The sequence below is a fragment of the Pseudoalteromonas sp. S3431 genome, from assembly GCF_000690035.1.
Taxonomy (GTDB): Bacteria; Pseudomonadota; Gammaproteobacteria; order Enterobacterales; family Alteromonadaceae; genus Pseudoalteromonas; species Pseudoalteromonas fuliginea.
Genome location: NZ_JJNY01000001.1, coordinates 1 through 57,671, shown reverse-complemented (window position 1 = coordinate 57,671; position 57,671 = coordinate 1). Strand labels below are relative to the sequence as shown.

Genomic DNA, 57,671 nt, shown 5'->3' with positions numbered 1-57,671 from the left:
GGCCTTATGATGCCTGCAGATTTACCTAACTTTTACCTAGATTTAGCTGATATTCGTATGACCAGTGCGATTTGTGTTTTTCATCAACGATTTTCTACTAATACTCAACCGCGTTGGCCTCTTGCTCAACCTTTTCGTTATTTAGCACACAATGGTGAAATTAATACCATTGAAGGTAACCGCCAATGGGCACGTGCGCGTTCTTATAAGTTTGCGTCACCACTTATTCCTGATTTACAAACAGCGGCACCGTTTGTAAACGAAACTGGTTCTGATTCATCAAGCTTAGATAATATGCTTGAACTGTTTTTAGCTGGCGGCATGGATTTATTCCGTGCGATGCGCATGCTCGTTCCACCTGCATGGCAAAAAAACCGTGCAATGGACGATGATCTACGTGCATTTTACGACTTTAACTCTATGCATATGGAACCATGGGATGGTCCGGCAGGTATTGTAATGTCGGATGGTCGTTTTGCGGCGTGTAACCTTGACCGTAATGGACTTCGCCCTGCGCGTTATGTAATTACACAAGATGGCTTTATTACGCTTGCATCAGAGGTGGGTATTTGGGATTACACTGCTGATGAAGTGGTTGAAAAAGGTCGTGTTGGTCCAGGTGAATTATTAGTTATTGATACTAAGCTTGGCAAAATTTGGCATTCGGATGAAATCGATCAAGATTTAAAATCTCGCCATCCATACAAGTCATGGCTTGAAGAAAATGTTAAACGTTTAGTTCCATTTGAAGAACTTACTGAGCAAGATGCCGGTAATCGTTCTTTTGATAATGAAACGCTAGCTAAATATCAAAAAATGTTTGGTTATACCAACGAAGAGCTTGATAGCGTTATTCGTGTAATGGGTGAAAACGGCCAAGAAGCAACAGGCTCAATGGGTGATGACACGCCATTTGCTGTGCTTAGTGAAGGGCATCGTTCACTTTATGATTACTTCCGCCAAAAATTTGCGCAAGTAACAAACCCACCTATCGATCCACTGCGTGAAAATCATGTAATGTCACTTGCGACATGTATTGGTAGTGAGCAAAATGTATTTAACGAAACAACAGGCCACGCTAAGCGCCTACAGTTTGATACGCCAATTTTAATGTACGCAGACATGCAGCAATTATTAAATGCTGATGAAGCACATTACAGCTACTGTAAAATTGATATTACGTATACAGTTGAAGAAGGATTGGAAAAAGCAGTATCGCGAATTTGTGATATTGCGCAGAAAAAAGCAGCATCGGGCTGTATTATGCTTGTTCTAACAGACCGCAACTTTGATGAAACGAATTTACCTATTCCAGCAGCTATGGCTGTGGGCGCGGTGCAAAATCGTCTTGTTGATAATAATCTTCGTTGTGAATCGAATATTATTATTGAAACCGGTAGTGTGCGCGATGCACACCAATTTGCAGTTTTATTAGGTTTTGGTGCAACTGCCATTTATCCATACCTTGCGTATGAATCGTTAGTTGCAATGAGCGACAATAAAATTATTGATAAGTCGTATTGCGAAGTAACGCTTGCTTATCGTAAAGCCATTAACAAGGGCTTATATAAAATTATGTCTAAAATGGGCATAAGTACGGTTGCGTCATATCGTTGCTCAATGTTGTTTGAAGCGGTTGGTTTATCTGATGCTATTGTACAAATGTGTTTTAAAGGAGTGGCAAGTCGCATACAGGGTGCCTGTTTTACCGATTTTGATGACGATCAACAGAGCCTACATAAACTTGCTTTAAGTAAACGTAAATTATTAAGCCACGGCGGTTTGTTTAAGTATGTTCATGGTGGCGAATATCATGCTTATAATCCGGATGTAATCCAAACCCTACAAAAAGCAGTTCGTTCTGGTGAATACACCGATTACAGTGAGTATGCAAAACTCGTTAATAATCGTCCGATTGCTACGCTACGTGACATGCTTTCGCTTAAATTGCCTGAAACCGGCATTAGCATTGATGATGTCGAGCCTGCAGAAAATCTTTATAAACGATTTGATTCGGCCGCAATGAGTATTGGTGCTTTATCGCCAGAAGCGCATGAGGCGCTAGCAATTGCGATGAACCGCTTGGGTGGGTGTTCAAACTCGGGTGAAGGCGGCGAAGATAAGCTGCGTTACGGTACCGAAAAAAATTCACGTATTAAGCAAGTCGCTTCAGGTCGATTTGGCGTAACGCCGCATTACTTACGCAGTGCTGATGTTATTCAAATTAAAGTAGCGCAAGGTGCAAAACCAGGTGAAGGCGGGCAATTACCGGGTGAAAAAGTAACCCCATATATTGCTAAACTTCGTTATTCGGTGCCAGGTGTTACGTTAATTTCGCCACCACCACATCACGATATTTACTCAATTGAAGATTTAGCACAGCTAATTTTTGATTTAAAACAAGTAAACCCTAAAGCACTTATTTCTGTAAAACTGGTTTCAGAACCAGGCGTAGGAACCATTGCGACAGGTGTTGCTAAAGCCTATGCCGATTTAATTACTATTTCTGGCTATGATGGCGGTACAGGTGCAAGCCCACTTACTTCAGTTAAATATGCCGGTAGCCCATGGGAGCTTGGCCTTGCTGAAACACAGCAAGCACTTGTTGAAAATGGCCTTCGTCATCGCATTCGCCTGCAAACAGATGGTGGCTTAAAAACAGGTTTAGATATTATTAAAGCAGCAATTCTAGGTGCTGAAAGCTTTGGCTTTGGTACTGGCCCAATGGTTGCCCTTGGTTGTAAATACTTGCGTATTTGCCACTTAAATAACTGTGCGACCGGTGTTGCAACACAAGACGAAACACTTCGCCAAAAGCATTATCACGGCCTACCAGAAATGGCGATGAACTACTTTAAGTTTATAGCGCAAGAAGCCCGTGAAATTATGGCAAGCTTGGGTGTTGTAAACTTAACTGACTTAATTGGTCGTTTAGATTTGCTTGAAGCCATTGAAGGTAAAACAGCAAAACAGAGGAAAATTGATTTATCTTCTGTAGTTGCTCAGCCTAATAACCCAACTGGTGAAACACTTTATTGTAGTGCGCCTAATAGTTCGCATTACCTAGGTAAGTTAAACGAAAGTTTATTAGCTAAAGCGCAAGAGGCAATTGATACGTCAAGCGGTATCTCGCTTGTTAGTCGTATTTGTAATACAGACAGATCGGTTGGTGCAATGCTTTCTGGCTATATTGCTGATAAATATGGCAACCAAGGTATGGCTGCGGACCCAGTCGTAATTGAACTACACGGTACTGCGGGTCAATCATTTGGCGTGTGGAATGCAGGTGGCCTTGAAATGACATTGGTTGGCGATGCTAACGATTACGTAGGGAAGGGCATGGCTGGTGGCAAGCTAGTTATTCGTCCACCACTTGGCTCGTCGTTCGAAAGTCATAAAGCTACAATTGCAGGCAACACATGCTTATATGGTGCGACAGGCGGTAAATTGTTTGCAGCTGGATGTGCCGGAGAGCGTTTTGCAGTTCGTAACTCAGGTGTACAAGCCGTTGTTGAAGGCGTAGGTGATAACGGTTGTGAATACATGACTGGCGGCGTTGTATGTGTACTGGGCAACGTAGGCGTTAACTTTGGTGCTGGTATGACAGGTGGTTTCGCTTATATTTTAGATGAGCGAAATGATTTTGAAAAGCGCATTAATCCCGAACTAGTAGAAGTGGTTACACTTGAAGAATTAGCATCGCATCAAGAACATTTACGCGGCTTAATTGCTGAGCATTTAGAGCTTACGGGTTCATGCAGAGCAGAAAGTATTCTAGCTAACTTTGAATTGTACTTACCGATGTTCAAATTAGTAAAACCAAAATCAAGCGACGTAAAAAGTTTACTCGGGCATCGCGCTCGCAGTAGTGCCGAACTACGTGTTCAGGCGCAATAAGGGGGCAGTATGAGCGAAAATGTATATCAATTTATAGACGTGCAGCGTGTAGACCCACGCAAAAAACCAATCTCGTCACGTAAAAAATCTTTCGTAGAAATTTACGAACCCTTTTCAGAGAATCAGGTTAACTCACAAGCTGACCGTTGTTTAGATTGTGGTAACCCATACTGTGAGTGGAAATGCCCTGTACATAACTACATTCCACAATGGTTAAAGTTAATACGCACGGGCCGTATTATAGAGGCGGCTGAGCTTTCTCATCGTACCAATAGTTTACCAGAAGTGTGTGGCCGCGTTTGTCCACAAGACCGCTTGTGTGAGGGCTCGTGTACGCTCGATGAAGAGTTTGGTGCGGTTACAATTGGTAATATTGAAAAGTACATTACTGATGAGGCATTTAAAATGGGCTGGAAGCCTGATATGTCTTATGTAACATGGACCGACAAAAAAGTAGCCATTATTGGTGCTGGCCCTGCAGGTTTAGGATGTGCTGATATTTTAGTACGAAATGGCGTTAAGCCAGTGGTGTTTGATCGTCACCCAGAAATAGGTGGACTACTCACATTTGGTATTCCTTCTTTTAAACTTGAAAAATCAGTAATGCAAAAGCGCCGTGAAATTTTCACTGAAATGGGCGTAGAATTTAAGTTAAATGTTGAGGTAGGTGTTGATATTACACTTGATCAAATTTTAGCTGATTACGACGCTGTGTTTTTAGGGGTTGGTACGTATCAGAGTATGCGTGCAGGTCTTGAAAATGAAGATGCACCGGGTGTTCACGATGCACTCCCGTTTTTGATTGGTAACACGAACCGTGTAATGGGCTACGACGAGACAAAACAACCGTGTATTGATATGGCTAATCAAAAAGTAGTTGTACTCGGCGGTGGTGATACAGCTATGGACTGTGTGCGTACGTCTATTCGTCAAAATGCTGCAAAAGTAACGTGTGCTTATCGCCGTGACAAAGAAAATATGCCAGGCTCTAAACGTGAAGTTAAAAATGCGAAAGAAGAAGGCGTTATATTTACGTATAACGTTCAGCCTAAAGGCATTGTATTGAACGATAAAGGTAAAGTAACCGGCGTTAAAATGGTTAAAACTAAATTAGGCGAACCTGACGCAAAAGGCAGAAGCCGTGCTGAAGAAGTACCTGGTTCAGAACATGTTATTGAAGCAGACCAAGTTATTATGGCGTTTGGTTTCCAGCCTCACAAAATGGATTGGTTAGAAAAATACGATGTAGAAATAAACAACTGGGGCGGTATTAACGCACCAGAACAAGGTGAGTTTACACATCAAACTACTAACCCTAAAATATTTGCTGGTGGCGACATTGTACGTGGTTCAGATTTAGTGGTAACTGCTATTTTTGAAGGACGTAATGCCGCAGAAGGTATTATGGACTACCTTAAAGTATAACTATTTTTTGGTTACTTTAAATATACGTTAAAGCAAGCTTTCGAGCTTGCTTTTTTTATACGTAATGATGCCTAGACCAACCTGCATAAATCTTTGAGAAGTTTAACGAATTAAATTGCACTGTAACGTCGTTAAGGATTTTTTATTTAGAACAACTAGGGTATGTTGATCTTTCAGGATTAAAGTTTGTTCAATCTAGGGGCGATTTAATCGCGGAGCGGGGTTTGTAACCTAGTGGGATTGTTGGTAACTGCTCCTGCGTTAGCCAACTGGCTTATATTCATTTAAGAATAAAAAAATTGAGCAAATCTTCCGCGTCCTGCTAATGCACCTTACCTAAACCTATGTAGGTAACAAAGACTTAATCGTCCTTAGAAAGAATCCAAAGGGCAGCGCATATTTGGCATTTATGCTACGTCATCCAAATTTATGGGGAATAATCACACTACATTTGCCTAAATACCAAACATACGGCTGAAAAATTAATCACGAAAGGTCAACACGCCCTAATTATTTATTCTTTATATAAATAATGTAGGCAATTAGGTCTAATATTAGAGAATACTTAACCGTGAAGGTAGGGAGAAAGAATCTAATTCTACTTTTTCCGTATTTTAGTATGGTATTAAGTATTGATTAATTAACTAAATAAATACAAAATACGCGGCTTATTTACTATTTGCTTACTTTGCGTTCTGGGTTGGCGTCATTTACGAAAAGAAAACTGATAAATTATGCACAAATACTTCGATAAAACAGAAAGAGAATTAATAGTAAGGTTTTTCTCATCAATAGGCTTTATATCCACATTTTTGATGTCGTGTATTGCATTTACTAATAGCGAATATTTTCTTTTTGTGACACTTGTCGGTTCGACACTTATCTATATTTGGGCATTTAATATTTACAAAGAGGTAGAAAAGTCTGCAAATGCGATTTTATATAATCTTTATGGATTGATGCTTTACTTAGTTGTTACTGGCGGCGCTGAAGGTACAGGTCCAATTTGGATATTTATTGTATCACCAGTAACATATTCTATTCGAGGATTAAAGCGAGGGACATTTGATATATTCATATTTTTGCTAGCGATAATGTTAGGCTTTTATTGCGCAGATATGTTTAATATTTATGAATATAAACCAGCACAATTTCCTTATAGAATTGTATTTTCGTTTATTATTGTCGCTTTACTCACAGGCTTTTATGAACAATCAAGAGAGAAGTACAGCAATAAAATAATAGCTTTAAGTCAAAGAAATGAACGATTAGCAACAATCGATCCATTAACTGAGCTTCCTAACCGTCGTCATGCAATGAATAAGTTAAGTGAATTCAAAAAGGAACATGCTTACAAAGGCATACCTTTTGTATTGCTACTAGCTGATGTTGATAACTTCAAAAAAATTAATGATAAATATGGACATAACTTTGGCGATGAGGCACTTATTCATTTAGCTAAGATTTTTAAGAAAAATATTCCACAAAATGCTGTTGCTTCTCGTTGGGGGGGAGAGGAGTTCTTAATAGCAGTACCTAATGTAAGTGTTGCAGAAGGGGTAAATGTAGCAGATAAAATCCATGATTCACTTAAAAAAGCAGCGGTAAGTTTACGTACTAATACTGTAAACTTAACAATTAGTATTGGTGTTGTTCAAAGTGAAGAAAACAGATCAATTGATCTTGATATTAAACATGCTGATCAGCAACTCTACAAAGCCAAAGAGCAAGGTAAAAATAGAACTTGCTCAGCTTAGTAACCATCTATATTTGCTAATCCATAGAGAAGGAGTCAAGAGAAGGTTTCGTTTTGGCCTTTCTTCGTTTTACACTCATGTAGCAAAAGAAATTACAGGTAATTTGGAGCGCAATAAGTATCGTGTAACTCCCTTTTAAGTATTGTGAATCTCTGTCAAACTCAACAGCTAAATATAAACCGGCGAATGACAATTGAAACACTAAAACTATATTTACAAAGCGTAATAAACGTTGTTTAAATTGAGTATGTTTAAATCGACTTAAAAGCATTAAGAGCACACATACTATTATTAAAAGCCAACTAAAACCTATACACATATAAATGACACTATTTTGCATTATATTTATCTCTTAGCAATTTGATACATGTTGATTTGTTAGAAATCGGTAGCTAAATAGCACTAGGCATGTGCCATTATCAGTTCTTTTGCGTTAGCTTTAGCCGTCTTACTTACGTTGTCTCCAGCTAATAGGCGAGCTATTTCATTAACTCGTCCATCTTTATTTAAAGGCAGCATATGAGTAAATGTTTCACCTTGAGCAATTTCTTTAGCTACAAAGAATTGTTGATGCGCACTGCTAGCGACTTGCGGTAAATGCGTTACACAAATTACTTGAGTTGATTTACCTAACTGACGTAATAGTTTTCCAACTGCCGATGCAGTAGGGCCTGATATACCTACGTCAACTTCATCAAAAATAAGTGTTGGGGTTGTTACTTTTTGTGCAATAATCACTTGAATTGCTAAGCTAATACGCGAAAGCTCCCCCCCAGATGCTACTTTAGCAAGCGGTTGTAGTGGCTGTCCTGGGTTAGTTGAAACTAAAAATGATACATTGTCGTACCCTAAACTGTTGGGTGCACGCTCAACTTCTTGAGTTAATGCTATTTCAAATACACCATTTTCCATTGACAGGTTAGCCATACTCTCACTGATCAAAGTGTTTAGTGTATTTGCGTACTCTTTACGACTTTTGCTTAACTGATCGCTTGCCTGTTGGTATGTCACTCGCGCATTTTCTATTTCGGATTCTAGTTGTTCTAATCGAGCACTATTAGTACTAATTGACTCCAGTTCCTGTGAAATAGATTGATGAAACTCAACTAGGGCTTGTGGTTTTATATGGTGTTTGCGAGCTAAGTCCATTGCACCACTTAGTCTATTTTCTACTTCAACTAAGCGAGCTGGGTCTAAATCTGCTTGTTCAGTGTAATCACGCACTTCGCGACTCGCTTCTTCAACTTGTACAGCGGCTTCGCTAAGCATAGCAGCTACGCTTACTAAACCTTCGTCATATTGAGCCAGTTCGGTAAATTGCTGAGCACTATGTTGTAACAACGAGCACGCATTTTGTTCATCGCTTTCGTAAAGGTGCTGTAGCTCTCGTTGGCAGGCTTCTAAAATGGTTTGGCTATTACTGAGTTTATAATGCTCAGCCTCTATTTGTTCAAATTCATTTTCTTGCAAAGCAAATTCATCTAGTTCTGCAACTTGATATTCTAAAAGTTGTTTTTGAGCCGCTTGCTGTAATTGTTGCTGCTCTAGGTGCTTAAATTCTTTTTGTAAGTTAGCGAACAGCTTATAGTTTTGGCTCACGCCGTTAACTAAATCATTGTGACCGGCATAGGCATCAAGTAATTGTAATTGATGCTCAGCTTTCAAAAGATACTGATGGGCATGTTGCCCATGAATAGAAATTAAATATTGACCAAGTTCTTTTAGCTGTGCGGCGGTTACCGCACTACCATTAATATAACTTTTACTGCGGCCATTTTTACATACCACCCTACGTAATAAGCACTCGTTATCGGCATTTGCTAACATGTGTCGTTCTAAAAAAGCGTTAGCTAGTGGAAGTGCACTTAAATCAAATTGTGCACATACTTCTGCCTTGTCAGTGTTAGGGCGGACCGCTGAGGCTTCTGCTCGCTCACCTAAACACAGTGAAAGCGCATCAATGGCTATAGACTTACCTGCACCTGTTTCACCGGTGATGGCGGTCATACCGTTTTGCCATTCGGTACTTAAATTACTTACTATTGCAAAATTTTTAACTTCTAAACCAATTAACATACTGTTTATCCATCCAGTCAATTAACTGTTAATTTATACAGTGTTTTGGTTTTTTGCAAATTAATTTTTTAGTATTTAAGCAACACTTGCCTCTTCGTTAATAGGAGAGTCATTAGTTTTTTGTTGCAAAAATTCAACTTCTTCTTTTTTATCAATGTGTTGATGGATGTCTTCTGTTTGGATAGTAAATATTAACGAAGGTAGTTCAGTGTCATAAAAAGCTTTGTTATATAAAATACCTTGATGAGGTAGCTCAGCTATAAAGTGCTGTAAGTTATCAATTAAACTTTTAGCCGAATTAGTTTGATAAGTTTTATTTAATTCGTTAGATAAAGTGCTGACGAGTAAATCAGTTACATCTTCTAATTTTTGTAAATTGTCATCATTATGTGCTTGTACTACGAAAAAATTACTAACAATTGCCTGGACTCTAGGAACGTGTTTCGGGCGTATTACCTTAACATCCAACAATTCATTTAGTTTGCTTTTCAAACGCGTACTAATTTTTGAAACTCGATCATTAAAAATTCTCTTCTTGGTTTCGCTTGCTATACGACGATTATTTTCAACTATTAAATAGCTACCTAGTAGCGTAATTAATAACAAAAGTGAAAAAAATACAACATACGTCATTTGCTATAGTTCCTAATAATATTATTTTTTATTTTGCGATATTTTGCTCTAAAGTCTTACACTTGGCAATAAAATTAGTATAAACGACTACCCCAATTTAATTTAGTACGTAAAACGTTGTAGTAAGAATAATTTTTTGGATGAATTAAACGCAGTTTTTTATCTGCTTTCTTAATGACAACCTCATCGCCAGGTAAAACAGCAAGCACAACATGGCTGTCGCAACTTACCTGTAGGCTATCTGTATTTTCTAGGCTTAGCTTTAAGCGTACTTCGTTATCAGCATCAACGACTAATGGTCTGCTCGATAATGTATGTGGGAACATAGGTACTAACGAAATAGCATTAAGCTCCGGTGTCAAAATAGGTCCGCCACCTGAAAGTGAATACGCCGTTGAGCCTGTTGGTGTTGATACAATTAAGCCATCCGAGCGCTGTGAAAATACAAAATCTTTATTAATAAAGGCTTCAAACTCAATCATATGTGCAACTTTATCGGCATGAAGCACGGCTTCATTGACCGCAGAATTAGCGCTTTTTAATTCGTTGTGGCGGTATACCTCTACTTCAAGTAAAAAGCGATTTTCTTCAATAAAATCACCACTTAAAACTTGTTCTAAACTTGGTTCAAAACCTTCAGGGTTAAGATCAGTTAAGAACCCAAGGTTCCCCCTGTTAACACCGATTACTGCTACGTTGAAACGAGCTAAAACACGTGCTGCGCCCAACATGTTACCGTCACCTCCAACGACAATAGCCAAATCAGCCAGTTCCCCTAAGTCGACTAACTTAACTAGTTTATCTGTGGGTACATCAACTAACTGGCCACCAGTGCGTTTTTCTACGATAACCTCAAAACCAAGTGCAAGTAAAAATGTATGCAGACGTTGTAGTGTTGCGGCTGCACCAGGGTGGTTTGGTTTACCAATAAGGCCAATGGTTTTAAAAGGAGAATCCATAATGTGTACACTATAAGTTTGAATGTTTGTAGAGTAACCCAAAAGAGAAGTGTTTGAAAATACAGATCTTAGCTTAAATTGGTATGATTAACTTACCTAGGTAATTAATTTAGTTTTATTAGCTACCAGCATACTATGTGACTTGAAATAACTGTAAATGCCCCGATATATCAGACATGCAACAAGATGTAGATAACATGAAATTAAATCCACGAGATCAGCAAATTTTTTCAGCTGTTATGAACATGTACTGTAATGGTGAGGGGTTACCCGTCCCATCAACAAAAATTGCTAAGCTTAAAGGCATGGCTGTGTGTTCGGCTACGGTACGTAATGCGATGGCTCGCTTAGAAAAAGTGGGCTTATTGTATTCACCTCATACATCTGCAGGCCGTGTGCCTACAAATGAGGGGTTTGATTATTGGTTTGACGAGTTCTTTCCACTCGCTGATATTGCTAATTATTGGCAACCAGAGCAATCACAACTCGTTGAACTTGCTCATGGTTTGAGCCAAAAATATCAGGTGTGTTGTTGTGTGGGTTTGCCACAAGCCAGCTCGCAGCAAGTATTTAGAGTAGAGGTACTTGATTTTGATTCTACCGACTGGCTTATTTTATTAATAGACAGAGCAGGGCAGAGCCATAATATTTGTATTGATAAGCCTCATGATTCGTCAGACTCTGTTCGTTATCAGTTTGCAACGTGGTTAAACACCGTCTTTAGTCAACAAACCTTGATGGAAGGTTTATACCGTATGCAAGCTATGGCTAATACCGCGCCTCGAAATTGTCACGATTCGCTTAATCAATGGACGCGACAACTAAGCCAAAAATTAGGCTCAGATAACAGTATTGTTGTTGGTGAAAATTACCTTTACAAACAAATTGATTGTGAACAAAGCTTAAATATTGGTGTCTCATTTTTAAATTATGTAGAAGATAAGCTCGCTTTTAAAAATGGGTTATCGGTACTTAATAGCGAAAAATTACCTTTTACTGAGTGCGATGAATTGATTGTAATAAGTGTCCCGTACTTTCAAAATCAAGAATACCAAAGCCGCTTTTGTATAATTTGCCCTAAATCAGCGCAAATTGAAGAAATAATCCAAGAATTTAAATTAATTGAGACATCTAACTCTTGAATCTTTTTATTCAATCCCCATAATTACCGCAGTTGAAAAGAATTGGAGCACGTATTTTATGTCTGAGCAGACACAAAACCCTGAGCAAGAAGTAGAATTAAACGAAGAAATTTCTAAAATGCAGGCTGATGTAGAAGCAGCAGTAGAAGCCGCTGATCAACATGCAGAACAAGAGCAAAGCCCTGAAGCAGAAATTGCGATGTTATATGCAGAGCTTGAGGCCGCTAAGCAAACTATTGCTGATCAAAAAGATGGTGTTGTTCGCGCAGCAGCAGACGTAGATAATATTCGTCGTCGTGCAGCACAAGATGTAGAAAAAGCGCATAAATTTGCACTAGAAAAATTTGCTAACGAATTACTACCTGTAATTGATAACCTTGAACGTGCTATTGAATTTTCTGATAAAGAAAATGAGACTTTAAAGCCGTTGCTTGAAGGTATCGATATGACGGTTAAGAGCTTTAATGACGCTGTTTCTAAATTTGGTGTTGAAATTGTAAACCCACAAGGTGAGCAGTTTAATCCAGATTTTCATCAAGCAATGTCAATTCAACCAAGTAACGATGTAACACCTAATACAGTACTTGCTGTTATGCAAAAAGGTTACACATTGAATGGTCGTTTATTACGCCCTGCAATGGTTATGGTTTCTAAAGCTGCTGATGCTTAATTGAATTATTAGTTTTAAAAAATGCCTCATATTGAGGCATTTTTTTTGTCTTTTTTATAGTGAATTAACTGTACGAGCATAGTGAGTAACACGGCGCTAAACATTAAACTTGAAAACGGCACTGCGCTTTTTGCATGCATAATAGCGAGTAGTGGGCCAACTAATGCGCCACTGCCAAAACGAAGTGTACCAATTACGGCCGTTGCCGTGCCTGTGTTTTTTTCAAACTTCATTAAAATTAACGAGTCAGCATTACTTGCTGTGACGCCTAAACTCATCATTAATGGCGCAATAGCAGCCACAATATAATAAAGTGATAAATGCAATAAGCTAAATGTTAATAGCGCAAGCCCCGATACAAACCCACATACAAGCCCAATATAGAGCATTTTTCGAGAGCCCAGCCTTGGTACAATTCGCGTATTTAAAAAGTTACCAAACATCAGCGCCATTACGTTAAAAGCAAATAACACACCAAATAACTGTTCTGACACTTCATATAAATCTAAATATATAAAAGGTACTGATGTTAAAAAGCAAAAAAATCCAAACGATACAAACATAGAACTGAGTATGTCGGCACGTGCATCTTTATTACTGAGTACTGTTTTATAGCTGTCAAAAAACAGAGCGAGACCCTTTTTTTCGTTTTTGTGAATAGGAATATCAATTAGATACACTTGCACAAATGCCAATATTAAAAAGCTATATCCAGCAAGCACCAAGAATATGGTTGACCAAACAGAAAATCCTAAAATAAACGAACCAACAGAGGGGGCAACTAACGGCGCTACCATCATAATCATCGATACATATGACATTCCTTTAGCTGTATTTTGCTGATAAATATGGCGAATAATACCCGGTACTACTACCGTTGCTGCCGCTCCCGTAAATGCTTGCACTGCTCTAAGAGTCCAAAAAGCATGGATTTCGGTGGTAAATGCCAGTGCAAGTGAGCTTGCACCAAATAAGGTTAAGCCGATACGTGCAAGCTTACGGCGGCCAATTTGATCGGCAATGGGGCCAAAAAATAGCATCCCTAATGAATAGCCTGCTAAGTAAATACTCAACGATATTTGTACATTGGGCATATTAGTGTGTAAATCGTTTGCAATTACCAGCATGGCAGGTAAGTACATATCTATCGCCAATGGCGTAATCGCCACTATACTGGCTAGTAAAGGCAATAAAATACGGGTATTAAAAGACGAGGCTGAGGCGTCCATGTGTAAACTCAACAATCACTAAAAACAAGGGTTATAGTGTAACAGGGCATTGTATTTGGATAAACTTAGTTTGCCCGCTAAGTTTATCGTCATATTGCTTTTTTTTAATATAACGGTACATAAAGCAAATATTTTAAATTGGTACTGTGTTTGCTATTCTACAAGCAATAAAAAATTCATTACTTAAGAGAATTATCATGAAAAAACTAGTACTTGCAGTATTAGCGACAGCCGTTTTAGCCGGTTGTAAAACGTCACCAACAGGACGTACTCAAATAGCGCTTTACTCAGATCAACAAATGAGTGAAATGGGCACAGCTAGCTTTGCAGATATGAAAAAAAGCCAACCAATTAATAAAGATCCAAAAACAAATGCATATGTAAATTGCATTGCTGAAAAAGTAGTCGCTGTATTACCAAAAGAATACGTGTCGCAAAATTGGGAAGTAGTGGTATTTGAAGATGAATCTGCTAACGCTTTTGCACTACCTGGTGGTTACATTGGGGTTCATACGGGCTTATTAAAAATAGCCACCAATCAAGACCAACTAGCAACAGTACTAGGGCACGAAGTAGGGCACGTAATTGCTGAGCATTCTAATGAGCGTGTTTCACAAAGCTCTATTTTAGATACCGGTATGCAGCTTGGTAGTGCTGCACTTGAAATGGGTAATATTCAATACCGTAACGAAATTATGCAAGGCTTAGGTTTGGGCGCACAATATGGAGTTGTTTTACCATTTAGCCGCTCTCACGAATCAGAAGCCGATACTATAGGTCTGGATTTAATGGCACAGGCGGGTTTTAATCCACAAGAGTCGGTTACACTTTGGGAAAATATGAGTGCAGCGGGCAGCGGTACAACCCCTGAGTTTTTATCTACTCACCCAGCGCCAAGTAACCGTATTAAAAATTTACAAGCGCAAATGAGTAAAGCACTTAGCGAGCAAGGCACTGCTAAAGCACAGGGTAAAAACCCACAATGCACACTGTAGTTAAGCGCTTTACTATCTGAAGTAGTGTACGTTTAGTATTAATGCGTAATTAAAATAAAACCCCTGTAAGTATTTACCTACAGGGGTTTTATTTTAGTTTTTAAGCGTGGTTATTCAGCAGCAAGTGCTTGTTTAAATACATTTTTAAAGCGTTCGAAATCTTCAATGTGCGGTAGGTGCCCTAAATTATCCAGTTCAAATAATTGTGCGTCAGGGATAAGTGTTGCAGCGTGTTTGCCTAATTTATCATATCGACCAAGCTCGTAATCAACACCGTCTTTTTTCCAGTTACGGCCAGGGCCGGTTCTATCGCGTGTACCAATAATTAATTTAACCGGTACTGCTAAATCTTTAAATTCGGTTATTACAGGTTGAGTGAAAATCATATCGTATGTTTTTGCATTTACCCATGCCATTTGTTCTTTATCCGGGCCTTGTATTTGCCCTGTTATAAAGTCGGTTAAGGCTGAATATGTGGCATTCCACTTACCATCGTAGTAATTTTTTTGTTGGTATTTTCTTACGCCTTCTGGCGTTTTTGAAAATTCGTTTTTATAGAAAAAATTTGTATCTTTGTAATCAACATACTGCAGGTAGTTTTCAAGCCCAATAGGGTTAAGTAAAATTAATTTACTTGTTGTGTTTGGGTACATTAATGCAAAACGACTCGCTAGCATCCCACCCATAGAGTGCCCTAATACAATTGACTCTTTTATATTAAGTGAGTCCATTAACGCATGAGTATGATGAGCAAGAGCCGCAAATGAATACTGGTAATTAGTTGGTTTAGATGATTTTCCAAAACCAATTTGATCAGGAATTAATACGCCGTAGCCTAAAGATTGCAGGTATTGCGCAGTGGTAGTCCAGTAATCTGCATTAAAATTTTTGCCGTGCATAAGCGTCACTGTAGGCATGTCGGATTTGGTAGGCTTTAAGTAAATATAGGCCATTTTAAGAGACTGTTTTTGTGACTCAATGTTAAAGTAATTTACTTTAAAGTCGTACTGGTAACTGCTTAAAAGCGCATCATAAGAAAGTGAAGAGGTATCTTGAGTTTTGCTCGCTAATGCATTGTTTGTTAATAACAATAAAGTAGAAAAGCAAATAACTTTAATCGACGACATTTGGTTACTCCTATTAAAGGCGAGCGCTTGGCTTAAAAGAAGTACAACAATAACTAAGTATTTACACCTGTTCAATTAAATGTTTTACGTGGACGAAAAGAAGCGAAGCTAAAATAAAGCTTCGCTTATTAATTACTGAGTAAAGCGAGTATCGTTAAAGCTTAAAATGTCCACTCTACATGGATTTGTGGCACTGACTCAGTGACTTCAGTACCTAGTTTATTGTGCCAGTATTGTAATTCCATACCCAGCAGTAGTGTGTTTTCTTTCATTTGAATAGCATGGCCCATATCCCACACTAAAATAGGCTGTGCGAGTATCCACGCCTCAACATCGTTACCAAATTCATCTTCACGTTCAGCAATGTATTCAGCGTGGCCTTTAAAGCTAAACTTTTGTGAGCCAATAGAGAAAGGATACTCAAAAGCTACATCAAGCATCCAGCTATTAGTTTCAATAGGTGCACCGCCTTTTGCTACACCTTCACTATCGTCAATGTAAGCTGTGAACAACGTTTGAAAAAAGTTAAAACCAGGTACATCCCAGCTTAATTTAACACCTGGTAGATACTTCATTACTTTTGCATCACCAGCAACGTTAATACCGCCCGTAAGGCCAACATCTAATAATGCACCAGAGCCAATTTTTTCGCCGCTAATGGCCGATAAGCTTACCGTTGAGTACCATTCACCATAAAAATCAGCATCTTGGTAACCATCATCTATATCGTCTTTACTGTAATCGATAAAGAAGAAGTTATCGCCGTAGTCATAGCCCGATGCATGTTGAACCGAGTAAACGGTAGTATCGGACTCTTGTTTAGAAAATGGATTTTTTTGACTTCCATTATTAATGTGTAGTGCTGTACTGCTCCAATTAGCAGCAAAAGCCGACGATGATAAAGCAAGAGAAGTAAAAGTAATAAAAGGGAGTAATTTTTTAAATTTCATAACTGTTTAATAACTATAATTTTAGTGACACGCGGAAGCAGAGATTATAGCAGAAGAGATTGATTTGTTGATCGCTAATTTAACACATGTTGCAGCTTACCTTATAAGCTGCAACATGTGGAAACGCAATTTATTACGCTTTATTGCGGCGTAAGCAAATGATAGTTATTGCCGTAAATGCTAGGATAAAACAATAATAGGAAGAGGTTGATACTTCCCAAGGGCTTATTTTAAACGTAGCGCCAAGTAACAATGCTTGTGCGCCGTATGGTAAAGAACCCTGCGTTACACAAGCAAAAATATCTAGCAAACTTGCAGAGCGCTTACCGCTTATTTCACCATCATCAGCAAGCTTTTTAGCAATAGGGCCGGCCACAATAATAGATACGGTGTTATTGGCAATACAGACATTACTTGTTAAAACTAACGCAGCGATACCTAATTGATCTGCCACTTTACGGTGCCATTTTGCAATGATTTTAGTAATTGCTTGAATTTTTTGAGCAATGTAATCAAGGCCACCATTAATACGAATAAATTCAGATAAGCCACCAATAAACATTGATAGTAAAAATATTTCCTGCATATCGGTAAAGCCTTTGTAAATGTCTTTTACAAAGCTTGCGCCTTCATAACTTCCTGTAAAGCCCATTAATGCGGCAAAAATAATACCGCTAAACAACACTACAAAGACGTTCAAGCCAGCAACTGCTAGCACTAAAATAAAGGCATACGGAAGCACTAACCAAATATCGTAATCCTTGGTTTCAACAACTTGAGCAGCAGGTGTTAAATAAAACAATAGGCCAATAGTCAGTATTGCAGCAGGGACAGCAATTTTAAGATTCTCTTTAAACTTGTCTTTCATTTCACAGCCCTGCGTGCGCGTAGCTGCAATAGTGGTGTCTGAAATAATAGATAAGTTATCGCCAAACATAGCGCCAGATACAATCGTACCGGCCATTAATGCTGGATCTATACCTGTTTTAATTGATACCGCATAAGCGATAGGGCCAATGGCGCCAATCGTACCCATTGACGTACCCATTGCTGTTGATACAACCGCTGCAATTAAAAATAAACCAGGGAGTAACAACGAAGGTGGAATAAGCGATAAGCCTGCATTTACTACCGCATCTACACCACCGGTTGCACTGGCAACGGCAGAAAAAGCACCCGCAAGTAAGTATATTAAACACATGGTAATAATATTGTTGTGTCCGGCACCTTTAATAAAGGTTTCTACACATTGGTTTACCGTGCCTTTATTTAAAATAAACGCAAGCATGATGGCGGGCAATATAGCAACAGGTGCGGGTAGTTGGTAAAAAGCATAATCAACCCCTTGCGATTGCAAATACAAACCTGAGCCTAAAAATAGCGCTACAAAGGTAAGTAGGGGAAGTAAAGAAAGTATTGCTTTGTTTTTATTAAATGATGGCTGCATCATAATCCTCATAACCAGTAAAATTTATCACAGCCAAAACTCCTCTTTTAGCTGAATTTAGCAGTACAACTTTTTAAAAAAAGTTGTTAGCCGCAGCGTCCGCAAGCCAAAGACCAAATCGACGCGAAAGAGAAGTTTAAATGTATAGATGGCTAAAGTAAACTGGTATTGTTATTATTATTAAATTAAAAGGTCACCTGACTATTGCATGACTTTTAGATAATATCTATAAAACAACGCGATTTTCAGCGATTAATATTTATCCAACTGCATAAAAATACCTACCTACGTATTTTGTAATGCCCGGATATATGGCTAATAAACGGATTCAAATTAAATTAGGTAAAAACCATGACTACAAATCGAATAGGTGTTTTTGGTGCTAACGGTAGAATGGGCTTAGCTCTATTAGAAGCCGCGACAATCAAAGAACAAACACAACTTACAGGTGCATATGTTCGAAGCAGTTCATCGCTATTAGGCATTAATGTAAATCAAGTAAACAGCGCAGCCGATAACAGTGTTAGCTTTAGCGACGAAAGTACAATAGATAATGTAGATGTTTTAATCGACTTTACGCTGCCAGCGGGTATGAAAAACCATTTAAAAACCGCTGTAGTGCAAAAAATTCCTATGGTAATTGGCACAACAGGTTTAACAAATGATGATATGGCGCTATTACACGATGCCGCTAAACATATCCCTATTGTATTTGCGCGCAATTACAGCGTAGGTGTCAATGTATTACTCAACCTTGTGCAAACTGCAGCGACTAAGTTTGGTGACGATTTAGATATCGAAATATTTGAAGCGCACCACCGTCATAAAATAGATGCACCATCGGGTACCGCACTGGCAATAGGTGAGTCAATCGCGCAAGCGAAAGGCTGGGATCACGACGAGGTTGCGGTATATGACCGAAGCCAAGTAGAAACAGCTAAATCTCAAAATGAGATTGGTTATTCTGTCCTAAGAGGGGGCGATATAGTAGGTGAACATACCACATACTTCGCTACAATGGGCGAAAGGCTTGAATTAACACATAAAGCAAGTTCGAGAATGACGTTCGCTCTAGGTGCTATAAGGGCTGCAAGCTGGTTGAAAAACAAACCTGCTGGACTTTATGATATGCAAGATGTGCTAGATCTTAAGTAGTTTAGTTACTATTTTAACTGTTTGGGTCTAATTTCACCTACAGTGACTTATTTGTAACAATTAACCAAATAATGTTAGACCTAAAAGCTAACTTAATGTAATATGCAGCCAATTTGCCAAAAATTACTAAATGCGTGTTTCCAATTATACCCAAGTGGCTAGTAAATCCAGGGTTTCAGTGGGAATGAAAATAGTTTTAGGCAAGAAAAATGATTGAAGGTTGAATGCTTTACATCTGCATCATTTAAGACTGCGTAAAACAATTTAAGCTCACAAAAATCTGGTTTTGACGATCCCTCTGGGTATTGGCGGGGTGTTAAGCAATTGCTTACTCCCGTTTTTTACTGTTAGGAGGTTTAACTTGACTAAATCCGCTCTGTTAGTCCTAGAAGACGGCACAGTGTTTCGCGGTACTGCAATCGGCGCTGACGGCATGTCAGTCGGTGAAGTGGTATTCAATACGTCTATGACTGGTTATCAAGAAATTTTGACTGATCCATCATACGCGGAACAAATCGTAACTTTGACGTACCCACATATCGGTAATACGGGTACCAACAGCGAAGACGAAGAAGCGAATCAAATTTGGGCTAAAGGCCTAGTGATCCGTGATTTGCCACTGCTAGCAAGTAACTTTCGTAACGAGCAATCGTTAGATGATTACTTAAAAGAACGTAATATTTTAGGTATTGCGGACATCGACACCAGAAAGCTAACTCGAATTTTGCGTGATAAAGGCGCACAAAACGGGTGTATTGTTGCCGGTGACGAGCTAGACGAAAATAAAGCGTTACAAGCCGCGCAAGCCTTCCCAGGTTTAAAAGGCATGGATTTAGCAAAAGTTGTCTCAACCAAGGAAAATTTTGAGTGGCGCGAATCAAGCTGGACATTAGGTGAAGGATTTAAAACCCTTGACGCTGCTGATGAAAAGTTTCATGTTGTTGCCTACGACTTCGGTGTAAAACGTAATATTTTACGTATGCTTGTAGACCGTGGTTGTAAACTTACAGTAGTACCAGCGCAAACTTCAGCCGCTGACGTACTTGCTTTAAACCCTGATGGTATCTTCCTATCTAATGGCCCTGGTGATCCTGAGCCATGTACTTACGCTATTGAAGCCATTCAAGCCTTTTTAGAAACCGACACACCTATTTTTGGTATCTGTTTAGGTCATCAGTTATTAGCCCTTGCCTCAGGTGCTAAAACAGAAAAAATGAAATTTGGCCACCACGGCGCTAACCACCCAGTTAAAGACCTAGACCGCGATGTAGTTATGATCACAGCTCAAAACCATGGTTTTGCAGCTCAAGAATCAAGCCTACCAAGTACGCTTCGTGCCACGCATAAATCGTTATTTGATGGAACGCTTCAAGGTATTCATCGTACAGATAAACCTGCGTTTAGCTTCCAGGGTCACCCTGAAGCAAGTCCAGGTCCACACGATGCAGCACCATTATTTGACCACTTCATCGATTTGATGCAAGCGCGTAAACACTAATTTAACTGGAGTAATAATGCCAAAACGTACCGACATAAAAAGCATTCTTATCTTAGGCGCAGGCCCAATTGTAATTGGTCAAGCTTGTGAATTTGACTACTCTGGTGCTCAAGCGTGTAAAGCACTTAGAGAAGAAGGCTATAGAGTTATATTAGTTAACTCAAACCCTGCAACTATCATGACCGACCCTGAAATGGCTGATGCTACCTACATCGAACCCATTCACTGGGAAGTGGTAGAAAAAATTATTGAAAAAGAAAAGCCTGATGCAGTACTGCCTACAATGGGTGGTCAAACAGCATTAAACTGTGCACTTGATTTAGACAAGCACGGTGTATTGGCTAAGCATGGCGTTGAGCTAATTGGCGCAACGGCTGATGCAATCGACAAAGCAGAAAACCGTGAACGCTTTGACGTAGCAATGAAAAACATTGGTCTTGAATGTCCACGTGCTGAGATTGCTCACACAATGGAAGAAGCAAAAGATACAATGACCCGCATTGGCTTGCCGTGTATCATTCGTCCTTCTTTTACCATGGGTGGCACCGGTGGCGGTGTTGCTTACAACATGGAAGAGTTTGAAGAAATTTGTGAGCGCGGTTTAGACTTATCGCCAACAAACGAATTATTGATTGATGAATCACTGATTGGTTGGAAAGAGTACGAAACAGAAGTTGTACGTGATAAAAACGATAACTGTATTATTGTTTGTACCATTGAAAACTTTGACCCTATGGGTGTTCACACTGGCGATTCAATCACCGTTGCACCAGCGCAAACGCTAACCGACAAAGAATACCAAATTATGCGTAACGCCTCTATGGCGGTATTACGTGAAATTGGTGTAGAAACTGGCGGTTCTAACGTGCAGTTTGGTATTAATCCTGAAGATGGCCGTATGGTTATCATTGAGATGAACCCACGCGTATCACGCTCATCTGCACTTGCATCAAAAGCAACGGGTTTCCCAATTGCTAAAATTGCTGCAAAGCTAGCAGTAGGTTATACGCTTGATGAACTTCAAAACGATATTACTGGCGGTAAAACTCCAGCGTCTTTTGAGCCTTCAATCGATTACGTTGTAACAAAAATTCCTCGCTTTAACTTTGAAAAATTTGCCGGTGCTAACGACCGCTTAACTACGCAAATGAAATCTGTTGGCGAAGTAATGGCGATTGGTCGTAACCAACAAGAATCATTACACAAAGCATTACGTGGTCTTGAAGTGGGCGCAACAGGTTTTAACCCAATAGTTGCACTTGATGACCCTAAAGCGAAAGAAAAAATCATCCGCGAATTACGCGAACCAGGTGCTGAGCGTATTTGGTACATTGCCGATGCAATGCGCCATGGTATGAGCGTTGATGATGTTTATGAGCTGACTAAAGTTAATCGCTGGTTCTTAGTACAAATAGAAGATATTTTAAAAGACGAAGCAAAAATTGGTGAAGTAGGTATGGCTGGTTTAAATGCCGACTTCCTACGTAAACTTAAACGCAAAGGTTTCGCAGATCCACGTATAGCTGAAATTGCAGGTGTATCTGAAGCTGAAATTCGTAAAAAACGTCACTTATTAAACATCGTGCCAGTATACAAGCGTGTTGATACGTGCGCCGCAGAATTTAGCTCAGACACAGCTTACATGTACTCATCTTACGATGAAGAGTGTGAAGCAAACCCAACAGATAAAGACAAAATCATGGTTATTGGTGGCGGGCCTAACCGTATCGGCCAAGGTATTGAATTTGATTACTGTTGTGTACATGCCTCGCTTGCGCTTCGCGAAGACGGCTATGAAACCATTATGGTTAACTGTAACCCTGAAACAGTATCTACCGATTACGATACATCAGACAGATTATACTTCGAACCAATTACACTTGAAGACGTACTTGAAATTGTACGTGTTGAAAAGCCTAAAGGCGTTATCGTGCAGTACGGTGGTCAAACACCACTTAAATTAGCACGTGAGCTTGAAGCTAATGGCGTGCCAGTAATAGGTACTTCACCAGATGCGATTGACCGTGCAGAGGACCGCGAACGCTTCCAACAACTTGTTGAGCGTTTAAATTTACTTCAGCCAGAAAACGCAACAGTAACTTCAACTGAAGAAGCACTACTTAAATCAGTTGAGATTGGCTTCCCATTAGTTGTACGCCCGTCGTATGTACTAGGCGGTCGTGCAATGGAAATTGTATACGACGAAGATGATTTACGTCGCTACATGACCGAAGCGGTACAAGCATCAAACGAAGCACCTGTATTACTGGACCGTTTCTTAGATAATGCGATTGAAGTTGACGTTGACGCAATTTGCGACGGCGAGCAAGTAATCATCGGCGGTATCATGGAGCACATTGAGCAAGCGGGTGTTCACTCGGGTGACTCAGCCTGTTCATTACCAGCACATTCTTTATCACAAGAAGTGCAAGATGTAATGCGCAAGCAAGTAACCGACATGGCGCTTGAGCTTGGTGTTGTTGGCTTAATGAATACACAGTTTGCCGTAAAAGATGGCAAAGTGTACTTAATTGAAGTCAACCCGCGTGCCGCACGTACGGTACCGTTTGTATCTAAAGCTACCGGTGTGGCGCTTGCGAAAGTAGCTGCTCGTTGTATGGCGGGCCAGTCTTTAGCAAGCCAAGGCATTACTAAAGAAGTAATCCCTCCTTACTACAGCGTTAAAGAAGTTGTTTTACCATTTGCTAAGTTTCAGGGTGTGGATCCAATCCGTGGTCCTGAGATGCGTTCAACAGGCGAAGTGATGGGTGTTGGTGATACTTTCGCCGAAGCATTCGCAAAAGCACAATTAGGTGCAAGCAACACTTTACCACGAGGTGGTCGCGCGCTATTATCTGTTCGTAATAGCGATAAGCCACGTATTGTTGAATTAGCCAAAATCATGACCGACTTAGGTTTTGAACTTGACGCAACTGGTGGCACGGCACACGCTCTTGAAGAAGCTGGCATTGAAGTACGACGTGTAAACAAAGTATATGAAGGCCGCCCGCATATTCTTGATTATATCAAGAATAAAGAGTACAGCTATATCGTTAATACCACCGAAGGTCGCCAAGCGATCGAAGATTCGAAGGTGTTACGTCGTGGTGCATTGCAAAATAAAACCAACTATACGACAACCTTGAACGCGGCTTTTGCTAACTGTACTGCTAACAAAGCAGATGACCGTAGTAAAGTAACGTCAGTTCAAGAGCTACACCTGCGATTGAACTAAGGAAATGTGCCAAGGCCAACTAGGGCCTTGGTGTTAAGTGAGAAAAGTATGCAATCAATTCCGATGACAGTTCGTGGCGCAGATTTACTGCGCAAAGAGCTTAACGAATTAAAAACAGTTACCCGTCCAAAAATTATCGCCGACATTGCTGTTGCGCGTGAACACGGTGACTTAAAAGAAAACGCTGAGTACCACGCTGCACGTGAGCAACAGGGTTTTTGTGAAGGTCGTATTCAAGAAATTGAAGCGAAGCTTTCAAATGTTCAGATAATCGACGTAACTAAAATGCCAAATACGGGCAAAGTTATTTTTGGCACCACAGTAACTATAGTAAATGTAGATACTGATGCTGAAGTAAAATACCGTATTGTAGGCGATGATGAAGCAGATATTAAAAACAACTTAATTTCTGTTAACTCACCGATTGCACGTGGCTTAATTGGTAAACAAATGGACGACGCAGTGTCTATTGAAACGCCAAAAGGTATCGTTGAGTACGAAATCATTGAAGTTGAGTATCTTTAACGCATAACTCACTTTAACGTTTTAAATAAAAACCGATGTAATTACATCGGTTTTTTTATGCCTTAAATAAATCACTATACTGATAAGAGTGTTCATATTGCATAAAGAGTAAGCATGATGATATAGGTACATAATCACTTCATTAAAAGGAACACTCAATGGCTAATATACTTTACCCAGCGCCTTTGAAAGTAGGATCAAAAATAGCAATTTGCTCGCTTTCATCAGGTCTTAAAGAAAAATACCATGCTCGATTAGACATTGTTATAAATGGACTAAAACAACGAGGGTATGATGTTGTTGAAGGGGAGTTTTTACGTCAAAACAAACCACGTGAACAGCTTAACGCAAAAGCGCATGCTCAGCAGCTAATGGTTTTTTTACTTGATGATGAAATAGATGCGATTATGCCGCCGATGGGTGGTGAGCTGGCAATGGAGATACTGCCACTACTTGATTTTAACGCCATTAAAGAAGCAAAGCCTAAGTGGTTAGTTGGTTTTTCTGATGTGAGTACTATTGCATGTGCATTAACAGCTAAGTGCCAATGGGCAACCCTTCACAGCGCTAATCTTATGCAGTTACACCCAGATGAAAAAAATCCGTATAGCTTACAAATATTTGAAACTCTGACCTACGAAGCCGGTAGTAAATTTGAGCAAGGTCCTTCTTCTTTATATCAAAAAAATAAGCCTGATTACGCGCAAAACCCGAACGAATTACTCAGCCCGAGTGAGCCCACAAATTGGCAATGTTTAAACTACACAGATAAACGTACCATAGAAATGTCTGGTCGGTTATTTGGTGGGTGTTTAGATACCGTAGGTTTATTGCTTGACTCGCCATTTTTAGCGCTGCATGAGTTTAAGAAGCACAGCGCACCTGAAGGACTTATTCTATACCTTGAAAACTCAGAGCTTACACCGACAACCGTTGCACGATTTTTACTGTCATTAAAATTAGCGGGCATATTTGACGACATCAATGGTTTGATTTTAGGGCGAAGTGAAATTACACAAAGTCATTACGATGCCTTTGATTATCGCCATGCGTTAGATGTAGCGCTAGGTGGGTGTTTATTTCCTGTAATTATTGATGCCGATATAGGTCATGTTCCACCTAACTTAAATTTAGTAAACGGCGCTACTTGTACAATCACCGCTGAAATAAATGAAGGTAAAGTCATCAAAGCCTCATTAAATACCGAGCTTTGTTAGAAGTGTACTCACTTACCTTTGATAAGTAATTAGGTTAAAGGGTATAATGAGCCCGCTTTTATAGCGCTCTAGTTATAAAAGTGAATTCTCAGGGCGGGGTGAAATTCCCCACCGGCGGTATGTTTAATGTTTTTTATGACTTAAACGAGCCCGCGAGCGCTTTATTTAACTTATTTTAGGTTAAGTAAAGGTCAAGCAGATCTGGTGAGATGCCAGAGCCGACGGTTACAGTCCGGATGAAAGAGAATATGGCTTATTATACTAATACCGATTTTATTAAAGGCCTGATCATTGTATCGCGTTAAGTGAGCTGTTTTTTTGCGCTATAATTAATCACTAATTTAATGCAGTTGGTATAACACTGTGCGCTGCATTTTGTTGCGTGCTTTTTGTTATTTTATTTAAGCTATTTTGGTAGTGTTCGCTTTAAATTTAAGTGATGTATTACTGATCCTTTCACAGTCCTGAATCTATTATTTTTATTTGGAATATAATGATGATTCAGTCTCTACTTACTCAATTTGGCGAAAGCCATACCCGCGTACAAAGCGCAATCACTGCACTACAGCAAGGCCAAGGCGTACTTGTTGTTGATGATGAAAACCGTGAAAATGAAGGCGACTTTGTTTTTTCAGCTGAGCATTTAACGACTTCTCAAATGGCCGAGATGATCCGCGAAGGCAGCGGCATTGTTTGCTTATGCATGGGGGAGGAGCGCATTAAACAGCTCGACTTACCGCAAATGGTAGCTAACAATACGAGTCAAAATAACACCGCTTATACAGTCACTATTGAAGCTAAGCATGGCGTTACAACAGGCGTGTCTGCTGCTGATAGAGTAACTACTATAAAAGCAGCGACAGCGGATAATGCAAAACCAAGTGATTTATCGCGCCCTGGGCATGTGTTTGGTTTAAAAGCACAAACGGGTGGTGTATTAGTGCGTCGCGGTCATACCGAAGCATCCGTTGATTTAATGCAACTTGCCGGCTTAAAACCATTTGGCGTAATTTGTGAACTAACAAATCCTGATGGTTCAATGGCGCGCTTACCTGAGGTGAGTGATTATGCTAATAAACATAATATGACCGTGGTTTCTATTGAAGATTTAGTGCAATACATTCAGGCTGCACAGCGCAAAGTAAGTTAAACTGCTTTAAAGCAAAAAAACCACTTATTTAAATAAGTGGTTTTTTAATATTGTTATCATTTAAGTTTATAACGGATTACTTATAAAACCTGAATAACTTGCTCTTTTGCTAAGCGAGATTTAGGTAATTTAGCATTATAATCTTCAGCGCTATCATGATAGCCAAGTACTAATGCGACGTCGCATACGTAACCATCAAGTTCTTTTTCAAAGACTTCGCCAATCAGCTCGGCATCTACGCCTTCCATTGGGGTTGAATCAATGCCTAAACGTGCAGCGGCATGCATAGTGTTACCCAGTGCAATGTAAGTTTGTGCTTTAGTCCACTCTTCATTAATGCCTTGCTCATCAGTATTCATATCAACAAACGCATAAGCACCGAAAGCTTGTTCGCGATTTTCTGCTTTAGTTCGACCATTTTTAATGTCGGCATCAATAACTTGTGCGTAGTCATCGCGAGTATATTTAGGATTGTGAGCGAATAATATTATATGCGAAGCTGTTTTAATATGTGGCTGGTTAAACGCAAATTTATTAGCAAATGTACTATGCATACGCTCTTTAGCCTCATCTGATTCAATTACGATGAATTTCCAAGGCTGCGAGTTAATAGATGATGGAGATAGGCGCATAGCTTCGTAAATAACGGCTAAATCGTCTTGAGATACACGTTTCGTTGCATCGTAACGTTTTGCTGTGTAACGCTTTTCTAAGTCATTAATAATAGGGTGAGTCATTAGTTTCTCCATTGAGTAGGTGTTTTACCAGTATTTACTATGTTGAGTCAGTTTTAGTAAAAACAAACCCTTTTAAAAATTTATTACAAAAATAATATCGTGTTTTTAAATCACTCTACTTATTTAGTTCAATTGATATCTACGTAAAGTAAGGCCTATCAATATAGCTAGGTACGGATAGTAGTGGGTTATTACAATATGATAAACAGGTATGTGGTTGAATCATTATCAAATATTATTAGGTAATAGTTTCTTTAATAAATATAAATACAGCCATAGCCACCCAAAATATTGGCTGAAGACACCAATTACATTGGTGCCTTCAATTAATTCAGGCTGCGCGTGTTTAGTATTTATGGAATTAAAAACCTTCCAACACTATTTTGCCAATAGAGCGACCTTCTTCAAGTTCTGCGTGTGCAATACGCAGGTTAGCCGCATTTATAATGCCTAAATTTTTACCAATCGTTGTTTGAATATGGCCCTGATCAATTAACTCAGCAACATGATTTAGTAACTTGCTTTGCTCAATTAAATCTTTGGCATTAAACATTGAGCGGGCAAACATAAATTCCCAATGTAGCGATAAGCTCTTCATTTTTAATTTACTCACATCTAATGACTCAGGATCGTCAATCATTGCAATTTTACCAAATGGTGCAAGTACCTCCGTATACGCTTCAAAGTAAGTATCAGTACTGTGCAGACTTGCTACATGTGTTACCGATCCAATGTTTAATGCGTCAATTTGAGCCGGTAATGGTTTTGTATGATCAACAACATAATCTGCGCCTAGTTTTTTAACCCATGCTTGTGAGCTTTCACGCGATGCAGTGGCAATCACTGTTGCACCAGTAATCGTTTTAGCAAGCTGGATAAAAATAGAACCAACGCCGCCTGCGGCACCTGTTACTAAAATAACTTCGTCTGATTTTGTTGTTGCATCAGCTGCTTGTTTTACAATGTTTAAATGCTCAAATAATAATTCGTACGCTGTTATTGCAGTAAGTGGTAATGCAGCAGCTTCAGCATCGTTTAAGCTCTGCGGTTTAAATCCTACAATGCGCTCATCCACTAATTGGAATTCTGCATTACTACCTGGGCGAGTAATATCACCTGCGTAATAAACCGCATCACCCGGTTTAAATGCCGTTACAGCTTCACCTGTTGCAACCACTTCACCAACGGCATCCCAACCAATAACTTTTACTTCACCGTTTGTTGGTGGCATATATAGGCGCACTTTGTAATCTGCTGGGTTAACTGCAATAGCTTTAACTTTAATTAATAAATCGCGACCTGTTGCAACTGGCTGTGGTAATTCAACATCAATTAACGATTCAGGATTAGAAACAGGAAGAGATTTTTTATAACCAATGGCTTTCATAATAAGTGTCCTAATTTGTTTACGTATAAGATGCAAGCCATGCTTTGGCTAGCTGATGGATATATAGTAGACCTTGCTTTAATGTAAATAAACCGCATAATCGTTGAATCATTATCAAATATAAATAGATAATATGAACATAGAAGATTTAAAACTTATTTTAAAAGTCGCTGAGTTTAGAAGTATTACGCTTGCAGCTGCTAAGTTAGATATGCGTACAGCCACAGCAAGCGCCGCTATTAAACGTGTTGAGGCAGCCCTTGGTAGCGAGCTGTTTGTTCGTACAACACGTCATTTAAGGTTGTCGGCTGCTGGGGAGCGCTACATACCACAATGTGAGCAGGCTTTAGCTGTACTTGAGCTTGCAAAGCAAAATCTAAAAGGTGAGCACGACGAAATAGAAGGGGAGTTACGCGTTGCCCTTTCATCTGATTTAGGCCGTAACTTAGTGATCCCATGGATTGATGAACTCATGGACACTTATCCAAAGCTAAGTTTAAGAACGCATATAAGTGATAGTAATATCGACTTTTACCGTGACTCAGTTGATATAGCGCTTCGTTATGGCTCGCCTAATGATGCTAGCGTTTATGGATTCAAAATTTGTAACGTACCGCGCTTGTTATGTGCAACTGACGAATATCTCTTACAAAACGGGGCTCCCATGCATCCCGATGATTTAGCGTCGCATCAAGGTTTGTTTTATCAGTTGCAGGATATTATAAATAATACGTGGGAATTCACCGATGGTGAGTCAAAATATAAAGTTAAAATGAATGGCAGGCGCGCCTCAAACGATGGCGATTTAGTAAGGCGCTGGTGCGTTGCGGGTAAAGGCTTGGCTGTAAAATCAGCCCTTGATATGGCTGACGATTTACTCAATGACAGGGTGGTTACTGTAATGCAAAATTATCAACATGTTAATGGTGAACTTTGGCTTATTTGCCCAAGTAGGCAGTCAATAACCCCAGCGGTGCGTTTACTACGTGATGCATGCAGAGCAAAATCCCAAGCTATTTTGCAGCAGTTGGTAAATAAAGGAATTATTGATAAAAGCGTACTGAGCTAATTAAGGAAGAGTTATGCAAGTTGATGATATTAGAATTTTTATTCCCTGTAAAAATTATGAGCAATCTCAGCGCTTTTATAAAGCGCTGGGATTTAAGATTGAAGATGCCTCAAATGATTTATGCGTGTGTACTTTTGGCGAATGTACGTTTTTTTTACAGCGTTATTATAATAAAACGTTTGCTGAAAACTTAATGCTGCAACTTTGTGTGTTAAATATAGATGAAGCATATGAACTCATTAGTAACCTAAACGGTTTTGATATCCGCTTTGAGGGTATAAAACAAGAACCTTGGGGTAGCGTTATTTACTTATGGGGACCATCGGGTGAGCTTTGGCACGTAACTGAATTAAATTAAAAATAAAAAGGAATAAATGTGAAATTTAATAAATATATAATTATTTTTATGGCGACCTTACTTGCTTCTTGTAGTTCGTTTGTGAGTAACAATACAGGTAAAAATACGCAATCTAGTAGCTTAATGGACTTCTTATATCCTGATCAACAAAGCCGCTCTACCTATAAACCTGAGATACCTGTTTTAAAACTCCCTGTTACCGTCGGAATTGCATTTGTACCGTCTAAAAACTGGCAGCCAGACGGGTTAGAGACCCAAAACCAAGTCGAGTTACTCGAAAAAGTAAAAAAGTCATTTCTACAATATGATTACATTGACCGCATTGAAGTTATACCAAGTACCTATTTAAAAGGAGGTGAAGGTTTTGCAACACTCGAGCAAGTCGGGAGGCTTTACGATGTAGATGTAATGGCACTGGTTTCATATGATCAAGTTACGCAATCGTATGAAAATAATGCAGCCTTACTTTATTGGACAATAGTGGGTATGTACGTTATTCCAGGTAATGAAAATACAATTCAAACCTTTGTGGATACAGCTGTTTTTGATATTAAAAGTAGAAAAATGTTATTTAGAGCACCAGGTATAAGTAAACTTGAAAAAAGAACAACAGCAATAGGTATTGATGAAACGTTATCTGAAAAGTCGGCTGAAGGTTTTAATCTAGCAGTTAGTGATATGACTACTAATTTAGATGCAGAACTATCAAGGTTTAAAACACGTGTTAAAGAAGAAAAAATTGCAAAAGTCGAGAATAAAGATGGCTCTAGTAGCGGTGGCTCTTTGAGTATTTATTTACTTGTTTTGTTGTCGTTATTAGTTATGCGTAGCAAAAAAAATTAAAGTTAATAAAAACCAAGTATTTTTAATAGTGCCACCGGCTTAGAGCTGGTGGCATTATTTTTTATTCGCTAACTTAGCTTTTTATTAAAAAACTCAACGGTACGTTGCCATGCAAGCTCGGCATTGTCTTTATCATATCGACCTGTCGAGTCGTTATGAAATCCATGATTTGCCCCTTTATACATATGCATAGTGTATTCAACATTATTAGCTTTTAAATCTTGTTCGTACTGTGGCCACGACGCGTTTACACGTTTATCCAGCTCGCCTAATTGAATCATTAACGGTGCTTTAATATTTTTACGTAAACTTTCACTGGCAGGAGTGCCGTAAAAAGGAACGCCTGCGCTGATTAAATTACTATCTACTGCCGCTAAATAATTAACAATGTAGCCACCAAAACAAAAACCGACAGCGCCTAACTTACCGTTACTGTTAGCATGCGATTTTAAAAAGTGCGCTGCGGCAACAAAATCGTTTTGAATTTTAGCGCGATCCATGGTTTTTTGCATAGCGCGTCCTTCATCATCATTACCAGGGTAGCCACCCAGTGGAAAAAGCGCGTCGGGTGCAAATGCAATAAAGCCCACTTTAGCTAAACGCCTTGCTACATCCTTTACGTACGGGTTTAAACCACGGTTTTCGTGTACCACGAGTACAACAGGAAGCTTACCTTCTATGTTTTTAGGGGTTGCTAAGTAACCTTTGCCTTTACCGTGCCCGTCTGGCGAATCAAATTCTTCGTATGTTGCTTTAATATCATCGTCATTAAACGACACTTGTTCAGCCAATGCGTAATTAGGTAATAATGCTGATGTAAGTACAGCCATCGAAAAGCCAAGTGCGGCAAGGCCACCGAGTTTTTTCATAAAAGTACGTCGGTCCATTAAACCGTGGGCGTACTCGTCATACCAATCAAAGGCTTCTTGAGGAATGTGATCAGAGGGAGATGTATTCATGGCTGTTCCTTAACTTTATTATGTCTATTTATTATTTAAATACCATAACGTATTAAAGATAAAAAACGAGCAATATCTCTCAATTATTAGGACTGTTGCCAAAGCTATCCTGGGTGTTAAAAAATAAGTAATAGAAGTATTGTTAGCAAATAGGTGAATATCATTTTTAAGCTAAAAATAAAAAGCTCGGCATAATATGCCGAGCTTTTTTGGTTGGGATATTACTTAATTTAGCTATTTGTAGGCGCTGGTTGGGCATCTACTAGTGGCGGCTTGCCACGCATTTTACGAACTAATCGTTTAGCATCTTCTAGTGCAACATACTGGCACGGTATAAGTATCAGTGTAATTACTGTGGCAAATAACACACCAAAAGCAAGTGATACAGCCATCGGGATAACAATTTTAGCTTGTAAACTCGTTTCAAAAATAATTGGCATTACACCAATAAAGGTAGTGATTGAGGTGAGTAGTATTGCTCTAAAGCGACGAGCACCGGCTTGTACTACAGCATCTTTAATTGCAACACCTTCGGCGCGGGCTTTGTTTACAAAATCAACCATAACGAGGGAATCATTTACGACCACACCCGCTACAGCTATTATGCCAAACATAGATAAGCTGCTCATAGTCATGCCTAAAATCATATGCCCAAACATCGCGCCAACTACACCAAACGGAATAACCGACATTATAATAAGTGGCTGCGAGTAAGAGCGAAGCGGAATGGCTAACAAGGCAAATATAATCATCATTGATATACCAAAGTCACGAAGCTGCTCTGAAGCACTATCCATCTCTTCTTGAATGCGCCCAGCTACATCACTTGTAACGCCAGGGTAGCTTTTAAGTAATGTTGGTAAGTATTCGTCACGAATTTCTTCTGCAATTGCAAATGGTTCGGCTTGGTCGGTATTTACCGCAGCCCATACGTTTACAGTACGTTTAGAGTTTTCGCGGCGAATACGGTTTACACCGTCAACCAACTTAACTTCGGCTATTTCACTTAGCGGTACTTCAGCGCCTGTAGGCGTAATAATACGCACACTTGCGATGTCACTTATTGAATTACGTTCGTCTTCAGGGTAGCGAATCATGACTTTAATTTCTTCGCCTTCACGCAATATTCGCTGCGCTTCTAAGCCGTAGTAACTAAAGCTAACTTGCGATGCGACATCAGCAAGCGTTAAACCCATGCTGTAAGCGAGTGGTTTTAAATCAAGTTGCACTTCGTCGGTAGCGCTTTGCATTGAATCGTTTACGTCGCCAACGCCTTCCATTGTTTGTAATTTGGCTTTTAATTTACCAGCCACTTCTTTTAGCTCGTCAGCATTTTTGCCTTCAAGTTTAAAGCTAACGTCGCCATCATCTCGACCGCCATTCATTATACTGTCTTGAATGGTCATGGTTTTAATGCCTGGTAAAGCGGGCATTTGCTCACGCCATAATGCACTTAGGGCAAAGGTATCGATAGGGCGTAAGTCAGGCTCTACCAAAATGGCCATAATATTTGCTTGCGTTCGTCCGCGCAGGCTTACCGATAAATCGCGGATCATCGGTTTACCGTATTGCTCTTGTAGTTGCTGATCGACCTTTAATAACACGCTTTCTATTTTACGTGCAGTTTCAAGTGTTGCTTGCTCAGATGAAGCAAGGTTCATTTCGATATCAATACGTGGAAAGTCGTGCGGTATTTTAGGGTTTGGTACAAACTTAACTAAACCACCTGCAAACATACCTGCGCTTACAATAAGCAAACACATAAAGCCAACAATTACGGTATAGCGGTAGTGAATACAGCGGCTAACAAAAGGAAGGTAGTAGTTATTCACAAAGCCTTTTAAGCTGCTATCAATCACCATACGTAAGCGATGTAATAGATTTTTAGGGTTTGGTTTACGCGGGTTCATTGCTGCAATATGCGCAGGTAAAATTAGTTTTGATTCAATGAGTGAAAAAATCAAACATAAAATAATAACGCCACCAATGGCTTTAGAAAAAGCAGCACCAGGGCCGGTTGCGAGTGTTTGTGGTAAAAATGCCGCAATAGTCGTTAGTACACCAAAGGTCGCTGGCATCGCAACACGTTTAACACCGCGTACTACGTTATCAAGTGTGTGGCCGTATTTTTCTATTTCGGCACTGGCTGACTCGCCCACAACTATGGCGTCATCAACAACAATCCCGAGTACAAGTATAAAGGCAAAAAGAGAGGCTAGGTTAATTGTTACATCTAAAAAGCCAATAGGCATAAACAAAAAGGCGCCCAGAAAAGACACCGGTAAGCCCATCATTACCCAAAATGCTAAGCGTAGCGGTAAAAATAGTGCCAGCACTATCATTACTAACAAGCCACCCCAAATCATGTTATCGACCATCATATCGAGTCGACCTTCAAGGTAGTAAGTTAAATCAACAATAGGAGAGAGCTTAACGCCTGCAGGTAAAAGTGGCTCTTTAGTTGCCATGTAGCTTTTAAGGACTTTTGCTACATCGGTAATGTCTTGATCTTTTGATGCGTTTACTTCAAACGAGAGTGAATTTTTACCATTGTATTTTGAATATTGTAGACCTTCTTCAAAGCCATCATTAATAGTTGCTACATCGCCTAAATAAATTTGTGCGCCATCAGCAAGGGTAATAAGTGGCAGTTTTTCAAACTCAAAACCACGGTAGGCTTGTTTTTCAACACGCATCGAAATATAACCATTTTCAGAGCGTATTTGCCCCGCCGACATATTTGCCGAAAAGTTTTGCACCGCGCCTGCAATATCTCTAAATGTTAAGCCATATTCGCGCAGTTTATCGGGGCTGACTTCTATACCAATTTCGTATTCTAAGCCGCCGTTAAAATTAACAAGATTCACGTGAGGCAGTGCTTGTAGCTCGTCTTTTATATCGTTGCCAAGCTCTTTTAACTGGTAATTACTCATGTCGCCGTAAAGCGCGAGTATCATTACTTCTTGCTCAAACTTATCGCGGCGCACAACAGGGCGTTCCATCCCTGCAGGAAAGGTGTTTATTGAATCAACTTGTACTTTAATTTCATCAAGTACTTCTTGTGGGTTGTATTGTTCTTCTATTTCAATCCAGGCTTGTGAAAAACCACGGTTAGAGTAAGTAATTAGGCGTTTAATACCTTCAATACCTTCGAGGTTTTCTTCAACTTTTATGGTTATGCCTTCTTCAACCTCTTGCGGGGCTGCACCTGGGTAAACTGCTTGTACGCTTATCCAGTTGCTTTCAAACTGTGGGAACATTTGTTTGCGAATGGTCATCGCCATTAAGATACCGCCCACTAATATAAATATCATTAGTAGGTTGGCTGCAACGGGATTTCGGGCAAACCATGCTATTAACCCTGTTTCACGAGTGTTCATGATTATTCCTCTTTCAGCGCAAGTTGAGTTACATCAGTTTTATCAGGCGCAATATCTTCAATTTTTACTGCCATACCTTCAGTTGGGTATTCAAGCGCTGAGGTAACAATTTGCTCGCCATTTTTTAACCCTTGGCTGGCTATAATCATGCCGTTTTGTTCGCGTATAATATTGAGAGTTTTAAACGACAATGTTAAATCGTCATTTAAAATTACAATTTTATTATCTTTAACTAAGTGGTGCGCAACAATAATTGCGTTATCAAGTGGGCGACCTTCAATGGTAGCGTTAATGTACGAACCAAAACGAAGAGGGCGTGTTTTATCGCCATAAGGTGTTGCAAGTTGTGCAACCAAGTAGCTCATACGGCTTGTTTGATCAACCACACCTTCGGTGCGAATTACTTTGGCCTGCCACATTGTTTGCTTACCCGCGTATTCTGCGTTAAATGTAACATTTGAGCCTACGCCGCCATTTTTTAAATATTGCAGTTCTTGATCGGCAACCGGTAAACGTACCTCTGCAACTGAGGTTGCACTCAATGCACCAAAACTATTACCTGGGTTTACTACTGACCCCAAGCTAATTGTGCGCTCATTAATAATGGCATCATAAGGGGCTTTAATATAAGTACGTTCAAGATTGCGGCTAGCACGCTTAACACTTGCTTGAGCAGAGCGGTAACGCGCTAATTTTTCTGCCAGCTGTGGTTTTCGTAAATAAAGTTCTGATGCAATAGCGTCGCTTGAGTCTGACTTAATACGCTCCCACTCAGCTTTTGCTACATGTGCTTGTGCGCGTTCTATTTCAAGTGCAGAGCTTGCTTGTGCTAAACCTGCTTGCGCTTCAATAAAGTCTGCCTCGTAATCATTTGCATCAATTCGTGCTAAAATATCGCCTTGCTTTACAAACGCGCCTTCAACAAATTGATCTGATACCGAAATAACTTGCCCGCTAACTTGTGCTATCAGCTCGGTACGGTCCTTTGGTTTAACAATGCCGTACGATTTAACATCGAGCGTTATAGAATCTAAAAGTACGCTTTGTGTTGCTACTAAAGGACGTAAATCTTGCTCTGGCTTTTCTTCAGGTGGCTGTTTCATCATCTTAAAGGCTATAGCTAGCGCAATGCCGCCTGCTAAAACAGCGATTGGGAGTATTATTTGTTTTGTAGTAGCCACAAGGCATTCCTTCATAATTGGTGGTGACAGAGCAATAATACGCAATAAAGTGTTTACAAGCTGTTTTAAGATGTAACAAAGCATTACATATGTGTGTTACAACTCGCTATGCGACTAATTAAGTTCCTAAAAAGAAATTAAAGTAAGTGTTTTTTATTCAGAGGAAATTATGAAAACCGAATCGATGAATTGCAGGCTAGGCTGCGGCGCATGTTGTATTGCGCCAAGTATTAGTTCGCCTATTCCAGGTATGCCAAATGGTAAAAAAGCCGGAGAGCGCTGTATTCAGCTGGACGAACGTAATTTATGTAAGTTATTTGGTGATGAAAGTCGGCCTAAAGTGTGTAGCGATTTTAGCGCCACGTTTGATGTGTGCGGGTCAACAAATGCACAAGCTCTAGCGCTTATTACAGAGCTCGAAGAGCTCACTTAGTGAGCTATTAAAATACACATATATTTACACTTATTTATTACTGTGTATTTATTTTAAGTAATTAAAAGCTGCGCTTTTCACGCGAGCAAGCTCTGCGTCTACCGCCAAAGTGTAGGTTTGTGTCTGTTTTTGCAGACGTAAAGCTTGCTTACGTAACGGGCATTGCCCGTCAATAAGGTTCACAAAGACGGTAAAAGTCGCTGGACTCTAAATAATTAAAAGCTGCGCTTTTCACGCGAGCAAGCTCTGCGTCTACTGCCAAAGTGGAGGTTTGTGTCTGTTTTTGTAGACGTAAAGCTTGCTTACGTAACGGGCATTGCCCATCAATAGGGTTCACAAAGACGGTAAAAGTCGCTGGAATCTAAGTAATTAAAAGCTGCGCTTTTCACGCGAGCAAGCTCTGCGTCTACTGCCAGCGTGGGGGGGGGGGTGTCTGTTTTTGCAGACGTAAAGCTTGCTTACGTTACGCGCATTGCCCGTCAATAAGGTTCACAAAGACGGTAAAAGTCGCTGGACTCTAAATAATTAAAAGCTGCGCTTTTCACGCGAGCAAGCTCTGCGTCTACTGCCAAAGTGGAGGTTTGTGTCTGTTTTGTAGACGTGAAGCTTGCTTACGTTACTAGTTACCAACTATACGTTGCGCTTAACGTATATTGCTCACCGCGCCCTGGTGTACCTGGTATTTCTTCAAACGACTCATCCCATAAGTTATCTGCCGCTAAGGTGATAAATAAATTACTCAACTGTGGCGGCGTTATTTTAAGCGTTAGCTGGGTAAATAACGCGTTGTCATTGCCGTTTCTAAGTGCATTTTTGTGTTGTGTACGCCATTCGTTATCTATTCTAAATTCTAAAATATCAGTTGGGTTGTACACAGCGCCAAGTGTTAAACGGTGATCAGGAAAGTTTAACGCGTAAAAGCTGGCATCAATATCGGCTGCGCCGTAGTTTTCTGATTTATGTAAATAGGTGTAGCTTGCTATAAGTTTTGCTGTATCAAAGTGCTTAGTCGCTAAAAATTCAACCCCTGCTGTATCAATATCAACTGGGTTTGCAAAGCGCGCTGAAGTTGAATCAAAATTAAAGGTCCAATCGGTTAAGTTATTATCTTTTCGATAAAAAATAGCCGAATTAAGTTGCCAAGTTTGCTCATCAAGTAATAAACCTAGCTCCAAGTTTGAAGTGGTTTCGCGCTCAAGGTTGTAGTTACTTCTAAATAACCCGCCAGAGTCGCTGCCGCCAATGGCTGTGTAGCCTGCAACTTGACTCGCCTGCGCGTATGATAAGTAAAGGGTTTGTGCTGTGCCGTCACTATTTTGGGTGTTTAAGGTTATGTCACCAATAGCTGATACTTCAGCATCATCACGATTTGTATCGTCATAGGCTGCGCCTAAACGAAAGGTAAGCTGTTGGTTGTTTAGCGCTATTGTGTATTGGGGCAATATACTCAGCTTGTAATACTTTCGTGAGGTAAAGTTGTTTTCAAGTGTGGTTGATTCAATCGAATCATCAATAAATTGTGCAGAGTAATTTATTGCCAGTGCATCGCTTTGTGCATGGCGACCCGAAAGTCCAAGCGATTTAACTTCGCTTTTATGAAAAGCTTCAAATGCACTAGGATTTTCGCGCGAGTAAATATAGTGATCGTCATGGGTACGATAATAAGCAGATACTTCAAAGTTGCTGTTACCAGCGTAGTTTTGCTTGTGATTAAGCATCCAAAGGCGGGTTTCTAAATCTTCAGTTTCGTTAACGTCAAAAGGGGTGTACAAGTTAGGCCAGCCAAAAAACTTATCTTGTGAGCCAAAAAACAAATCTGTTTGGCTGTGCTCGCTAGCTAATTGCACGCGACCCGCTGCACGCGAAAAGTCATGATCGCCATTATCAATGGTGCCATCACTTTGCGAATGAGAATACTCACCTTCAAAGCCCAGAGTATGGTTAACTAAACTATCAAGTTGTGTGTTTTTAGCAGCGTGAATACTTTGCAGATTAAAGTCGTTTGTACCAGTACCAAGGGATACACTACCGCCAGTAATAATCGGTTTCCAACCAAATGAAACCGTACCTACAGAGCTATTCATACCGTACAGTGCGTTATCGGCACCGGTTAAAACATCTGGGCCGATTAGCATTTGCGGTGCAATGGGGATTTCAGCAAAATAATGACCAGATTGCGGGTCAAGCAGGGTAGCGCTTCCTACTCTAAAACCGGTGTTTTCGAAAATACCGCCGCGTATAGTTACATCAGCCTGCGCCTCAGCCATATTACGCGATTGAAGGTCAACACGAGGGTCATATTCTAAATTAGAAATAGGTGAGTCGAATGTACCTACTGGCAACTTATTTGCAGTGGGTGAGGCCTCAACCGTTATTTTCTCGATTGCCGACTCATCAGATAGCGTATTAGCATTAGCAAATGCAGTAACGCTGCATAATATTGCAGGTATTATAAGGTGTGGTGTGCGATTCATGTGTTTCTCGTCATTTTTTATTTGTAGCTGCGGTTACAATTAATTTCAAAGCTTATATTTGAGCATGATAAAATAACTAAATGTAACAGCAGTCATTTTGTGCGCGATTGTACATTAATTTGCTAATAACTGCATTTGATAACCATTTACGTAATACCGACTTTATTAAAAACATGGTCATTCTATCGTATTAAATAGCGCACTCACTGCGTTAAAAATTATTTATATAGAACAACTATATGTCATAATTTTCGCCTTGTTATTGCGCTATTTTCTTGGCGCTATAATAGAACACTATTTTCATGCAATCGGTATAATTACTTATTAGGTAACATTTATAATGGATACTAAAGAATATAATACTATTTACTTTGCTGGTGGCTGCCTGTGGGGCGTACAAGAATTTTTAAAGCACTTACCAGGCGTAATAATTACTGAAGCAGGGCGCGCTAATGGTACAAGCAGAACCACTAACGGCGAATACGATGGTTATGCCGAATGCGTAAAAGTCATTTTTGATTTAAAAGTCGTTAGCCTAAATAAGCTGTATGATTACTTTTTTGAAATTATTGACCCATACAGTATTAATAAACAAGGGGATGACGTAGGCCCTAAATACCGCACTGCCATTTATAGCAAAAACCAAAGCCATTTAGACGCAGCAAGCAATTATATAAACAAGCGCAGTGATGCCGATAAAATTGTGGTAGGGGTAGAGCTGTTAACTAACTACGTGCCAAGCGATCCTGAGCATCAAGACCGTTTAACTAATCATCCTGATGATTATTGCCATATACCCTTTGATTTATTGTATAAGTATAAGTTGTCATAGAGTTATACTTAGATTACAGGTTACTCAGGCCTTTCAAAGCGATACAATTTAAACGAGCCAGTTTGAAGAGTTGTACCTTTGTGGTTTGAATACATATAGCCTTTGAGTTCTCGGTTGTCTTTATGAATAATTAGCTTATTTGCGAAGGCTGAATTGCTGGTAGTGATTTCCAGTACGTTGTCTTTTTCTTTAATATCTTGTGGCATAAAAGTGGTACTGATTATGTCATTGGCTCCACTTGCAAAATAGTTGAAGTATGACTCTTTATTGGGGGAGAATTCAATACTTACGAGTTTTTGATTGCCGTCTAAATTTAATAATCCTACCCAAAAACCATATAAACCTGACTTTTCTATAGCTGCTAATTCATCTATTTTAGAACGGTATTTATCTATAAATGTATGGACGGTAGATTGCCTTTCTTGTTTTTCCAATCGGTAAGTTTTTGACATGACAAAATCATCGTCTGCATTAGAATAAATTTCTAACACCTCAAATGAGTTATCTAAATAACGGCTTAAAATTAATGTAAATTGCAGATGTTCTTTATTAGGGCTAATGAGTGTGATAGTGCAATTAAGGCGACTACATTTAATATCGTTATTATTAAACGCAATTGATTTATTTCTATGGAATGCACTGGCGATATTTGCAATGATTAAACGGTGTTCTCCGTTTTCTTTTATTTCCAGTACATTGTATTCAAAATTATCTTTGTAAATGCCTTGCCACAAACCCGGAGTTAATTTTAAGTTTTGCGCATGTGCGGGGAGCGAAGCAAAAAAAGCGAATAGAGTGACTGTAAAATACTTTAAAAATGCCAAGGTATGATTCCTTTGTTAACAAAAAAGCTCACAAACCTGTGAGCTTTTTAAAAACTAACCAAAACTTATTGCTGCTTTTGCGGCGGGAAGTTACTTAAAATTTCGCTCACTGTTTTATTAATTGATGCTTCACGTTGCTCTGGCGATTGATTTTTCTTTAATCGACCTTCTTTTGCGCCGCGCCATACTAGCTGGTTAGATTCACGGTCTACAATATCAATAATCAGTGTGCCCACTTCGTATTCACGCGCAGTTGTGTCGCGTTGAAAACCAGTACCCCAGTAACCCCAATGCGGGCGGTAGTTTACATTAAATGTATCTACTTCAAGCTCTTTATCAACCGATGCATGATAATTAACAAGTACATCAGCATTTGCTGCATCAACTAATCTCATACCTAGTGTTTGGCTCAGCTCAGCGTTAACGGCAGTGCGAACACGTTTTTCCATTAGGCCATTAATTTGATAGTTATTTGTGTCTTTAGTTAGGCTGGCGTTTTCTACCCAAGCAAATGTTTTAAAATTACTAAAGTTAGCTGATTTATCGTAATCCCAATCTGGGGTTTGTGTACAGGCTGTAAGAAGTGCTAGCGCTGCAACAATAAGTATATTTTTCATTACGTTTGCTCCAATAAAATGCATTAATTTAAAATAACACATATTGTTTGAATGTGTATTATTTAAACGTCCTAAATATTAGTCTAAACAAGAGGGCTGAACGACTAATTAACCTATGTTAATTAGTCGTTGTTTATTAGCTAATGTTCAACTTCAATCCAATCTTTTTCATCTACCCAGTTTTGTGCACCGTCTTTTACCGAGCGAATCGGCACAATGTAGTCACAACTTATTTGTGGCTTAACTGAGGCAAATATAGGCACAAAACCAAAGCTTAGTGCGGTTTCTATAATCGCTTTTTGATTTTGTGGGTCAATGTCGGCCGCTTCATCTATATAAATTGGTATACGGTATAGGTTTTGTTCCTGATCGCTTAATAAGTAACGAATAAACAACATGCCACACAATAACTTAATAGTAATACGTGTGCCGTTTGAACCCGCCGAATCTATTTTTTCAAAGTGTTCGGTTTCACCTGCGCGGTTAACTACTTCAAATCGAATATCAAATAAATCGGTAAGTGTTAAACCCGCTTTATCTGATGCGAGTTTAATTAAGTGATCTTTTGCTTCGTTTACCGCGCTTTCGCTGTACGGTTCTTGGCTCAGTAAATCAAGTGTGTCGCCTTGTTCAAACTGATGCGACGTGCTGATAATAGTATCTATACTATCAACCAGCATTTTGCGCGGTATTACGTTAATTTTAAACGCTTGCAGGTTTGAAATTCGGTGCTGGCTTATGCCTTTATTAAAGCTGTTCATTTCGCGGCGAAGGCGGTCTAAATCTTCTCGCAAGCCTTTTATAGTTGCGGCCACTTCGGTAAGCGCAACGCGTGCTTGGCGTTCAACAGCATCGCGTTCGTTATCAATATTATGAAAGGCGCTTATTAGCTTTTGGTATTTAGTATATTCGTCGTTTTCGTTGTCGAATTTAGTAATACCCGCGTTATATACATGCAAATAGGTGTTACGCACGTTTATGTCAAAATTACGCAGCTCTTGGCAGTCTTTATTAAAGTGATGCACAAGATCGCTTAAGTTATCAAAGTCGACCGTAATATCAATCATGTACGGGGTTACTTTACCGCTGTATAAATCAAGCGTGTGGTCAATTCGCTCGCTTTTAACTTGGCGTAAGCGCTCAGTTTGGCGATTAATTTGCTCTTGTTTCGATTTAATTAACGAGCGACGATCGGCAATTGAGCCACTATTTTTTTGAATATCTTGCAGGTAGTCGTCAACTTGTTCGCGCTCAGCTAATAACTGCTCTTTTAGCATGGCTTGCGCTTCAACCGATTGCTGCATTATATCAAACTGCTCTAAGCGTTTTAGCGCGCTCTCTGCGCTCATAAGCTCATCGTATAACGCGTCTTTCTCTTTTTGCTTGTCGGCAACGTTTGCTGCAACATCGCGCTGTTGCTTAAACTCTTTAAGTGAATGCTCAAGAGCATTTAACTGAGCGGTTAATTGCTCTTTGTTTTCGCCGCTTTGCATTTGCACAGGCGAGAGCTTTTTAAGCTTAATGCTCGCACCTGGTAGCGTTAATACGCCGCCTTTAACGTTTTCACTTAATAGCGATAAAAACTCACCAAAGGCGTCTTCGTCATCAATGGTTATATCGCCATTAGTGGTGGTCGCAAACGAGAGAATATCAGGATTTAAAATCCGCGATATTTCTTCTACTTCTTTTAAAGAGAGGTCTTCGCGCATGCGGGTAAACAAATTAAACTCAAGATTTTTAAGTTGCAGCTTTAAGCTTTTAATTTGTTTTTGTGTTTCGCTAATGCGGTAGTCAAGCGTGTGTAGGCTTTGCCCTTGTGCGCTGGTTATAGAGTGCGAAAGCGACTCGTAATCTTGCTTTAACTGAGTCAGGCTGGTTTTAAGCGTGGCTTTATTTACTAGTTCAAACTCGCTTTTAAGCGCATCGTAATCTAAAAACCACTGCTCAATTTGAGTTTGTCTACGCTCTATGTCGCGCGATTGCTGTACGTATAGGCTTTGCTTTTGCTCAAACTCGTGTTTTTCGTGCTCTATATCTTCAAGCGCTATACCCAGCTCATTAAGTTGCGATTCTTGATAGGTATCAAAATCAATCAGTGCTTGGTCAATTTTAGGTGCGTATGCGGCTAATTTACCTTTAAGCACGGTTTGGTTTTCAAGCATTGATTCAAGCGCTGCTATTGGCTCTTGCATTGACTCAAGGGCTTTTAATTCGCGTTTTGAGCGATTTACTTTATCAAACGAGCGACGCCATACTTCATAAAAGTCGACTTTAGAGTTCGACATATGACGTTCAAACACGCGTAGCATAAAGCGTTTTACGTCGCTTGCGCCTAATTTGTGTAAGTTAAGAATACGTCTAAATATTTCTTTATAAATGGAGGAGTCTTGTACATTATTAAGCGGGATCATTTTTAGGTTAATGTCGCCGTCAAAAGGGGTTGCGCCGCCAGTAAGTAGCGCGTTTAACTCTTGTGCTTTAAGCTCAATAGGGTTGTAGTTAAGTGATTTTAAATGGTTGAACAACTTGGTAAATTTAATAATAGTTTTACCTTGCGTGTACTGCTCTAAATCAAGCTTTCCTTGATAACAAAAGTACTGATGCGCGTAACCGGCAATTTTACCAAGTCCCGCAACGCCTATTACTACCGAGCCATGAGGCAAGTTAGCTTCTAGTAAAATGTACGACTGATCGGATGAAAAATAAAACTTTCGGGTTTCATCTAAATCGTGTCCGTCCCATTCTGTTAAGCGCAAATCGTTAATAAGCGGGAACTGCAGGGCGTTAATAACCGAGCTTTTACCTGTGTTATTGGGCGCGCAAATAGAGCTGCTTTTATCAAGCGGGATCACACATTTTGCATAGCCTGCGGTGTTAAGTAGGGCGAGTTTACTTAGTCCGTATAGATTTTTCATTCCTCGTCCTCTCCTAAATAGGTTTCTTCGTTTACTTCCATGAGTGCATCTATGTAGCGGTGAATTGGCGCTTGTAGCATAAAGCCGCCTTCTACTTCACGGGCTAAACCTAAGCGCACCATGCGCAGGTAAACGTCTTTACGTAGGTCCGAACCCGAAAATATCTCAAGCTGATCAAACAAATGTTTGTTAATTTGCACCAGCGTTTGCATAAGCTCTAAATCGTTTACGTCGTCAAACAATGCGCGCATTGGGTCTTTACCCGTATTGGCGTAGTGCTCAATTAAAATGTAAATGGTGAGCGCGATAGCGCGAGATATTTTGCCCATATTGGGTGTGCTTTCATCGCTACCAAAATAATAAAAGCCACGGCTGTCGTGTTTTAAATCGTTACCTAAAGCGGTAAATAGGGCGGTGTAGTCTTCTATGTGTTGGTCAAGCTCTTGCCACATTACGTTGTCTTGCTCGCAAATATGATAACCCGCTACTAATTTTTTATTAATGGCTTGTAGATGAGTTAGCTCGTCTAAGTTTATGTGTGTCATGGTTTATTTACCTGCCTTTGGATCTGGCTGAGGCTCTGAATTAAATGGATATAAAGAAAAGTGCTGACCGGCAATTTTTACGCGGGCTTTTTCATCGCTTTGAATTATTTTAATATCGCTGTCGCTGACTAATTTTTGATACAAAAATAGCATTTCGTCTGCATCGAGATCTGGATAGCTTTCGTCTAAAAATTGCAGCAAGGGCTGCGGCTTTTTGCGTTTTTTATTAAAGCGCTTAGTAAAGTTGGTTTTAACATCGTTGTAGTCAGGAATATTAGGCGTAACAAATGCAGGCACGTCTTGTTGATCTGGCAATTGGTATTCTTCGTGTTCAAATTCAACCAAGCTTGCCATGTAAGCCACAATATGGCGTTGCTGACCAAGCGAATATCGCTGCGCGTCGCTCACAAAATGTGGCTGTACAGCACTTAGCATATTGTCTACGCCATTTTTGCGTACAAGCCCAAGTACTTTGGCTGCTTGGCGAGTAATTAAGTTATTACGACGTAGCTCCTCGCGCAGTGGCATAAGCATATCGGCACTTTTACGCAAGCTTTCTCGGCCCATTAAATGCATTTCGAGTATACGGGTACGTAATTGCTCCAGCATACGTTTGTCGTTATATGCTTTACCTGAGCGCTCAATGTGCAGTATTTGCTTACTTATTTGCTCTTCAATGAGGGTAAAACATGCATGAAACTCACCACGAATATCAACCATTTCAAGCATTGGCTCAATGTATTCATCAAAGGCTTCTATTACCGCTTTATAACGCTTTTGCAGCGATTGCACTGCATTATTTGATTTGGCTTGTTCAACTATATTTAAAATAGCGTTTTCGTTGTGCGTATAGAGCTTCATTATTTTACGCACCCGATCATCCATAATACGGCTGTAGCGGCGTAAGTCGTCAAAGTCTTCTATTTCGCCAGCGTTATCTAGGCGATTACCTAAACGAGCTAGGTCCTCTACTAATACGCTAATTTCTTGCGCTAAACCTAAATGCTCTTCTTGCAGTAAAAAAGTAGCAAAATCAGCAATAGCACGATTTATTTCAAGCTGAGAAGATTTAGCCAGTGGAATTAAAATATCTTGGTTTAACAAACGATTTGTTTCTTTATAAATGCGTTCGTTTGACCACGTAGGCTGCTTTTGCTTAATCGCGTTTTGTACGTCTTTTAGGCTAAAGTCAGCCATTTTAAAACGTTTAAATAATAGCGCTAATACACCCCAATGTTCGGTTATGGTGTTTAGCAGCTTTTTAGCTGGGATCATAAGGGGTTACAACATCCTAGTATTTTATTATTGAGTTCTTTTAGAAGACTCATTATTACGTATTTTTAATTAACCTTGTCTGTATATAGTATTCGTTTTTAAGACCATTTAATAATAGTTTTTGCATAGAGGCAGTGCTAAAATTCGCGCCGAAAATAGGCACATGAAATGGAATGTTATTTGTGTGTTCTTTAAAACTATATCAAAGGTTGTTTAACTACCATGGTTTCCTCGATTATTCTAACCCTGATAGCGATTGCATTTTTACTGATCGTTATAGAAGATATAATCCATGTCAATAAAGCTAAAACCACGCTGTTTTTTGGTACGCTTTGCTGGATTCTTCTTTTTATATACCCTCTTCACGGGCAAAGCCCCGATACGATTCAACATCTTTTAAATGAAAATATTTTAGAAATTGCCTCGCTATGGCTATTTTTAATGGCTGCAATGACCTTTGTAGCGTATTTAAATTCAAAGGGGTTTATAGAAAATATTGTGCACCGCGTTATGCCAAAAAGTATTAGCGAAAAAAAGCTCATGTTTTTAGTGGGTGGTTTTGCATTTTTGTTTTCGTCGATTTCAGACAACGTAACAGCGACGCTTATATCGCTTGCGGTTGTTATGTCGTTAAAACTTGAACCTAAAAAACTCATTAAATACGCCACGCTTATTGTGTTTGGCGTTAACTCAGGTGGGGTATCGCTAATAACCGGTGACGTAACCACACTAATGATATTTTTAGATGGCAAAGTAACCATTGCTCATTTGTTACTACTTATAGCGCCAGCACTTGCAAGCGTTATGCTGCTTGCCGCGTTACTTTCTATCGGTATGAAAGGGCGTGTTGAGTTTGCTAGTGCAGGTAAAACCCGCATTGAAAAAACCGACATAACCATTGCTGTTATATTTTTATCTACTGTAGTGAGCACACTTACGCTGAGTGTAATTTACAGCGTACCACCTCTATTAACCTTTTTGTTTGGCTTATCAGTGATGTTTTTAGTGGCGCAATTTTTAATGCGCAAAAAAGACATAAACAAAGACATAATCGATTTTGTTCGCGATATAGAATACGACACATTATTGTTTTTTGTAGGTGTACTTTTACTTGTAGGCGCACTTAAAGAAATTGGTATGTTGAGTAAATTTACCGATCTATACACGGTAATGGCACCAGAATACGCAAACTACTTAATGGGCATATTATCAGCAGGGGTCGATAACGTACCGCTTACCGCTGCCTTATTAAAAGCCGATATAGTAATGAGCCAACAACACTGGTTGTCGTTTACGTATGCAACGGGCGTGGGTGGTTCAATGCTTATTATTGGTTCGGCTGCGGGCATTATTGCCATGAGCAAAGTTAAAGCGCTTACCTTTATGAGCTACTTGCGTTTATCGCTGCATTTATTAATTTGTTACACGGTTGGATATGCGGGCTCGTATTACATGGGCAGTTTTATTTAACTCATAAATTATTAAATGCTTGACAGCTAGACGTCTAAACGATAACTTTCAAAGCCCCGCTACTTAGTGGGGTTTTGTTTTATTAGCCACTGGCTAATAAAGCATTCAGAAGAGGTGCGATACTTAGGTACTTAATGTTAGGCGACGAAAGCCGATGATCATTAAGGAGGGAAGTACTCGCCGAGGAAAATAATGGTACGTCGTCATTGTTTTTCGGTTTATGGGGCTGAATCCTCAAAACTGTCACCAATATAGGTGGAGAGCTTCTGGCAGTGGACTTATCTTCAAGCATTCCTTTGCCAAGTTCTTCTTGTTTTATTGCGGTTTGGATACCGCGAAAGGAGACTAAATGACTACCCAATCAGTGCCACAAACAGTGCCTCAAACAGAGTTAAGCGCAAAATCAGATTACATCGTTGCCAAATTTGGCGGAACCAGTGTTGCAAATTTTGAAGCGATGAGTCGCTGTAGCGAAATTATTGTTGCAGATAAAAGCGTACGTATTGTTGCCGTGAGCGCCAGTGCCGGCGTAACTAATCACTTAGTTGCACTGTGTAAATCAAGCATTACTCCTAGTGAGCGCCAAGAACACATAAATGGAGTGCTTGCTATTCAACAAACTATTTTAGATGAATTATCGCTAGATGCCGATTTAGCGGTTGGCTTTAACGAAACCTTAAAAGCATTTCAAACATTGGCTCAAGAGCCACTAACAACCGATCAGCAACACGACGAGCTACTTAGCTTTGGTGAGCGTTTATCGTCGTATTTATTTGCTCAGGTGCTGCGTTTACAAGGTTTAAATGCCGATCGCTTTGATGTGCGCAAGGTGCTTAAAACCGACAGCCAATTTGGTAAAGCAACGCCCAATGTTGCAGCCACAGCGCAAGCCGCTAAAGAACATTTAATTCCGTTATTAGACGCTCAAGTAATTGTGACTCAGGGATTTATTGGTAGTGACGAATACGGTCACACCACAACGCTAGGACGTGGTGGTTCAGACTACAGCGCTGCATTATTAGCAGAAGCGATTAACGCTAAAAGTGTGCATATTTGGACCGACGTAGTGGGCATTTTTAGCACTGACCCGCGTTTGTGCGCAAAAGCGACGCCTATTGCACGCTTAAGTTTTGACGAAGCCGCTGAAATGGCAACCTTTGGCGCAAAAGTATTGCACCCAGCGACTATTTTACCAGCAAGCCGTAGCCACATTAACGTGTTTGTAGGTTCTAGCCGCGAGCCTGAGCGTGGCGGTACGTGGATTGAGCGCGAAAAATCGCAGCAACCAGGTATACGCGCAGTAACACAACGTAAAAACCAAATTTTGCTTACGCTTAAAAGCCCAGAAATGCTCCTAGCAAGCGGCTTTTTAGCACGCGTATTTACACTATTAAGTGAATACAATATATCGGTAGATTTGGTAACCACATCAGAAATCAGCGTAGCTATAACCCTTGATAATGCGCAAAACGCATCGCGCCCAGAGCTTGATCAAGAATGCCTAGATAAGCTTGCAGAGTTTTGTCATGTTTCGGTAGAAAACAACTTAACATTGGTGGCACTTATTGGCTCTGAGATTCAATTACGCCAACACGAAATGAACTTAATGAGTGTACTAAAAGATTTTAACATTCGATTAATTTGTCACGGTGCAAGTAAACACAACTTGTGCTTTTTAGTAGAGCAAACTGAGTCAGATAACGTAGTACAGTCTATCCATAGCCGTTTATTAGAAAACGATTTTGCTGCGTAAATAACCGTTATTCAGGGAGATTAACTAGTAAAGTTACCTAGTAAAATCACTTAACAAAATCAGTTAATAAAAAGCATCGCCAGTCGGTGCTTTTTTTATGCACCACACTTACATCAAAACAAACATTGCTGTCATTGCTATCAGCTAGAGTAACGCGATTACTGCTAGCACTCAGCTTTGCACTATTTAATTCGTCAAATACATTGGGGCTAAGTAATTTTGCAATAGGGCGGCTGGTGGCTTTAGCAAGTGACTCTTTTAATGTCCAAATTCTAAAAAACGTATCTGCTTGGGCTTGGGTATTAGTAGGCTTGGTGATAAGTGTAATTTCATCATTATGATAAAAATGCTTAGCGAGCTTTTCAAACGGGCGCTTTAGGCTTACTTTTTCAATATCAAAACCAAACTCACTTTTATCAAAATTTAGCGCCACCCCAACCAAACCATGCGAATGCGAAATACAGGTATTTATAACATTACCATTTACATGTATTTGCAGCTTTGAGCTTGCTTCATCAAATTCGGTACTCATTTTATTAAGGGGTACGTGCGTATGTTGCGGCTGCGTTACTTTAATAAGGTGTTTTAACAATAACCGCGTAGCTAAATACTCTTGCTTAGCTTGTGGGCTTTTGCGGCGGTTTATAATGGTTAACTCAAATGAGCTTAAGCAGTCGGGCAAATTAAAGTCACTAAGCTCAAGTGTTTTAGCATTAAATAATAAAATACTGTTACTCGCTAAAGACAAATTTGCCAATTGAGTTGAAGTAATACTCAAGGCGTTTTTAAAATAGTGTTCAGTCATAAAAGCCCTAAAGCAAAAGAAGTCGCTGATATTGTGAGCGGTTAGCGCCACTAACAAAGGCTGGGTACAATTTTATTACTCAGCTGGCATGAAATATGGTTTAATTCACAATAATCAAAATAATAACAGATTTGTAGATGTATGGCACAAGTGCGTGATGGGTTTCAAAGCCGACTTGGTTTTGTTTTAGCCGCTGCTGGCGCAGCAGTGGGTTTGGGTAATATTTGGGGTTTTCCTACGCAAGCGGCCAACCATGGTGGCGGTGCATTTTTACTGGTTTACTTTATTGTTATATTTTTACTTGCGCTTCCTGCGCTGTATACCGAACTTTATTTAGGTCACAAAGCACAAGCTAACCCGGTAAAAGCATTGGGCGACGCATGGCAAAACACTAACCGTAAAGTAGGTGCAGCAGCAGGTTATATAGGTCTTGCGGGCGCAGTTGTTATGCTAAGTTTTTACTCAATAGTGGCAGGGTGGATGCTTTCGTACGCTATTGAACCTATAACAACCTTTTTAGGTTTCACAGGCGCAAGCGAATTTCTACATAGCGACTCAGTGCTGCGTAATTTTGTATTTACGCCGCTTATGCTTATTTTAACTGCCAGTATTATTTTAAAAGGGGTTAAATCGGGAATCGAAACTTGGTCGCGCCGTTTAATGCCACTGCTACTCGTCTTGCTTGTTGGTTTAATTGCCTACATTGCAACACTCGATGGCGCAAACGAAGGCTTTGCCGCGTATTTGATTCCTGACTTTAGCCAAATACTCGACCCTAATTTAATTATTGCCGCAATGGGGCAAGCGTTCTTTTCGCTCTCACTAGGTGTGGGCTGTATGATGATTTACGGCTCGTATTTACAGCCAGATGCTAATTTACCAAAGCTCACAGCAGGTGTTGCACTACTTGATACTGGCGTTGCTTTTTTAGCGGGATTACTCATCATTCCTGCCATTTATGTGGCGCAGCACAACGGTGTTGAAGTATTTAGTGGTGGTAAACTGATTGGCGAAGGGCAGCTAATTTTTGCTATTTTACCTGAGCTATTTAGCACCATGGGCGAAATTGGTTTATTAGTTGGTTTATTATTTTTTGTATTAATGTCTATCGCATCGGTTACGTCAACTATATCGACCACCGAAATTCCGGTAGCGTTTTTAGTCGAAAACCATAACGTTAGTCGCACCAAAGCAACGTGGGCAGTAAGCGCCGTTGTACTTGTGTGTGCAAGCGCGATTATATTAAATTTTGATTGGTTATTTGGTTTGGTAATTATGCTATTCACCCAATACCAATTACCGCTTATGGGTTTATTTTACTTTATTACAGTAGGGTGGATGTGGCAGCGTGGTAATAAATTACACCAAGCAACAACTGGCGTACATTACTGGTTTGCTCAGTATATTCGATTTGTTTGCCCAATATTAATGACCTTAGTATTTGCAAACGTTGCCTTTGGTTAAGCTTTATTTAAAGTGAATTTTTAAACAAAAAAGCGAATAGGGCTCACCTTATTCGCTTTTTTTGTACCGGATATTTAGGTAAAGCCTAGGTCTTTATAAAACCTCGTTAGTCAGAGGCCTACCTTCATTTACTTCAAGCGCGTTAAGTAGGGTTGTGTTTGCTATTTCGGTTAGTGCTTCTTGGGTAAAAAAGCCCTGATGCCCCGTTACCAATACATTTTTAAAGCTCACTAAGCGCGAAAATATATCGTCTTGATTTATTTCGTCGCTGTGGTTTTTAAAAAATAGCTCCGACTCTTGCTCGTAAACGTCGAGCCCTAAGTAGCCTAATTTTTTAGTTTTAAGTGCATTAATGCACGCTTTGCTGTTAAGCAGTGCCCCGCGAGAGGTGTTAATAAGCATAACGCCGGTTTTCATTTTACTAAATGCCTCATCATCTATTAAATGATGAGTTTGTTCCGTTAATGGGCAATGCAAAGAAATCACATCGCTTTTGCTAAGCAATGTGTCTATATCGGTAATTGTATAATTGCCAGGTTGTGCGTATGGGTCGCACACTAATACTTTAGCGCCAAAGCCATTTAAAATGTTACACAGCGCAAGGCCAATTTTACCGCAACCTACAATACCCACGGTTTTATTGTGCAAGTTAAAGCCTAGTAATCCGTTTAAATCAAAATTGTCTTCGCGTACGCGGTTATACGCTTTATGAGTTTTACGGCTAAGCGTTAGCATAAGTGCAATACAATGCTCGGCTACGGCCTCAGGGCTGTAAGCTGGGACGCGTAATACCTTTAAGTTATGTGCTTTTGCTGCAGGTAAATCAACGTTATTAAATCCTGCACAACGTAGCAAAATAGTATTTATGCCTTGGCTTGCCAGTTGTTCAATAACCGTGGCGTTTACGGTGTCGTTTACAAATACACATATGGCATCAAACCCGTTTGCTAAAATAGCCGTTTGTTCGCTTAGAGCTTGCTCAAAATACGTTATTTTTATATCACGATTATCGCGTGTACTTTGTTCAAAAAAAGGCAGTTCGTACTTTTGAGTACTAAAAAAAGCAATGTTCATGGTAATAGCTCCGACGCTTAAGGAAAAATAATAGTAACATTAAACTACTTTACAAAAACGTGCTTAATTAGTTCTCCTGCTACTAATTTAAGCTTTAAGCGAAGTAAATATAGGTGTTTTAGGCGATATTCTTTTATCACTTTTTGCTGTGTTTACCTTTGCTGCTTGCAGTAGGTTGCTTTCTATTACTTGTTTAAGTGTTTCGGGCTTAGTGCGCGGTGCATAGCGAGCAACCTGCTGACCTTGCGAGTTAATTAAAAACTTAGTGAAGTTCCACTTAATAGCACGGTTTTGTGAAATACCCCGAGTATGTGATTTCAAATAATTAAACAACGGGTGAGTTTCTGGCCCATTTACCATTACTTTACCAAATATCTCAAACGAGATATTAAATTGATCTTGGTAAAAGTCTTTAATGGCTAAATTATCAAGCGGCTCATTTTGACCAAACTGATTACACGGAAATGCCAATATTGTAAATCCGCTACTTTTATATTCTTGATATAGTTTTTCAAGCGCACTTAATTGCACCGAAAAATTACACTTACTCGCTGTATTAACAATCAGTATGGTTTTTCCCTGTAGCTTACTAAGAGGAAAGCTTTCGCTGTTGTAAAGTGGTGCATTAAATTGATAAATACTATCCATAGGTTACCTACTTACATTTCCGATTAAGGAAATTTTATAAAGATTTTCATTCGCTTTTTTATCAGCCGGTTGACATAATCTAAGCCTAGTTTCTAAGTTATCAGTTAAATAGGTCATTTTTATGTCAATGAAAGTCGCATTTATAGGTTTAGGTGTAATGGGTTACCCAATGGCGGGGCATTTAGCAAAAGCAGGGCACAGCGTATGCGTTTATAACCGCACTCAAGCTAAAGCACAAGCGTGGACTGCAGAACATTCAGGAAGCTTTGCACCAACCCCGCGCGAAGCTGCCAGCAATGCCGACATCGTATTTATGTGTGTTGGTAACGATGACGACTTACGCTCAGTAGTGTATGGCAACGACGGCGTGTTAGCGGGCATGTTGCCGCACACTGTTTTGGTTGATCACACCACAACCTCTGCTGAAGTAGCCCGCGAAGTAGCTGCAAAAGCTGAACTACAAAATGTCGACTTTATAGATGCGCCAGTTTCGGGCGGACAAGCTGGCGCCGAAAATGGCGTATTAACGGTTATGGCAGGTGGCAGTGAAGCCGTATTTGCTAAAGTGCAGCCAGTTATGGCGGCGTTTAGCCGTTTTAGCCAACTGTTAGGCGGCGTTGGCTCGGGACAACTTTGTAAAATGGTTAATCAAATTTGTATTGCTGGCGCAGTACAAGGTTTAGCTGAAGGCTTACATTTTGCCAAACAAGCTGGGCTTGATGGTGAAAAAGTAATAGAAACCATTTCTAAAGGCGCAGCCGGTTCGTGGCAAATGGAAAACCGCTACAAAACAATGTGGGCGGGTGAATACGAGTTTGGTTTTGCCGTAGATTGGATGCGTAAAGATTTAGGCATTGCACTTGATGAAGCTAAAAACAACGGCGCTACTTTACCAATGACCGCAACGGTCGATCAATATTACGCCGATGTACAAGCACTCGGCGGCGGCAGATACGACACCTCAAGCTTGTTAGCACGTATTGAAGCGCTACATAAAAAGTAACGCTGTAGACGCGAAGCTTGCTTGCGTATAAAAACGGAGTTTTTAAAAAGGTAAAGATATTAAAAGCTACACTTTTCGCGTGAGCAAGCCGACTCTTACCGCCAAAGTGTAGCTATGAGTTTACTTGTAGACGCAAAGCTTGCTTGCGTATAAAAACGTAGTTTTTAAAATGATAAAGATATTAAAAGCTGCGCTTTTCACGTGAGCAAGCTCGACGTCTACCGCCAAAGTGCAGCGGTGAGTTTTACTTGTAGATGCGAAGCTTGCTTGCGTATAAAAACAGAGTTTTTAAAATGATAAAGATATTAAAAGCTCCGCTTTTCACGTGAGCAAGCTCGACGTCTACTGCCAAAGTGCAGCGGTGAGTTTTACTTGTAGACGCGAAGCTTGCTTGCGTATAAAAACGGAGTTTTTAAAATGGTAAAGATATTAAAAGCTGCGCTTTTCACGTGAGCAAGCTCGACGTCTACCGCCAAAGTGCAGCTGTGAGTTTTACTTGTAGACGCAAAGCTTGCTTGCGTATAAAAACGGAATTTTTAAAATGGCGAAGATATTAAAAGCTGCACTTTTCACGTGAGCAAGCTCGACGTCTACCGCCAAAGTGTAGCTGTGAGTTTACTTGTAGACGCAAAGCTTGCTTGCGTATAAAAACGGAGTTTTTAAAAAGGTAAAGGTATTAAAGCTGCACTTTTCGCGTGAGCAAGCTCAATGTTTACCGCCAAAGTGTAGCTGTGATTTTACTTGTAGACGCAAAGCTTGCTTGCGTATAAAAACAGAGTTTTTAAAATGGCGAAGATATTAAAAGCTGCGCTTTTCACGTGAGCAAGCTCGACGTCTACCGCCAAAATGTAGCTGTGTTTTTTACTTGTAGACGCCAAACTTGCTTGCGTATAAAAACACAGTTTTTAAAATGGTAAAGATATTAAAAGCTACGCTTTTCACGTGAGCAAGCTCTACGTCTACTGCCAAAGTGCAGCGGTGAGTTTTACTTGTAGACGCAAAGCTTGCTTGCGTATAAAAACGGAGTTTTTAAAAAGGTAAAGGTATTAAAAGCTACGCTTTTCACGTGAGCAAGCTCTACGTCTACACTCAAAGTGTAGATATGCGTCTACACCGAATCACATGCTTTGTGCGTAGTTATACAACGCCTTTAAAATTGTAAGATTTTTTTCGCTGTCGTCATGTTCATGCGCTAGGTTCTCAAGGGTGATCATAAAATCTTGCGCGTTAATCGATGGTTGATCTTCGCCGTGCATTAACTTGTTTTGGCAATACTGGCGCCATTGGTCAAGCTCTTGCTGGTTTAGCGTTTCAGGCCAGTTACGGGCGCGGTATCTAAACAACAATGTATTAAACTTTTTATCTTCAAAGTCTAACTTCAATCCAGCCAATTCATCTGGTTTTGCATCACGAATAATCGCAAATTTAGCTTTATCAGCATGGCTTGTAAACCCATCGTAAAGTAAGTAGTCAACGTTAGTGGTTGCGCTGTAATCGCCTTGCTCGTTAAACACTTCGGTTACTTTATCGCGAAGGTCGGTATTGGCTTTTAAAATAGCTAAATTAGCGAGGCACTGCTCGCGGTCAATCCCAAGGCGAGCGGCATTTTCAGGCAATAATGTTTTAGCGGGGGCTAAAATAGGGCACTTGTTTAAATGCACTAGTTTTAAGCCAACAGGTAAATCACCCTCGGCTAAATCTACACGTTTGGTGTATAAACGTTTGCGTAATTCTTCTACGTTTAAATCAATGAGTACTTGCGGGTTTTGGGTTAAATCAAAACAAATAACCGCGTTTTTATTAACCGGATGAAAGCTCATTGGTGCAACCCAGCTTGTACAGCCTTGTGATGCTGGTATGCGCGACGTGGTATGCACCAGCGGCGTCATGTTAAATACATCAATCAATTCAGCAAGGGCTTTTTTATTACGCAGCCCAAAAAAGAAGTTATACAGCTTTGGCTGTTTTTCTTTTATTAGTTTAGCCAGTGCAATAGTGGCGGTTACATCGCTTAGTGCATCATGCGCAGCGGCATGTTCAATACCATTAGCTACGGTTAAATGCTCTAGCTTAAAGCTTGGGTTGCCATCTTCTTTTAACGGCCATTCAATGCCTTCAGGGCGCAGCGCGTAACAAGCACGTACTAAATCAATAATATCCCATCGGCTATTGTTATTTTTGTATTCACGCTCGTATGGGTCGTAAAAGTTACGATAAAAACTGTAACGGCTTACTTCGTCATCAAACCGAATACTGTTATAACCGGCAACACAGGTGTTTGGTACACTAAACTCAGCATGAATTTTTGCTATAAACTCAGCCTCAACCAAGCCTTTTTTCATCGCTACTTGTGGCGTAATACCCGTAATTAAACACGCCTCAGGGTGGGGTAAGTAATCCGCTTGCGGCTTACAATATTCAATAAGTGGCTCGCCAATAATATTTAAATCAAGATCGGTACGAATACCCGCAAACTGGCTCGGCTTATCTTTTTGAGGGCTCGCCCCCCAAGTCTCGTAGTCGTGCCAATAGATTGTC

At 39.9% G+C, this 57,671-nt stretch carries 43 protein-coding genes and 2 riboswitches (1 of these 45 running past the window's edge); of the genes, 21 read left to right on the top strand and 22 right to left on the bottom strand.

The window, feature by feature from the left end:
- From gltB to DO88_RS17910, 3 genes are all read left to right on the top strand, one after another.
- On the top strand, window positions 1–3,897 hold the 3' portion of the coding sequence (gltB, locus tag DO88_RS17900) for a glutamate synthase large subunit (protein ID WP_033037733.1). It extends 561 nt beyond the left edge of the window; only the last 3,897 of its 4,458 coding nucleotides appear in the window; its start codon lies off the left edge, out of view; it ends in the stop codon at window positions 3,895–3,897.
- Window positions 3,898–3,906: 9 nt separating this feature from the next.
- Complete coding sequence (locus DO88_RS17905; RefSeq protein ID WP_007375839.1) at window positions 3,907–5,322, top strand: FAD-dependent oxidoreductase; 1,416 nt, start codon at window positions 3,907–3,909, stop codon at window positions 5,320–5,322.
- A gap of 734 nt (window positions 5,323–6,056) precedes the next feature.
- A complete protein-coding gene (locus tag DO88_RS17910) occupies window positions 6,057–7,079 on the top strand; it encodes a GGDEF domain-containing protein (protein WP_232224759.1) in 1,023 nt (340 codons plus the stop codon).
- 402 nt (window positions 7,080–7,481) lie between these two features.
- Here the strand turns inward: DO88_RS17910 and recN are convergent, their stop codons facing one another.
- From recN to nadK, 3 genes are all read right to left on the bottom strand, one after another.
- Window positions 7,482–9,155: a DNA repair protein RecN gene (recN, locus tag DO88_RS17915; protein ID WP_033037732.1), complete on the bottom strand. Its 1,674-nt coding sequence runs from the start codon at window positions 9,153–9,155 to the stop codon at window positions 7,482–7,484.
- 75 nt (window positions 9,156–9,230) lie between these two features.
- Complete coding sequence (locus DO88_RS17920; protein WP_008134729.1) at window positions 9,231–9,788, bottom strand: hypothetical protein; 558 nt, start codon at window positions 9,786–9,788, stop codon at window positions 9,231–9,233.
- 74 nt (window positions 9,789–9,862) lie between these two features.
- Window positions 9,863–10,747: an NAD(+) kinase gene (gene nadK, locus DO88_RS17925; RefSeq protein WP_007375835.1), complete on the bottom strand. Its 885-nt coding sequence runs from the start codon at window positions 10,745–10,747 to the stop codon at window positions 9,863–9,865.
- Between the two features lie 176 nt (window positions 10,748–10,923).
- Between nadK and DO88_RS17930 the strand changes: the two genes are divergently transcribed.
- Window positions 10,924–11,889, top strand: a complete 966-nt coding sequence (locus tag DO88_RS17930; protein ID WP_007375834.1) for a hypothetical protein — start codon at window positions 10,924–10,926, stop codon at window positions 11,887–11,889.
- Window positions 11,890–11,947: 58 nt separating this feature from the next.
- Entirely contained in the window at window positions 11,948–12,559 is a 612-nt protein-coding gene (gene grpE / locus DO88_RS17935; protein WP_007375833.1) for a nucleotide exchange factor GrpE, read from the top strand.
- A 26-nt stretch (window positions 12,560–12,585) separates the two neighbouring features.
- On the opposite strand, the gene DO88_RS17940 is transcribed toward grpE, so the two are convergent.
- On the bottom strand, window positions 12,586–13,788 hold the full coding sequence (locus DO88_RS17940) for a Bcr/CflA family efflux MFS transporter (protein WP_004335389.1): 1,203 nt from the start codon (window positions 13,786–13,788) through the stop codon (window positions 12,586–12,588).
- Window positions 13,789–13,985: 197 nt separating this feature from the next.
- Here DO88_RS17940 and DO88_RS17945 point away from each other — a divergent pair, with 197 nt between their 5' ends.
- Window positions 13,986–14,783: a M48 family metallopeptidase gene (locus DO88_RS17945; RefSeq protein ID WP_033037730.1), complete on the top strand. Its 798-nt coding sequence runs from the start codon at window positions 13,986–13,988 to the stop codon at window positions 14,781–14,783.
- A gap of 110 nt (window positions 14,784–14,893) precedes the next feature.
- Here the strand turns inward: DO88_RS17945 and DO88_RS17950 are convergent, their stop codons facing one another.
- The 3 genes from DO88_RS17950 to DO88_RS17960 all read right to left on the bottom strand — a co-directional run bounded on the left by DO88_RS17950 (window position 14,894) and on the right by DO88_RS17960 (window position 18,307).
- A complete protein-coding gene (locus DO88_RS17950; protein WP_033037728.1) occupies window positions 14,894–15,910 on the bottom strand; it encodes an alpha/beta fold hydrolase in 1,017 nt (338 codons plus the stop codon).
- A gap of 161 nt (window positions 15,911–16,071) precedes the next feature.
- Complete coding sequence (locus DO88_RS17955; RefSeq protein WP_033037726.1) at window positions 16,072–16,860, bottom strand: nucleoside-binding outer membrane protein; 789 nt, start codon at window positions 16,858–16,860, stop codon at window positions 16,072–16,074.
- Between the two features lie 133 nt (window positions 16,861–16,993).
- Window positions 16,994–18,307, bottom strand: coding sequence for a Na+/H+ antiporter NhaC family protein (locus tag DO88_RS17960; RefSeq protein WP_008134735.1), 1,314 nt, complete (start codon window positions 18,305–18,307; stop codon window positions 16,994–16,996).
- A gap of 351 nt (window positions 18,308–18,658) precedes the next feature.
- On the opposite strand from DO88_RS17960, the gene dapB reads away from it, so the two are divergent.
- The 6 genes from dapB to ribB all read left to right on the top strand — a co-directional run bounded on the left by dapB (window position 18,659) and on the right by ribB (window position 27,087).
- Window positions 18,659–19,462: a 4-hydroxy-tetrahydrodipicolinate reductase gene (dapB, locus tag DO88_RS17965; protein WP_033037724.1), complete on the top strand. Its 804-nt coding sequence runs from the start codon at window positions 18,659–18,661 to the stop codon at window positions 19,460–19,462.
- 361 nt (window positions 19,463–19,823) lie between these two features.
- Entirely contained in the window at window positions 19,824–20,960 is a 1,137-nt protein-coding gene (gene carA / locus DO88_RS17970; RefSeq protein ID WP_008134738.1) for a glutamine-hydrolyzing carbamoyl-phosphate synthase small subunit, read from the top strand.
- 16 nt (window positions 20,961–20,976) lie between these two features.
- Complete coding sequence (gene carB, locus DO88_RS17975) at window positions 20,977–24,195, top strand: carbamoyl-phosphate synthase large subunit (protein WP_033037722.1); 3,219 nt, start codon at window positions 20,977–20,979, stop codon at window positions 24,193–24,195.
- A 48-nt stretch (window positions 24,196–24,243) separates the two neighbouring features.
- Window positions 24,244–24,720, top strand: a complete 477-nt coding sequence (gene greA / locus DO88_RS17980; protein ID WP_007375825.1) for a transcription elongation factor GreA — start codon at window positions 24,244–24,246, stop codon at window positions 24,718–24,720.
- A 158-nt stretch (window positions 24,721–24,878) separates the two neighbouring features.
- Window positions 24,879–25,937, top strand: coding sequence for a S66 family peptidase (locus DO88_RS17985; protein ID WP_033037718.1), 1,059 nt, complete (start codon window positions 24,879–24,881; stop codon window positions 25,935–25,937).
- A gap of 80 nt (window positions 25,938–26,017) precedes the next feature.
- A riboswitch (FMN riboswitch) is annotated at window positions 26,018–26,189 on the top strand.
- 244 nt (window positions 26,190–26,433) lie between these two features.
- Window positions 26,434–27,087 carry a 3,4-dihydroxy-2-butanone-4-phosphate synthase gene (gene ribB, locus DO88_RS17990; RefSeq protein ID WP_008134744.1) on the top strand — a complete coding sequence of 218 codons (654 nt, stop codon included), beginning with the start codon at window positions 26,434–26,436 and terminating at the stop codon, window positions 27,085–27,087.
- Between the two features lie 80 nt (window positions 27,088–27,167).
- Here ribB and DO88_RS17995 read toward each other — a convergent pair whose 3' ends face one another.
- Both DO88_RS17995 and DO88_RS18000 read right to left on the bottom strand, forming a co-directional pair.
- A complete protein-coding gene (locus DO88_RS17995; RefSeq protein WP_033037716.1) occupies window positions 27,168–27,824 on the bottom strand; it encodes a nitroreductase family protein in 657 nt (218 codons plus the stop codon).
- Between the two features lie 361 nt (window positions 27,825–28,185).
- Window positions 28,186–29,211 carry a zinc-binding alcohol dehydrogenase family protein gene (locus DO88_RS18000; RefSeq protein ID WP_033037711.1) on the bottom strand — a complete coding sequence of 342 codons (1,026 nt, stop codon included), beginning with the start codon at window positions 29,209–29,211 and terminating at the stop codon, window positions 28,186–28,188.
- 133 nt (window positions 29,212–29,344) lie between these two features.
- On the opposite strand from DO88_RS18000, the gene DO88_RS18005 reads away from it, so the two are divergent.
- Genes DO88_RS18005 through rhlP form a run of 3 tightly spaced genes read left to right on the top strand, consistent with a single transcriptional unit; the run spans window position 29,345 to window position 31,481 of the window.
- Window positions 29,345–30,280 (top strand): LysR family transcriptional regulator, encoded by a 936-nt coding sequence (locus tag DO88_RS18005; protein WP_033037710.1) that lies wholly within the window; start codon window positions 29,345–29,347, stop codon window positions 30,278–30,280.
- A 13-nt stretch (window positions 30,281–30,293) separates the two neighbouring features.
- Window positions 30,294–30,638: a hypothetical protein gene (locus DO88_RS18010; RefSeq protein WP_007375815.1), complete on the top strand. Its 345-nt coding sequence runs from the start codon at window positions 30,294–30,296 to the stop codon at window positions 30,636–30,638.
- 48 nt (window positions 30,639–30,686) lie between these two features.
- On the top strand, window positions 30,687–31,481 hold the full coding sequence (gene rhlP / locus DO88_RS18015) for a rhombotarget lipoprotein (protein ID WP_050482403.1): 795 nt from the start codon (window positions 30,687–30,689) through the stop codon (window positions 31,479–31,481).
- A 68-nt stretch (window positions 31,482–31,549) separates the two neighbouring features.
- Here the strand turns inward: rhlP and DO88_RS18020 are convergent, their stop codons facing one another.
- From DO88_RS18020 to DO88_RS18030, 3 genes are all read right to left on the bottom strand, one after another.
- The gene (locus DO88_RS18020) at window positions 31,550–32,440 is read right to left on the bottom strand and encodes a dienelactone hydrolase family protein (RefSeq protein ID WP_024607552.1); all 891 of its coding nucleotides are present in this window, start codon (window positions 32,438–32,440) and stop codon (window positions 31,550–31,552) included.
- 230 nt (window positions 32,441–32,670) lie between these two features.
- Window positions 32,671–35,820, bottom strand: a complete 3,150-nt coding sequence (locus tag DO88_RS18025) for an efflux RND transporter permease subunit (protein WP_033028732.1) — start codon at window positions 35,818–35,820, stop codon at window positions 32,671–32,673.
- Between the two features lie 2 nt (window positions 35,821–35,822).
- A complete protein-coding gene (locus DO88_RS18030) occupies window positions 35,823–37,001 on the bottom strand; it encodes an efflux RND transporter periplasmic adaptor subunit (protein WP_033037709.1) in 1,179 nt (392 codons plus the stop codon).
- Window positions 37,002–37,170: 169 nt separating this feature from the next.
- On the opposite strand from DO88_RS18030, the gene DO88_RS18035 reads away from it, so the two are divergent.
- Window positions 37,171–37,434: a YkgJ family cysteine cluster protein gene (locus DO88_RS18035; protein WP_008134548.1), complete on the top strand. Its 264-nt coding sequence runs from the start codon at window positions 37,171–37,173 to the stop codon at window positions 37,432–37,434.
- A gap of 623 nt (window positions 37,435–38,057) precedes the next feature.
- On the opposite strand, the gene DO88_RS18040 is transcribed toward DO88_RS18035, so the two are convergent.
- Entirely contained in the window at window positions 38,058–39,908 is a 1,851-nt protein-coding gene (locus DO88_RS18040; RefSeq protein WP_033037708.1) for a TonB-dependent receptor plug domain-containing protein, read from the bottom strand.
- A gap of 340 nt (window positions 39,909–40,248) precedes the next feature.
- Between DO88_RS18040 and DO88_RS18045 the strand changes: the two genes are divergently transcribed.
- Entirely contained in the window at window positions 40,249–40,740 is a 492-nt protein-coding gene (locus tag DO88_RS18045; protein WP_033037706.1) for a peptide-methionine (S)-S-oxide reductase, read from the top strand.
- A 20-nt stretch (window positions 40,741–40,760) separates the two neighbouring features.
- On the opposite strand, the gene DO88_RS18050 is transcribed toward DO88_RS18045, so the two are convergent.
- The 5 genes from DO88_RS18050 to DO88_RS18070 form a co-directional block, all read right to left on the bottom strand.
- A complete protein-coding gene (locus DO88_RS18050) occupies window positions 40,761–41,564 on the bottom strand; it encodes a hypothetical protein (protein WP_033037705.1) in 804 nt (267 codons plus the stop codon).
- Between the two features lie 65 nt (window positions 41,565–41,629).
- Entirely contained in the window at window positions 41,630–42,181 is a 552-nt protein-coding gene (locus DO88_RS18055; RefSeq protein WP_007375807.1) for a DUF4136 domain-containing protein, read from the bottom strand.
- A gap of 140 nt (window positions 42,182–42,321) precedes the next feature.
- Window positions 42,322–45,096 carry an ATPase gene (locus DO88_RS18060; RefSeq protein WP_033037704.1) on the bottom strand — a complete coding sequence of 925 codons (2,775 nt, stop codon included), beginning with the start codon at window positions 45,094–45,096 and terminating at the stop codon, window positions 42,322–42,324.
- A complete protein-coding gene (locus DO88_RS18065) occupies window positions 45,093–45,641 on the bottom strand; it encodes a condensin complex protein MksE (protein ID WP_033037703.1) in 549 nt (182 codons plus the stop codon). Before DO88_RS18065 ends, DO88_RS18060 begins: the two co-directional genes overlap by 4 nt.
- Before the next feature lie 3 nt (window positions 45,642–45,644).
- Window positions 45,645–46,916: a hypothetical protein gene (locus DO88_RS18070; RefSeq protein WP_033037702.1), complete on the bottom strand. Its 1,272-nt coding sequence runs from the start codon at window positions 46,914–46,916 to the stop codon at window positions 45,645–45,647.
- A gap of 222 nt (window positions 46,917–47,138) precedes the next feature.
- Between DO88_RS18070 and nhaD the strand changes: the two genes are divergently transcribed.
- The gene (gene nhaD / locus DO88_RS18075; protein WP_033028739.1) at window positions 47,139–48,386 is read left to right on the top strand and encodes a sodium:proton antiporter NhaD; all 1,248 of its coding nucleotides are present in this window, start codon (window positions 47,139–47,141) and stop codon (window positions 48,384–48,386) included.
- A 101-nt stretch (window positions 48,387–48,487) separates the two neighbouring features.
- Window positions 48,488–48,660: riboswitch (Lysine riboswitch) on the top strand.
- A gap of 75 nt (window positions 48,661–48,735) precedes the next feature.
- Window positions 48,736–50,139 (top strand): lysine-sensitive aspartokinase 3, encoded by a 1,404-nt coding sequence (gene lysC / locus DO88_RS18080; RefSeq protein WP_033037701.1) that lies wholly within the window; start codon window positions 48,736–48,738, stop codon window positions 50,137–50,139.
- Window positions 50,140–50,185: 46 nt separating this feature from the next.
- Here lysC and DO88_RS18085 read toward each other — a convergent pair whose 3' ends face one another.
- Entirely contained in the window at window positions 50,186–50,944 is a 759-nt protein-coding gene (locus tag DO88_RS18085) for a 4'-phosphopantetheinyl transferase family protein (RefSeq protein WP_033037697.1), read from the bottom strand.
- 141 nt (window positions 50,945–51,085) lie between these two features.
- On the opposite strand from DO88_RS18085, the gene DO88_RS18090 reads away from it, so the two are divergent.
- The gene (locus DO88_RS18090) at window positions 51,086–52,408 is read left to right on the top strand and encodes a sodium-dependent transporter (RefSeq protein ID WP_033037695.1); all 1,323 of its coding nucleotides are present in this window, start codon (window positions 51,086–51,088) and stop codon (window positions 52,406–52,408) included.
- Between the two features lie 93 nt (window positions 52,409–52,501).
- Here the strand turns inward: DO88_RS18090 and DO88_RS18095 are convergent, their stop codons facing one another.
- Window positions 52,502–53,482, bottom strand: coding sequence for a 2-hydroxyacid dehydrogenase (locus tag DO88_RS18095; RefSeq protein ID WP_033037694.1), 981 nt, complete (start codon window positions 53,480–53,482; stop codon window positions 52,502–52,504).
- Window positions 53,483–53,569: 87 nt separating this feature from the next.
- A complete protein-coding gene (locus DO88_RS18100) occupies window positions 53,570–54,130 on the bottom strand; it encodes a glutathione peroxidase (RefSeq protein WP_008134532.1) in 561 nt (186 codons plus the stop codon).
- 121 nt (window positions 54,131–54,251) lie between these two features.
- Between DO88_RS18100 and DO88_RS18105 the strand changes: the two genes are divergently transcribed.
- Window positions 54,252–55,133, top strand: a complete 882-nt coding sequence (locus tag DO88_RS18105) for an NAD(P)-dependent oxidoreductase (protein WP_008134531.1) — start codon at window positions 54,252–54,254, stop codon at window positions 55,131–55,133.
- Between the two features lie 1,118 nt (window positions 55,134–56,251).
- On the opposite strand, the gene sbcB is transcribed toward DO88_RS18105, so the two are convergent.
- On the bottom strand, window positions 56,252–57,671 hold a 1,420-nt coding region (sbcB, locus tag DO88_RS18110), incomplete at its 5' end, for an exodeoxyribonuclease I (RefSeq protein ID WP_033037691.1).

Coding starts and splice junctions, on each gene's coding strand:
- DO88_RS17905 (WP_007375839.1), top strand. CDS start 3,907: ATGAGCGAAAATGTATATCAATTTATAGACGTGCAGCGTGTAGACCCA.
- DO88_RS17910 (WP_232224759.1), top strand. CDS start 6,057: ATGCACAAATACTTCGATAAAACAGAAAGAGAATTAATAGTAAGGTTT.
- recN (WP_033037732.1), bottom strand. CDS start 9,155: ATGTTAATTGGTTTAGAAGTTAAAAATTTTGCAATAGTAAGTAATTTA.
- DO88_RS17920 (WP_008134729.1), bottom strand. CDS start 9,788: ATGACGTATGTTGTATTTTTTTCACTTTTGTTATTAATTACGCTACTA.
- nadK (WP_007375835.1), bottom strand. CDS start 10,747: ATGGATTCTCCTTTTAAAACCATTGGCCTTATTGGTAAACCAAACCAC.
- DO88_RS17930 (WP_007375834.1), top strand. CDS start 10,924: ATGCAACAAGATGTAGATAACATGAAATTAAATCCACGAGATCAGCAA.
- grpE (WP_007375833.1), top strand. CDS start 11,948: ATGTCTGAGCAGACACAAAACCCTGAGCAAGAAGTAGAATTAAACGAA.
- DO88_RS17940 (WP_004335389.1), bottom strand. CDS start 13,788: ATGGACGCCTCAGCCTCGTCTTTTAATACCCGTATTTTATTGCCTTTA.
- DO88_RS17945 (WP_033037730.1), top strand. CDS start 13,986: ATGAAAAAACTAGTACTTGCAGTATTAGCGACAGCCGTTTTAGCCGGT.
- DO88_RS17950 (WP_033037728.1), bottom strand. CDS start 15,910: ATGTCGTCGATTAAAGTTATTTGCTTTTCTACTTTATTGTTATTAACA.
- DO88_RS17955 (WP_033037726.1), bottom strand. CDS start 16,860: ATGAAATTTAAAAAATTACTCCCTTTTATTACTTTTACTTCTCTTGCT.
- DO88_RS17960 (WP_008134735.1), bottom strand. CDS start 18,307: ATGCAGCCATCATTTAATAAAAACAAAGCAATACTTTCTTTACTTCCC.
- dapB (WP_033037724.1), top strand. CDS start 18,659: ATGACTACAAATCGAATAGGTGTTTTTGGTGCTAACGGTAGAATGGGC.
- carB (WP_033037722.1), top strand. CDS start 20,977: ATGCCAAAACGTACCGACATAAAAAGCATTCTTATCTTAGGCGCAGGC.
- greA (WP_007375825.1), top strand. CDS start 24,244: ATGCAATCAATTCCGATGACAGTTCGTGGCGCAGATTTACTGCGCAAA.
- DO88_RS17985 (WP_033037718.1), top strand. CDS start 24,879: ATGGCTAATATACTTTACCCAGCGCCTTTGAAAGTAGGATCAAAAATA.
- ribB (WP_008134744.1), top strand. CDS start 26,434: ATGATTCAGTCTCTACTTACTCAATTTGGCGAAAGCCATACCCGCGTA.
- DO88_RS17995 (WP_033037716.1), bottom strand. CDS start 27,824: ATGACTCACCCTATTATTAATGACTTAGAAAAGCGTTACACAGCAAAA.
- DO88_RS18000 (WP_033037711.1), bottom strand. CDS start 29,211: ATGAAAGCCATTGGTTATAAAAAATCTCTTCCTGTTTCTAATCCTGAA.
- DO88_RS18005 (WP_033037710.1), top strand. CDS start 29,345: ATGAACATAGAAGATTTAAAACTTATTTTAAAAGTCGCTGAGTTTAGA.
- DO88_RS18010 (WP_007375815.1), top strand. CDS start 30,294: ATGCAAGTTGATGATATTAGAATTTTTATTCCCTGTAAAAATTATGAG.
- rhlP (WP_050482403.1), top strand. CDS start 30,687: ATGGCGACCTTACTTGCTTCTTGTAGTTCGTTTGTGAGTAACAATACA.
- DO88_RS18020 (WP_024607552.1), bottom strand. CDS start 32,440: ATGAATACATCTCCCTCTGATCACATTCCTCAAGAAGCCTTTGATTGG.
- DO88_RS18025 (WP_033028732.1), bottom strand. CDS start 35,820: ATGAACACTCGTGAAACAGGGTTAATAGCATGGTTTGCCCGAAATCCC.
- DO88_RS18035 (WP_008134548.1), top strand. CDS start 37,171: ATGAAAACCGAATCGATGAATTGCAGGCTAGGCTGCGGCGCATGTTGT.
- DO88_RS18040 (WP_033037708.1), bottom strand. CDS start 39,908: ATGAATCGCACACCACACCTTATAATACCTGCAATATTATGCAGCGTT.
- DO88_RS18045 (WP_033037706.1), top strand. CDS start 40,249: ATGGATACTAAAGAATATAATACTATTTACTTTGCTGGTGGCTGCCTG.
- DO88_RS18055 (WP_007375807.1), bottom strand. CDS start 42,181: ATGAAAAATATACTTATTGTTGCAGCGCTAGCACTTCTTACAGCCTGT.
- DO88_RS18060 (WP_033037704.1), bottom strand. CDS start 45,096: ATGAAAAATCTATACGGACTAAGTAAACTCGCCCTACTTAACACCGCA.
- DO88_RS18065 (WP_033037703.1), bottom strand. CDS start 45,641: ATGACACACATAAACTTAGACGAGCTAACTCATCTACAAGCCATTAAT.
- DO88_RS18070 (WP_033037702.1), bottom strand. CDS start 46,916: ATGATCCCAGCTAAAAAGCTGCTAAACACCATAACCGAACATTGGGGT.
- nhaD (WP_033028739.1), top strand. CDS start 47,139: ATGGTTTCCTCGATTATTCTAACCCTGATAGCGATTGCATTTTTACTG.
- lysC (WP_033037701.1), top strand. CDS start 48,736: ATGACTACCCAATCAGTGCCACAAACAGTGCCTCAAACAGAGTTAAGC.
- DO88_RS18085 (WP_033037697.1), bottom strand. CDS start 50,944: ATGACTGAACACTATTTTAAAAACGCCTTGAGTATTACTTCAACTCAA.
- DO88_RS18090 (WP_033037695.1), top strand. CDS start 51,086: ATGGCACAAGTGCGTGATGGGTTTCAAAGCCGACTTGGTTTTGTTTTA.
- DO88_RS18095 (WP_033037694.1), bottom strand. CDS start 53,482: ATGAACATTGCTTTTTTTAGTACTCAAAAGTACGAACTGCCTTTTTTT.
- DO88_RS18100 (WP_008134532.1), bottom strand. CDS start 54,130: ATGGATAGTATTTATCAATTTAATGCACCACTTTACAACAGCGAAAGC.
- DO88_RS18105 (WP_008134531.1), top strand. CDS start 54,252: ATGTCAATGAAAGTCGCATTTATAGGTTTAGGTGTAATGGGTTACCCA.